At 60.0% G+C, this 57,671-nt stretch carries 47 protein-coding genes (2 of these 47 cut by a window edge); 18 read left to right on the top strand and 29 right to left on the bottom strand.

Going from position 1 to position 57,671, the window contains the following annotated elements; genetic code table 11:
• The 3 genes from ACIOJF_RS03030 to ACIOJF_RS03020 form a co-directional block, all read left to right on the top strand.
• Positions 1–234, top strand: partial view of an HRDC domain-containing protein gene (locus ACIOJF_RS03030; RefSeq protein ID WP_105656737.1) — the final stretch only. Its footprint begins 1,017 nt before the window's first position; 234 of the gene's 1,251 nt are visible here — the last part of the coding sequence; its start codon lies off the left edge, out of view; the stop codon is at positions 232–234.
• Between the two features lie 158 nt (positions 235–392).
• Positions 393–1,643, top strand: coding sequence for an acetyl-CoA C-acyltransferase (locus ACIOJF_RS03025; RefSeq protein WP_181148799.1), 1,251 nt, complete (start codon positions 393–395; stop codon positions 1,641–1,643).
• 10 nt (positions 1,644–1,653) lie between these two features.
• The gene (locus ACIOJF_RS03020) at positions 1,654–3,777 is read left to right on the top strand and encodes a 3-hydroxyacyl-CoA dehydrogenase NAD-binding domain-containing protein (protein ID WP_402741174.1); all 2,124 of its coding nucleotides are present in this window, start codon (positions 1,654–1,656) and stop codon (positions 3,775–3,777) included.
• A gap of 201 nt (positions 3,778–3,978) precedes the next feature.
• On the opposite strand, the gene ACIOJF_RS03015 is transcribed toward ACIOJF_RS03020, so the two are convergent.
• Entirely contained in the window at positions 3,979–4,110 is a 132-nt protein-coding gene (locus ACIOJF_RS03015; protein WP_219844114.1) for a putative transporter small subunit, read from the bottom strand.
• Positions 4,110–5,801 carry a sodium:solute symporter family protein gene (locus ACIOJF_RS03010; RefSeq protein ID WP_402696006.1) on the bottom strand — a complete coding sequence of 564 codons (1,692 nt, stop codon included), beginning with the start codon at positions 5,799–5,801 and terminating at the stop codon, positions 4,110–4,112. The genes ACIOJF_RS03015 and ACIOJF_RS03010 overlap by 1 nt, the downstream gene beginning before the upstream one ends.
• A gap of 998 nt (positions 5,802–6,799) precedes the next feature.
• Here ACIOJF_RS03010 and ACIOJF_RS03005 point away from each other — a divergent pair.
• Positions 6,800–7,273: a Rieske (2Fe-2S) protein gene (locus ACIOJF_RS03005; protein WP_133834257.1), complete on the top strand. Its 474-nt coding sequence runs from the start codon at positions 6,800–6,802 to the stop codon at positions 7,271–7,273.
• Positions 7,274–7,347: 74 nt separating this feature from the next.
• Here the strand turns inward: ACIOJF_RS03005 and ACIOJF_RS03000 are convergent, their stop codons facing one another.
• Entirely contained in the window at positions 7,348–8,322 is a 975-nt protein-coding gene (locus ACIOJF_RS03000) for an aldo/keto reductase (protein WP_133834303.1), read from the bottom strand.
• A gap of 135 nt (positions 8,323–8,457) precedes the next feature.
• Between ACIOJF_RS03000 and argG the strand changes: the two genes are divergently transcribed.
• Complete coding sequence (gene argG / locus ACIOJF_RS02995; protein WP_402741173.1) at positions 8,458–9,885, top strand: argininosuccinate synthase; 1,428 nt, start codon at positions 8,458–8,460, stop codon at positions 9,883–9,885.
• A 145-nt stretch (positions 9,886–10,030) separates the two neighbouring features.
• Here argG and ACIOJF_RS02990 read toward each other — a convergent pair whose 3' ends face one another.
• The 6 genes from ACIOJF_RS02990 to ACIOJF_RS02965 all read right to left on the bottom strand — a co-directional run bounded on the left by ACIOJF_RS02990 (position 10,031) and on the right by ACIOJF_RS02965 (position 15,091).
• Entirely contained in the window at positions 10,031–10,366 is a 336-nt protein-coding gene (locus ACIOJF_RS02990) for a hypothetical protein (RefSeq protein ID WP_105656743.1), read from the bottom strand.
• A 21-nt stretch (positions 10,367–10,387) separates the two neighbouring features.
• Complete coding sequence (locus ACIOJF_RS02985) at positions 10,388–10,879, bottom strand: GNAT family N-acetyltransferase (protein WP_402741172.1); 492 nt, start codon at positions 10,877–10,879, stop codon at positions 10,388–10,390.
• 6 nt (positions 10,880–10,885) lie between these two features.
• Positions 10,886–11,455 (bottom strand): hypothetical protein, encoded by a 570-nt coding sequence (locus ACIOJF_RS02980; RefSeq protein WP_133834259.1) that lies wholly within the window; start codon positions 11,453–11,455, stop codon positions 10,886–10,888.
• 28 nt (positions 11,456–11,483) lie between these two features.
• A complete protein-coding gene (locus tag ACIOJF_RS02975) occupies positions 11,484–12,035 on the bottom strand; it encodes a DUF402 domain-containing protein (protein WP_286134572.1) in 552 nt (183 codons plus the stop codon).
• 65 nt (positions 12,036–12,100) lie between these two features.
• On the bottom strand, positions 12,101–14,068 hold the full coding sequence (gene dxs / locus ACIOJF_RS02970; protein ID WP_402741171.1) for a 1-deoxy-D-xylulose-5-phosphate synthase: 1,968 nt from the start codon (positions 14,066–14,068) through the stop codon (positions 12,101–12,103).
• 168 nt (positions 14,069–14,236) lie between these two features.
• A complete protein-coding gene (locus tag ACIOJF_RS02965; RefSeq protein ID WP_105656747.1) occupies positions 14,237–15,091 on the bottom strand; it encodes a phosphotransferase in 855 nt (284 codons plus the stop codon).
• Between the two features lie 94 nt (positions 15,092–15,185).
• Here ACIOJF_RS02965 and ACIOJF_RS02960 point away from each other — a divergent pair, with 94 nt between their 5' ends.
• Entirely contained in the window at positions 15,186–15,788 is a 603-nt protein-coding gene (locus ACIOJF_RS02960) for a class I SAM-dependent methyltransferase (RefSeq protein ID WP_402741170.1), read from the top strand.
• A gap of 108 nt (positions 15,789–15,896) precedes the next feature.
• On the opposite strand, the gene acnA is transcribed toward ACIOJF_RS02960, so the two are convergent.
• The 3 genes from acnA to ACIOJF_RS02945 form a co-directional block, all read right to left on the bottom strand.
• Complete coding sequence (acnA, locus tag ACIOJF_RS02955) at positions 15,897–18,632, bottom strand: aconitate hydratase AcnA (protein WP_208294266.1); 2,736 nt, start codon at positions 18,630–18,632, stop codon at positions 15,897–15,899.
• A 164-nt stretch (positions 18,633–18,796) separates the two neighbouring features.
• Positions 18,797–20,119, bottom strand: a complete 1,323-nt coding sequence (locus tag ACIOJF_RS02950; RefSeq protein WP_332486022.1) for a class I SAM-dependent RNA methyltransferase — start codon at positions 20,117–20,119, stop codon at positions 18,797–18,799.
• 30 nt (positions 20,120–20,149) lie between these two features.
• Positions 20,150–22,144, bottom strand: a complete 1,995-nt coding sequence (locus ACIOJF_RS02945) for an APC family permease (protein ID WP_332498797.1) — start codon at positions 22,142–22,144, stop codon at positions 20,150–20,152.
• Between the two features lie 145 nt (positions 22,145–22,289).
• On the opposite strand from ACIOJF_RS02945, the gene ACIOJF_RS02940 reads away from it, so the two are divergent.
• On the top strand, positions 22,290–22,967 hold the full coding sequence (locus tag ACIOJF_RS02940; RefSeq protein ID WP_332731217.1) for a TrkA family potassium uptake protein: 678 nt from the start codon (positions 22,290–22,292) through the stop codon (positions 22,965–22,967).
• A gap of 16 nt (positions 22,968–22,983) precedes the next feature.
• Positions 22,984–23,649 carry a TrkA family potassium uptake protein gene (locus tag ACIOJF_RS02935; RefSeq protein WP_105656752.1) on the top strand — a complete coding sequence of 222 codons (666 nt, stop codon included), beginning with the start codon at positions 22,984–22,986 and terminating at the stop codon, positions 23,647–23,649.
• Here ACIOJF_RS02935 and ACIOJF_RS02930 read toward each other — a convergent pair.
• The 4 genes from ACIOJF_RS02930 to dut form a co-directional block, all read right to left on the bottom strand.
• Positions 23,646–24,377, bottom strand: a complete 732-nt coding sequence (locus ACIOJF_RS02930) for a DUF3159 domain-containing protein (protein ID WP_402741169.1) — start codon at positions 24,375–24,377, stop codon at positions 23,646–23,648. The genes ACIOJF_RS02935 and ACIOJF_RS02930 overlap by 4 nt on opposite strands.
• Before the next feature lie 61 nt (positions 24,378–24,438).
• Positions 24,439–24,813, bottom strand: a complete 375-nt coding sequence (locus tag ACIOJF_RS02925) for a hypothetical protein (protein WP_105656753.1) — start codon at positions 24,811–24,813, stop codon at positions 24,439–24,441.
• Positions 24,814–24,816: 3 nt separating this feature from the next.
• A complete protein-coding gene (locus tag ACIOJF_RS02920) occupies positions 24,817–25,518 on the bottom strand; it encodes a DUF3710 domain-containing protein (protein ID WP_402741168.1) in 702 nt (233 codons plus the stop codon).
• Positions 25,519–25,556: 38 nt separating this feature from the next.
• Entirely contained in the window at positions 25,557–26,015 is a 459-nt protein-coding gene (gene dut, locus ACIOJF_RS02915) for a dUTP diphosphatase (protein ID WP_402741167.1), read from the bottom strand.
• A gap of 140 nt (positions 26,016–26,155) precedes the next feature.
• Between dut and ACIOJF_RS02910 the strand changes: the two genes are divergently transcribed.
• Positions 26,156–26,689 (top strand): DUF3093 domain-containing protein, encoded by a 534-nt coding sequence (locus ACIOJF_RS02910; protein ID WP_332486014.1) that lies wholly within the window; start codon positions 26,156–26,158, stop codon positions 26,687–26,689.
• An 87-nt stretch (positions 26,690–26,776) separates the two neighbouring features.
• Here ACIOJF_RS02910 and ACIOJF_RS02905 read toward each other — a convergent pair whose 3' ends face one another.
• Positions 26,777–27,076 (bottom strand): DUF4193 family protein, encoded by a 300-nt coding sequence (locus tag ACIOJF_RS02905; RefSeq protein WP_105656757.1) that lies wholly within the window; start codon positions 27,074–27,076, stop codon positions 26,777–26,779.
• Positions 27,077–27,336: 260 nt separating this feature from the next.
• Here ACIOJF_RS02905 and sepH point away from each other — a divergent pair, with 260 nt between their 5' ends.
• Positions 27,337–28,404 carry a septation protein SepH gene (gene sepH / locus ACIOJF_RS02900; RefSeq protein ID WP_402741166.1) on the top strand — a complete coding sequence of 356 codons (1,068 nt, stop codon included), beginning with the start codon at positions 27,337–27,339 and terminating at the stop codon, positions 28,402–28,404.
• 89 nt (positions 28,405–28,493) lie between these two features.
• On the opposite strand, the gene ACIOJF_RS02895 is transcribed toward sepH, so the two are convergent.
• The 3 genes from ACIOJF_RS02895 to ACIOJF_RS02885 are packed head-to-tail and all read right to left on the bottom strand — an operon-like array spanning position 28,494 to position 32,980.
• Entirely contained in the window at positions 28,494–29,678 is a 1,185-nt protein-coding gene (locus ACIOJF_RS02895; RefSeq protein WP_133834268.1) for an alkaline phosphatase family protein, read from the bottom strand.
• 2 nt (positions 29,679–29,680) lie between these two features.
• The gene (locus tag ACIOJF_RS02890; RefSeq protein WP_105656760.1) at positions 29,681–30,268 is read right to left on the bottom strand and encodes a DUF5998 family protein; all 588 of its coding nucleotides are present in this window, start codon (positions 30,266–30,268) and stop codon (positions 29,681–29,683) included.
• A 51-nt stretch (positions 30,269–30,319) separates the two neighbouring features.
• Positions 30,320–32,980 (bottom strand): GNAT family N-acetyltransferase, encoded by a 2,661-nt coding sequence (locus ACIOJF_RS02885; RefSeq protein ID WP_105656761.1) that lies wholly within the window; start codon positions 32,978–32,980, stop codon positions 30,320–30,322.
• A 98-nt stretch (positions 32,981–33,078) separates the two neighbouring features.
• Between ACIOJF_RS02885 and ACIOJF_RS02880 the strand changes: the two genes are divergently transcribed.
• Complete coding sequence (locus tag ACIOJF_RS02880; RefSeq protein ID WP_402741165.1) at positions 33,079–35,712, top strand: DNA topoisomerase (ATP-hydrolyzing) subunit A; 2,634 nt, start codon at positions 33,079–33,081, stop codon at positions 35,710–35,712.
• 71 nt (positions 35,713–35,783) lie between these two features.
• On the opposite strand, the gene cydC is transcribed toward ACIOJF_RS02880, so the two are convergent.
• From cydC to ACIOJF_RS02865, 3 genes are read right to left on the bottom strand one after another with little or no spacing between them, the layout of a single operon-like run.
• Positions 35,784–39,113, bottom strand: a complete 3,330-nt coding sequence (cydC, locus tag ACIOJF_RS02875) for a thiol reductant ABC exporter subunit CydC (RefSeq protein ID WP_402741164.1) — start codon at positions 39,111–39,113, stop codon at positions 35,784–35,786.
• Positions 39,114–39,140: 27 nt separating this feature from the next.
• The gene (gene cydB / locus ACIOJF_RS02870; RefSeq protein WP_105656764.1) at positions 39,141–40,166 is read right to left on the bottom strand and encodes a cytochrome d ubiquinol oxidase subunit II; all 1,026 of its coding nucleotides are present in this window, start codon (positions 40,164–40,166) and stop codon (positions 39,141–39,143) included.
• Positions 40,167–40,190: 24 nt separating this feature from the next.
• Positions 40,191–41,789 (bottom strand): cytochrome ubiquinol oxidase subunit I, encoded by a 1,599-nt coding sequence (locus tag ACIOJF_RS02865; protein WP_105656765.1) that lies wholly within the window; start codon positions 41,787–41,789, stop codon positions 40,191–40,193.
• Between the two features lie 397 nt (positions 41,790–42,186).
• On the opposite strand from ACIOJF_RS02865, the gene ACIOJF_RS02860 reads away from it, so the two are divergent.
• Entirely contained in the window at positions 42,187–42,558 is a 372-nt protein-coding gene (locus ACIOJF_RS02860) for a BlaI/MecI/CopY family transcriptional regulator (protein ID WP_402741370.1), read from the top strand.
• A 23-nt stretch (positions 42,559–42,581) separates the two neighbouring features.
• Complete coding sequence (locus ACIOJF_RS02855) at positions 42,582–43,544, top strand: M56 family metallopeptidase (protein WP_105656766.1); 963 nt, start codon at positions 42,582–42,584, stop codon at positions 43,542–43,544.
• A gap of 70 nt (positions 43,545–43,614) precedes the next feature.
• On the opposite strand, the gene ACIOJF_RS02850 is transcribed toward ACIOJF_RS02855, so the two are convergent.
• Complete coding sequence (locus tag ACIOJF_RS02850; RefSeq protein WP_105656859.1) at positions 43,615–45,723, bottom strand: type IIA DNA topoisomerase subunit B; 2,109 nt, start codon at positions 45,721–45,723, stop codon at positions 43,615–43,617.
• A 221-nt stretch (positions 45,724–45,944) separates the two neighbouring features.
• Between ACIOJF_RS02850 and ACIOJF_RS02845 the strand changes: the two genes are divergently transcribed.
• On the top strand, positions 45,945–46,169 hold the full coding sequence (locus ACIOJF_RS02845) for a hypothetical protein (RefSeq protein ID WP_105656767.1): 225 nt from the start codon (positions 45,945–45,947) through the stop codon (positions 46,167–46,169).
• A 125-nt stretch (positions 46,170–46,294) separates the two neighbouring features.
• On the opposite strand, the gene ACIOJF_RS02840 is transcribed toward ACIOJF_RS02845, so the two are convergent.
• From ACIOJF_RS02840 to ACIOJF_RS02825, 4 genes are all read right to left on the bottom strand, one after another.
• Positions 46,295–47,506 (bottom strand): RNA polymerase sigma factor, encoded by a 1,212-nt coding sequence (locus ACIOJF_RS02840; RefSeq protein WP_332485997.1) that lies wholly within the window; start codon positions 47,504–47,506, stop codon positions 46,295–46,297.
• A gap of 254 nt (positions 47,507–47,760) precedes the next feature.
• Positions 47,761–48,864 (bottom strand): DUF4192 family protein, encoded by a 1,104-nt coding sequence (locus tag ACIOJF_RS02835; protein WP_402741163.1) that lies wholly within the window; start codon positions 48,862–48,864, stop codon positions 47,761–47,763.
• Positions 48,865–48,949: 85 nt separating this feature from the next.
• Positions 48,950–50,212 carry a nitrate/nitrite transporter gene (locus tag ACIOJF_RS02830; protein WP_105656770.1) on the bottom strand — a complete coding sequence of 421 codons (1,263 nt, stop codon included), beginning with the start codon at positions 50,210–50,212 and terminating at the stop codon, positions 48,950–48,952.
• Positions 50,209–51,171 (bottom strand): proteasome assembly chaperone family protein, encoded by a 963-nt coding sequence (locus tag ACIOJF_RS02825; RefSeq protein ID WP_402741162.1) that lies wholly within the window; start codon positions 51,169–51,171, stop codon positions 50,209–50,211. The genes ACIOJF_RS02830 and ACIOJF_RS02825 overlap by 4 nt, the downstream gene beginning before the upstream one ends.
• Positions 51,172–51,425: 254 nt before the next feature.
• On the opposite strand from ACIOJF_RS02825, the gene ACIOJF_RS02820 reads away from it, so the two are divergent.
• From ACIOJF_RS02820 to ACIOJF_RS02805, 4 genes are all read left to right on the top strand, one after another.
• Positions 51,426–52,940 carry a leucyl aminopeptidase gene (locus ACIOJF_RS02820; RefSeq protein ID WP_105656772.1) on the top strand — a complete coding sequence of 505 codons (1,515 nt, stop codon included), beginning with the start codon at positions 51,426–51,428 and terminating at the stop codon, positions 52,938–52,940.
• Between the two features lie 283 nt (positions 52,941–53,223).
• A complete protein-coding gene (gene lpdA, locus ACIOJF_RS02815; RefSeq protein ID WP_105656773.1) occupies positions 53,224–54,603 on the top strand; it encodes a dihydrolipoyl dehydrogenase in 1,380 nt (459 codons plus the stop codon).
• A 117-nt stretch (positions 54,604–54,720) separates the two neighbouring features.
• Complete coding sequence (gene sucB / locus ACIOJF_RS02810; RefSeq protein WP_402741161.1) at positions 54,721–56,439, top strand: 2-oxoglutarate dehydrogenase, E2 component, dihydrolipoamide succinyltransferase; 1,719 nt, start codon at positions 54,721–54,723, stop codon at positions 56,437–56,439.
• Positions 56,440–56,550: 111 nt separating this feature from the next.
• Positions 56,551–56,901, top strand: coding sequence for a hypothetical protein (locus ACIOJF_RS02805; protein WP_105656775.1), 351 nt, complete (start codon positions 56,551–56,553; stop codon positions 56,899–56,901).
• A gap of 78 nt (positions 56,902–56,979) precedes the next feature.
• On the opposite strand, the gene ACIOJF_RS02800 is transcribed toward ACIOJF_RS02805, so the two are convergent.
• Positions 56,980–57,671, bottom strand: partial view of a serine/threonine-protein kinase gene (locus ACIOJF_RS02800; RefSeq protein ID WP_146112907.1) — the 3' portion only. It continues 907 nt past the right edge of the window; the window shows 692 of its 1,599 coding nt (coding positions 908–1,599); the start codon falls outside the window, past its right edge; it ends in the stop codon at positions 56,980–56,982.

The raw sequence follows: 57,671 nt of genomic DNA, 5'->3' as shown, positions 1-57,671 counted from the left end.
GCCGCGGCGAACCGGCTGGACGCGGCCAAGCTGGTCGTCAATGAGGTGAGCGAGCACTGGAATATTCCCGGCGAGAATCTCTTGACCCCGAAGTACCTGCGTGAATTGTGCTGGAATGCGCCGGCTCGCATCAGCGAGGCAAGCGTAGCGGACATGCTGGAAAATCTCGGTGCCCGCCAGTGGCAGCGTGGACTTCTTGCGGACAAGCTGGCCATCGCGTTGAAGCAGGCCTAGGCGGTTTCCAAGAAGGATTCACCGCGGGTTCCCGGATTTGCGAGGTGCTGCACTTGCACTTCAAGTTACTACTGAGTAACGTATGGTTCAGGTCACAGTGATGCTGGCCACTGCCCGGTCTTCACGGGCAGCATGAACTAACCCCAAGGAGCCCGACGGTGAGTGCCAACGCTTCGACCGTGCGCAACAATGCGCGCCCTTCGCTCGACGACCGCGATGTCGTCTTCATCGACGGGGTACGCACCCCATTTGGCAAAGCCGGCGAGAAGGGGATCTACCACGGTACCCGCGCCGATGACCTTGCCGTCAAAGCCGTACGCGGCCTGCTGGAACGCAACCCGGAAGTTCCTGCCGAGAAGATCGACGAGATCTCCATTGCCGCAACTACGCAGTCCGGCGACCAGGGCTTGACCTTGGGCCGCACCGTGGGCCTGCTCTCCGGTATCCCCAAGTCCGTTCCGGGCTTCGCCATCGACCGCATGTGCGCCGGAGCGATGACCGCCGTCACCGCGACCGCCGGCGGCATCGCTTTCGGCGCCTACGATGTAGTGGTCGCCGGCGGCGTGGAGCACATGGGCAACCACCCCATGGGCGCCGGAGCGGACCCGAACCCGCGCTTCCTCTCCGAGCGCATCGTCGACCCGCAAGCATTGAACATGGGCAATACCGCGGAGAACCTGCACGACCGCTTCCCTGCGATCACCAAGGAACGCGCCGACCGCTATGCTGTCGCATCGCAGGCCAAGCTGGCCAAGGCCTACGAGAACCAGCAGATCCAGGCCGATCTGATCCCCGTGGCAGCCAAGCGGCCGGGCGAAGGCTGGGCCGTGAACTCGGTTGACGAGCCGCCACGGCCAGGCACCACCATGGAATCGCTGGCCGAACTGCGCACCCCCTTCCGCGCCCACGGACGCGTGACCGCAGGCAACGCAGCAGGCTTGAACGACGGAGCCACCGCCGCCCTGCTGGCCAGCGGCGAGGCAGTGCGCGAACTGGGCCTGGAACCGAAGATGCGCATGGTCTCCTTCGCCTTCGCCGGCGTGGACCCGGACGTGATGGGCTACGGGCCGGTGCCGGCCACCGAAAAGGCCCTGGCCAAGGCCGGCCTTGGCATCAACGACATCGGCCTGTTCGAAATCAACGAGGCTTTCGCCGTGCAAGTGCTGTCCTTCCTCGACTACTACGGAATCGACCAGGACGATGAGCGCGTGAACCGGTACGGCGGTGCCATCGCCGTGGGCCACCCGCTGGCCTCTTCCGGCGTGCGCCTGATGTCCCAGCTGGCCCGCCAGTTCTCCGAAGACCATTCGGTGCGCTATGGCATCACCACCATGTGCATCGGCTTGGGCATGGGCGGCACAGTGATCTGGGAGAACCCAAACCACGCGGACTTCGGCAGCAAGGCATAAGGAAGAGACAATGACTGCAATGAGCAAAGATTTCCAGGCTGTCGCGCAGCTGATGCACGATGAGACCGTCACCCACACCTTCGTGAAGGATGTGGCCTTGCCAAGCGGCAAGACACTGGCATTGCTGACCCTGGATAACGGCCTGGACCACAAGAAGCCGACCACCCTCGGGCCCAATGGCCTGCTGGAACTGCGCGCCGCGCTGGAAGTCCAAGCAGAACGCGCCAAGAATGGCGAGATCGATGCCCTGGCGATCACCGGCAAGCCGTACTTCCTGATTGCCGGTGCCGACCTGTCGGCCGTCACCCGCCTGAGCGCACCGGATCAAGCAACCGCCATGGCTTCGCTGGGCCACTACACCTATGAGCTGCTTGCCGATTTGGGCGTTCCGACCTTCGCTTTCATCAACGGCCTGGCGCTCGGCGGCGGCTTGGAAATCGCGCTGGCTTGCAACTACCGCACGGTCAGCACCGCCGCGGGCGCTTTGGGCCTGCCAGAAGGTTTCCTCGGCCTGATTCCGGGTTGGGCCGGCGTATACCGCCTGCCCCGCCTAGTCGGCCCCGAGAACGCGCTGAAGGTCATGATCGAGAACCCGCTGAACAGCAACCGCACCCTCTCCGGTCCGGCAGCTGCCAAGATGGGGGTGGCCGACGCCCTGTTCGAACCAGCTGACTTCATCGAGCACTCCATTGCCTTCGCTGACGGTGTCATCTCCGGAACCACAGAGGTCAAGCGCCCCAATGCGGTCGATCCAACCGATCCCGAGGTTGCTCGCCGCTGGCTGGATGCGGCCGACGCTGCCGAAAAGTTCGTCGATGCGAAGCTGTCCGGCGCGGCCCCGGCACCGTACAAGGTGCTTGAGGTCTTCCGCAAGGGCCTGGCCATCTCGCAGCAGGAATCAGCAGTCCTTGAAGTCGAAGCGCTGACTGGCCTGATGAGCACCCCGCAGTTCCAGAACACCGTGTACGCCTTCCTGGACCTGGTCCAGAAGCGCGGCAAGCGCCCCGCCGGCGCACCGGATCCAAAGCTCGCGCGCCCCATCACCAAAGTGGGTGTCGTTGGCGCAGGGTTGATGGCTGGCCAGCTGGCCCTGCTGTTCGCCCGCCGCCTGAACGTTCCGGTGGTTATCACCGATCTGGATCAATCGCGCGTGGACAAGGGCCTTGCCTACATCCATGGCGAGATCGACAAGCTGCACGCCAAGGGCCGCATGAGCCAGGATGCGGTCAACCGCACCAAGGCTCTGGTTACCGGATCGGTCACCAAGAAGGCGTTCGCGGATGCCGACTTCGTCATCGAGGCCGTCTTCGAAGAGCTGAATGTGAAGAAGCAGGTTTTCGCAGAGGTTGAAGCCGTGGTCTCCCCCGAGTGCATTCTGGCCACCAACACTTCCTCGCTCTCTGTCACCGAGATGGGCCGCGACTTGTCGCATCCAGAGCGCCTGGTCGGTTTCCACTTCTTCAACCCGGTAGCCGTGATGCCGCTGCTGGAAATTGCTGCTACGGAGTGGACCAACGATTCCTCGCTGTCCACTGCATTCGTGCTGGGCAAGAAGCTGAAGAAGACCACGGTGAAAACCAAGGATTCTGCCGCATTCGTGGTCAACCGCGTACTGCTTCGCCTGATGAGTGAAGTCCAGGCCGCTTTCGACGAGGGCACCGACGCGAAGACAGCTGACTCGGCACTGACCCCCATGGGCCTGCCAATGAGCCCGTTGACCTTGTTGGCGATGGTAGGTCTGCCGGTCGCGCAGCATGTCAACGAGTCGCTGAACGCCGCTTTCGGCGAACGATTTGCCGTCTCGGAGAATCTGCAGAAACTGATCGATGCCAAGATCACTGCCCTCTGGGTCAAGGATGAGGCAGGCAACCAGGTGCTGAATCCCGAGGCTGAAAAGCTGATGGCCTTCGGCGATCAGCACTCGAGCAAGGAACAGATCCTGGCTCGTGTTCAAGATGCTCTGGCCGAGGAAATCGGGCTGCTGCTGGATGAGGGCGTCGTTGCCGAAGCAGCCGACGTCGATCTATGCATGATCACCGGTGCCGGCTGGCCAATGCACCTCGGTGGCATCACCCCGTACCTGGACCAGGTTGGCGCCTCCGAACGTGTCAACGGGAAGAGGTTCAACGGCTAGTACCTTCCGGGCCGTTCTTGGTTCCGGTGCTTCTCCCTGAGTGCTGGACCCATGCGAGATGCCGGGACCGCTTCCCTCATGAGGAAAGCTGGTCCCGGCTTCTTGCTGCCCCGTTAAGATGCAGGAACCCCGTACAGCTGGTAAATGCTGCTGTACGGGGTTCCTGCGCTCCATGGAGCTGGGCTTCGCATGCCCAGTTACTTAGATGATGTCTTCACCATTGCGACGGGCTTCCAGCCATTCCTGGATAAATCCCCTGCTGATGAAGAACAGTACTCCGGCCACTATAACTGGCCATACCAGTACGTACAGGCTCAGGAAAAACGTCGTCATTATTTGCCTCCCAGGCTCTTTGCGTCGTGTCCGGCTTCTGCAGCCCCGGTCTTTGCAGGTACTGCGTCGAAGTCACCGGTGCGTACTGCGATGACATCGAAGTCGAATTCCATCTTGGATCTGAATGACATGAGGTAGCAGACGATGGTACTTACCGAGTAGGCAACCAGCGAGGCGCTCAAGGTCGTGTAGTCGCGCAAGAATCCGAAGACGAATGGTGCGCTGGCCAGCATCGCGACGACCCCAACAATTTTGGCGACGCGCAGACCGAAGAACCCGAAGCTCATCAATGCCAAGACCACGCCAATGCCAATCACCGACAGCAACTCGATCAGCAAGCCGGTGACGCCATTGATAGGGATCAGCTCGAAGCGAACCGGGATGAAGATCGCCAGAGCAACCAGTACTGAAACGGTGAAAGCCTTGTTCGTGACCTTCTTCCAGTAGAAGCTGGCCAAAACCGGGAAGACCAGCGCGCCCCAAAGAGCTCCTACGAAGACCAGCAGGTCCAGGATGTTCAGTTGCATGCTCGCGAAAGCGACTGCCAACGCGGTGGCAACGACCATGGTCGCACGGCCAATGAGAAGCATCTTCTTCGGATCAGCCTTGTCCTTGCCTGCGACGTTCTGTCCGTACACGTCGGCCATCATGATCGAGGACAAAGCTGCCAAGTCCGAGTCAGCAGTTGACGACAGTGCACCAATGATCATGATGAAGAACAGCGCCAGCAGTACACCTGGCAGGTAGCTGGCTGCCATCTCAGGGATGAGGTTGTTCATGTCGCCACCGGATGGCTCGAACCCAATGTACAGGGCGAGCACGCCGAGCATGCCCACGCCAATGACCATCGCGCCGTAGCCGATGGTTGCAGTGATGAAAGTTGGCTTGATCAGGTCCTCGCGTACTGCGAAGAGACGCTGGGCAATGGTCTGGTTGCCAATTGCGTAGGCCAGAACAGCGGCAATGTATGGTGCGCCCTGGCCCAAGAATGCTTCAGAAGAGAAGAAATTGGACTGCTGCGGGGTCAAGTTGCTCGCACCGGTTTCGAATGCGGCCGGGAACCCTGAGGCAAAGAAGATTACTGGGACAATAATTGCTACAGCGCCGAGCATGGCAACGACCTGGACAAAGTCGGTCAATACCGAGGCACGGAATCCGGACCACAGCGTGTAGAGCAGAACGCCGCCGGCAACGGCCAGCACGCCTTGGATGAAGTTGAAGGGCGAAAGCATCGAAATCAATACGCCACCGGCAATGAAGTTGGACATCAAGGAGATGACCGAACCAACGATATTCGACCCGGCGAGCATCAGCTGGCTGGAGCGCCCATGGCGTGCGTGCATGACCTCTGCGAGCGTGTGCGCGCGTGGCGCGACCTTGCGGATCCGCTTGCCGAATGGGTAGATGAACAGAATCATCAACGCACCCCAGAGCCCATAGTGGATCGGGCCGGAGATTCCGTAGGTGTACCCGGACGTGGCCGAGGCATACATCGATGAGGCCCAGATCCAGGTAGCGGTCATGCTTGCAGCGGAAATGCCGAATCCAATTTTATTTCCCGCCGTCATGTAGTCGTCGGCGTTTTCTTTCTTCTTCCCGATTCGGGTGGAAATATAGAAGGTTCCTCCATAGAAGAACACCAATAGCAAGACAACAGTTAGGGCGCTGAACTGCACTATTTCGTTATTCACGCGCCACCTCCCTCTAATAGACAGTGATGAGATTCGCGCCGGGAGCTAAATGCTCAACCGGCGACTTATCCTGCACGTCTTCCTGCGAGATGTCATCGCAAGGGGTAAATTTCAGCTGACGCGCACAAGCCCCTGGGCCCATGAACCACTTCCCAACACTCAAGTTTCGTTCGTTTCTCATTCGTATCGTTCATCCCTAGTCACGGGGAGCACCAGCTCGTGGATTCGCTCCAGAACCTGGCGCTTTTGGCTTCACAAAGTGAATCCGGACCCATGGTTTGCCTGCATCGCACTTGCGGCTATCCATATTGGCGCGCAATGGCGCTTCGGGTCAGTTCAGGCGCGGTACTCGCGTTGGCGAATACCGCCGGTTTTCCATCGGAGGGCTGCTACCCGGAACTCAACACGCGATTACTGCGCGGAGTAACTCAGTCGGCGATAAAACGCAGGACAGGAAAACAGCGAAAGCTCTCTCCGAAATTAGTAGCTTCAACTAACTATACAAATATTAGCATGAATGCAAAGATATTCGAATCTTCCGCCGCAAGGCAGCGGGGCACCCCACTCACCGACCAGCCGGCAGGGGCGCGATGTTGAATCTGCCGATCGTCTGTATCAATTACGGGACGACCTTGCGGATGTGTGTAACGGTGCGCACATAAGTGCGGAAAGCCGAAATAAAAAACATCTAGTTCTGGCCGTTCTATTCCCCACTGGGAGACGGGCGGGCATGCCCCAATTACACCACCCGAAATGCCCCACCTGGATTACCAACCTCTCCAAAGTGCGGGATTCAGAGCCATGCCGAGGGAGCACCCGGCGCTATGGATACTCTCGGGACTTCGAAAACACTGCATAAATATTCATAGTATTCGATACCGCCTGGCGAACGCATGCAGACCGCTCCCCCGCCGATCAAACTCACCGCATGCCGCATCCTCCTGACGCGGACGCTTTGCTCTTAGCGCCGGCACAGAGATCTCTGCCAGAATGGGTGCATGACTGACATCGCCCGACCAGCCCGTCGTACGTTCATGTGCGCCTCGGCAGCACTTGGTTCCGCCGCACTGCTCACCGCCTGCGGTGATGGACATTCTGAAGCCGACACCCCCGAGGCATTGCCGATCCCTGAACCAACCGGAGAAGGACAGGCGCTCATGAAGGCCAAGGACCTTGCCATCGGATCGCGTGCACTCGCTCCAGCCAAGGATCCTTCCGGAAAAGAAGTAGGCGTTTTGCTCTTCCGCAAGGATGAGAAGACAGTTTTGGCCTACTCGAACGTCTGCACCCACCAGGGTTGTGCCGTGAGCCCGAAGTCCAGCAAGGAAGATTTCTACTGCGCCTGCCATGGCTCACGATTCGCACCCGCTGACGGTACCGTGGACGAAGGTCCAGCTATCGCGGCTCTGCCACGCTACGCGGCGGCAATTGAAGGTGACGACATCGTCGCCTATATCACCGCCGCAGAGTAGTTTCCCAGCTCTTTTAAAGCACGAAAGGCTGAACCCGGATGGGTTCAGCCTTTCGTGCTTTCTAATTGGTTCGTTTAGAACAATGCAACCTTCTGCGGGGTCGGGAAGAGCTCATCCATCTGGACCCGTTCCGCAGCGCTCGGAACCCAACGCACCGCTGCAGCGTTGGCTCGAATCTGCTCGGGACGGGTGGCACCGGCAATCACTGAGGCCACCGGCGACTGCGCTGCCAGCCACGAAAACGCCAATTCGATTGGCGTCAGATCCCGTTCGGCGGCAAACGCATCGAATTGATCCAACTGCTCGAAATCGCTGGTTTCCACGAGATGCTGACGAGCGTGAGTCAGGCGACTGCCTTCTGGGGCATGCCCCTTGGAGTATTTCCCGGTCAGCAGGCCGTTTGCCAGCGGGAAGTAGGGCAAGACGCCCAGATCGAATTCACGAGCCGCTGGAAGCACTTCCAGTTCTGCACGGCGGTCAATCAGGTTGTAGTGATTCTGTGCCGAGACGAATCGCTCGGTTCCCAATTCACGGGCCACGTACTCCGCCTGGGCGATTTGCCAGCCGGCCCGGTTGGAATGACCGATGTAGCGAACCTTGCCGCTGGTGACTAGCTCATCCATGGCCCGCAAGGTTTCTTCGATGGGAGTGTTCGCATCTGGGGTATGGAACTGATACAGGTCGATGTAGTCGGTACCGAGCCGCTTGAGCGACGCTTCGACGGCTTTGACGATATAACGGCGCGAACCACGTGCATTGAAGTCCGGACCATTTGCGCCCTGCATATCCATGCCGAATTTAGTGGCCAGCACGATGTCATTGCGTGCTTGCCCTAGCGCTTTGCCCAGACGGATTTCGGAAAGCCCTGGTTCCTTTCCATAGACATCCGCGACATCGAAGAGCGTAATACCCGCATCAAGCGCCGCATGGATAACCGCGTCGGTTCCTTCTTGGGATTCGGTCGCAGTACCTGCGCGGCCAAGATTGTTGCAGCCTAGCCCGACGACGGAAACACTCAGGCCGCTGCGGCCTAGCTGACGGAATTCCATGGACACCTCATCTGTTGGTTTGTTCATCCGCTTCACTGAGCGACGTTATACCCATAGGCTATCCGGTAGGTAGTTGTGCTCAACATTTCACAGCACAATTCACTGCATTGCATATTTATCCATTAGGATGGAAACATGTCTAAAGTTCTTACCAATCTCCCTGTAGGCGAGCGCGTAGGTATCGCGTTCTCCGGTGGCCTCGACACCTCGGTGGCAGTAGCCTGGATGCGCGACAAGGGCGCCATCCCTTACACCTACACTGGCGACCTCGGCCAGTACGACGAGCCAGATATCGACGCTGTACCTGGCCGTGCACTGGAGTACGGTGCAGAGAACTCCCGCCTGGTTGATTGCAAGCCTGCTCTGGTTGAAGAAGGCTTCGCAGCACTCGCCTGCGGCGCTTTCCACATCCGCACTGGCGGCAAGACCTACTTCAACACCACCCCGCTGGGCCGCGCCGTCACCGGCACCCTGCTGGTCCGCGCAATGCGCGAAGATGGCGTGGATGTCTGGGGCGACGGTTCGACCTACAAGGGCAACGACATCGAGCGCTTCTACCGCTACGGCTTGATGGCCAACCCTAAGCTGCGCATCTACAAGCCATGGCTCGACCCCAACTTCGTTGCAGAGCTTGGTGGCCGCCAGGAAATGTCCGAATGGCTGCAGGAGCACGGTTTCCCTTACCGCGATTCGGCCGAAAAGGCCTACTCAACCGATGCCAACATCTGGGGCGCAACCCACGAGGCGAAGACCCTGGAACTGCTGAACAGCTCCATCGAGTCTGTTGAGCCGATCATGGGCGTGAAGTACTGGGACGCGAACGTAGAGATCAAGACCGAAGATGTCTCGGTTTCCTTCGTCGCTGGCCGCCCGGTAGCCATCAATGGCAAGGACTTCACCGATCCGGTGGCTCTGGTCAACGAAGCTAATATCATCGGCGGACGCCATGGTCTGGGCATGAGCGACCAGATCGAGAACCGCATCATCGAGGCCAAGTCCCGTGGCATCTACGAAGCACCAGCAATGGCGCTGCTGTACATCGCCTACGAACGCCTGGTCAACGCGATCCACAACGAAGACACCGTAGCCAGCTACCACAACGAAGGCCGCCGCCTGGGCCGCCTGATGTACGAAGGCCGCTGGCTGGACCCGCAGGCCCTGATGCTGCGCGAATCGCTGCAGCGCTGGGTTGGCTCGGCCATCACCGGCACCGTCACCATCCGCCTGCGCCGTGGCGACGACTACACGATCGTGAACACCGAGGGCGAGAACCTGAGCTACCACCCGGACAAGCTTTCGATGGAGCGCGTCGGCGACGCCGCTTTCGGCCCAGTGGACCGCATCGGCCAGCTGACCATGCGCAACCTGGATATCGCGGACTCCCGCGGCCGCCTGGAGCAGTACGCCAACATGGGCCTGGTCGGCGGCACCACCGCTGAACTCGTCGGCTCGCTGGAAGCTGGCGGAGCTGATGACATCGTGAACGCAACCCAGGTTGATAGCGATGACCTGGCGACCGACCGCGCTATCGAGTCTGCTGCATTCGACGCAGGCACCGACTAGACGCCAAGGCACAGCTAGAGGATCGGCCAAGTTCTCCCTTCACGGGGAGAACCTGGCCGATCTTTTATTCTGCCCGGAAACCGGTCAGCGCAAAAAAATAGTCCCAGACGTGTGAACGTCCGGGACTAGCCTGGGTTGCAGGCTGTCAGCCCTCGATCAAGGACAGCAGCGGGCTCACCGCGATGGTGAAACCAATCAAGGAAATCAGTCGAAGTACCATGCGGACACGTGCTCCCTGCTTGGTATTCGGTTCTGGCAGGCGGAAGCCCTGTTCAACGATCCACACCAATATGGCAATGACAACTCCGGTCAAGGCAACCTGCGCTGGGGCGAGGCCAGAAAGCAGGGACACCACTCCAATGCCGATGATGACACCGACGCAAGCCTGGAAAACCAGGTGCAACGGCGTGCGGGTTGCTCCCATCCGCGGGACTTTACGCTGGGCACCGGGGGTCTCGTCCCGGTCTTCTTGTGGAATCATTTCTCCTTGTTTCCTGCTCGTTTAAACCTGTGCTTTCGCGGGGCCGCGCGAAGACACCACTTCCTTGGACAACAGCAGGCCACTGCCGCCGTTAAAAACCACAGTACCGAACCGTGGAGCCCGGGCTACTTCTTCGAATCCCAGGGCACGATGAAGCGCCAAAGACGCAGTATTCTGCGCGTTGACCACGCACCATGCGGTCGAAGCGCGCTGCGCAATCCATGACAGCCTGGCCTCGGTTAGGCTTCGTGCCACGCCCCGTTGCCGGTATCCGCAGGCAACCTCGATCCCGGCAAGGTAATAGCCAGCTGGCGCCAACGGATCAGCAGGCTCCCACCAATGGGCTCGAGCCCAGCCAAGCAGCTCTCCGGCCGGGTTCTTGACGACTACCTGGCATTCACCAGCGCACCAATTTCCAGGTTCAGCCTGACGCCCCAAACTCTCCGACAGCCGACGGATGGCCGGGTGGTCCGCTGCCTGCATTGGCTGCGTCGCAACTATGGGGCTTATCATTCGTGATCAGTCGATGGACATCGGCTTTGGTGGCATCGGGTGCGCCATCTTCAGCTTGTTCAATTCCGCATAGGGCGCAACACCGATACTCATCTTGGTGAAGTCCAGCTTGGCTTCGCGGATGCACGTCTTGATCGCAGCGACTGCAAGCTTTGGAGCTGGTGATAGGACTCGGATGTTCAGCTTTCGGTTACCGAAATCGCTGGACTCCACCGTGCCAAGTCCGCGCCATGCCAAGTGGCCGGTCAGCGCTTCCTTGGCCTTCTTGTCCAGGTACTGGTCGCGCTCGGTGCCATTTGCGGATTTCAGCGCGTACTGCACGATAACCCACGACTGATCTTCTTCCTTGATCTCTGCATAGCCTTCGGCAGCACAGGCTTCAGCGAAACCAGCGAACAATTCGTCGGCGCGGTCGGTGTTTACGTCCTGGACTTCATTGGTCTTGGACATATGTCCCACGGTGCCGTGATTGATCACGAACTGACCCAATTCATCGTCCTCGAACTGCTGGAACCATGCTTCGCGGAATTCCAGTTCGTTCTTTTCGTTCATCCGGTAGGTGCGAATGATCGCCATGTGATTACCCCTTGGGTCTACGGTGTGCTTAGTTATCTAAATTTTTGGAGGCTTCGGCAAGCTGTGCGGCTAGGCGCTCAGCCTTGGATTGCCAGGTGGCGCGGTGTTCGGCATTGAACGGTGCATCGTTGTTGATCACGGTGCCGAGCAACAGTCCAGCTTCTCTTCCAATACTACGAACTAGGGAAGCTGGATAGTTCATGCCTATTTCATGTTCGGCGAATTCATCTTCATCATCAAGGAACACGCCTTGGCTACGTGAACGAATCACGTCCAAATCCATGTCAATGGAGTTGACTTCCCAAGCGCCACGCTTCATCCGTCGCCATCCGATGTTGCTGGACAGGTCGATGTAGACATCAAAATCTTCCAGTGCATCCGCATAGAGGGTGGCAATCCACTGGCCCGAGTGAGGAATCAGGCAGAGCGCATTACTCGCTGCCAAGTGTGCGGTGCCCGGACGGGCTACCAGTGCGCCGGCCGGCTGGTGAAGCCAATGTCCGTATTTGTCCTGTCCGAGATAAAATCCGGGCACCACCCAGTGCGGGCTGGAATCATACTTCCAGGCGCGCGCTACCACCAAGGAACCCTCGGCGATAGTTTCTGGGCTACGGGGCAGGTCTACCGGGCAGCCGGACGGTGAGCTCACAGCTTCGGAATCTGACCGGTAGGCAGGTCTTGTCCAGGGAGGGGCCGGGCGAATGGAACCTTGGTTCCCAGAACCTGCGCCAGGGTATCGCGGGCTACCTGCTGTGCATTCAGTCCAACGCGGTCCAAGACCTCAGCACGAGTTCCGTGCGCCAAGAATTCGGTAGGCAAACCTACTTCGTTCAGAGCCGTATCGACACCCGCTGCACGCATTTCGGTGCGCAAGCGCGAACCCACACCGCCGGCTCGGACGCCATCTTCGATGCAGACCACAATGCGGTGACGGGCTGCCAGTGAAATCACCGAGGTTGGCATTGGTAGAACCCAACGAGGATCCACCACGGTCACCGATACGCCCTGGCTGTTCAGTCGTTCTGCGACATCCAGCGAAAGCTCGCTCATGGCGCCCACGGAAACGATGAGAACATCCGGTGCGGAACGGTCCCCCAAGCGTGCCAGAACATCCACGCCATCTGGCAGGCGGTCCACAGCTTCGATGGGTTCACCCACCGAGCCCTTGGAGAATCGCACGACACTTGGCGCATCATTGATGTCAAGGGCTTCACGCAGTTCCTCCCGCAGGCGGTCGGCATCGCGCGGCGCAGCCAGATGCAGGTTAGGCACGATCTGGGTCAGCGCCATATCCCACATGCCGTGGTGGCTGGCGCCGTCCGGGCCGGTGACTCCAGCGCGGTCCAGCACGATGGTGACACCTGCCTTATGCAGGGCCACGTCCATCAGCAATTGGTCAAAGGCACGGTTGAGGAAGGTCGCGTAGACGCAGACCACCGGGTGCAGTCCGCCAAAGGCAAGGCCGGCGGCAGTAGTCATGGCGTGCTGTTCGGCGATGCCCACGTCAATGACGCGTTCAGGGTGTTCCTGGGACATTTTCTTCAGGCCCACTGGCTGCAGCATGGCACCGGTGATCGCCACAATGTCCTCGCGCTCGTTGGCCACCGCCGCGATCTCTTCGCCGAAGACGCTGGTCCAGCTCTGCGCGCTGGACTTGGAAACCGGCAGACCGGTGATTGGGTCGATAACGCCAACGGCGTGGAACTGGTCAGCTTCATCGGCGCGGGCCGGAGCGTAGCCGTGGCCCTTCTCAGTCAGGGCATGCACGAGCACTGGGCCCGCGTACTGCTTGGCCTGCTGCAGCGCTTCTTCTACTGCGCGCTGGTTGTGGCCATCGATCGGGCCGATGTACTTCAGGCCCAGGTCCTCGAACAGGCCTTGCGGTGCCCACCAGTCCTTGATGCCCTTCTTGGTGGCGTGAAGGGACTTGTAAGTGAAATCGCCTACTGGCCCGGATCCCTTGAGCTTGACCTTGAGCTTGTCCATGGCGTTCTCGTAGGCCGGGTGGGTACGGAACTTGTCCAGCTGCTGGCGCAGTCCCGAAAGCTGGTTGGCCAGGCCGCCGATGGTCGGGGCGTAGGAGCGGCCGTTGTCGTTGACCACGATGACTGCTTTGCGGTCCTTGTCGGCAGCGATGTTGTTGACTGCTTCCCAGGCCATGCCGCCGGTCAAGGCGCCATCGCCCACCAGGGCTACGGCGTAGCGGTCATTGTTATTCATCAGCTTGTTGGCGCGGGAAATTCCATCAACCCACGACAGCGAGGAGGAAGCATGGGAGGACTCAACCACATCGTGTTCTGATTCACCGCGGTCAGGGTAGCCCGACAGGCCTCCTTGTTGGCGCAAGGTCTCGAAATTCTGGCGTCCGGTAACCAGCTTGTGCACATACGACTGGTGTCCCGTATCGAAGACGATGGAGTCAGTTGGGGAATCGAAGACACGATGGATGCCCAAGGTCAGCTCGATAACACCGAGATTGGGACCCAAATGGCCGCCAGTACGAGCAACATTGTCGATGAGGAAGCCGCGGATTTCCTCCGCCAAGTCGTCGAGCTGCTCGAGGGTAAGCGCCCGCAGGTCACTTGGTTTCTTGATGGTCTTCAATAAAGACACGTTCATCCCCTTCACAAATTCGCCGACAATAGGCTGGAAAGCCCATGCGAAATACCTAGTTTACCGCGTTCAAGGCTTCTTTCATTATCCGTCAACGTCCGTGCTGGTGCTAATTTCCTAGCAATGACGTTCACTACCCCGAACGCATGTGCCCGTTCGCGTGCGAGCCTAGTTGCGGTCCAGCGTATCGGCCAGCATTTGCAGCCCTTGCGCTTCGAAGGATTCATCTCCAACTTCATAAGACCAGACGGCCGTGCCCAGGCCTTCACGTAGTTGCATCATTTTCCATGATAATTCTTCGCGCGGATCATAGCCGTAGCCCTGAAGGAAGGCTTGTTCCAGCTCCGGATGCCCCACCCACTGCTGTAGTGAGAGTCGCGCGAAGTCGCTGGAAGCTGGACGGAATTCAAAACGTCCAAAATCAATGACTTTCAGTTTTCCTTGGTCTACGAGCCAATTACGAGGCTGCCAGTCTCCGTGCGTTGGGACGACGGCCACGGATTTAGGCTCGTAGCTGGTGAACAGGTCCCTGATCTGCCGGCACCGTGAAGCACCGATGCGGTGCTTGCGTTCAAGCAGCTGAAGGAATTTTGCCGTCAGCCGGGCTTCGTAGCCATGAGCAACACGCTGTTCTTGATCGTGCAGCAACCTGAGCGCGTGTCCCGCCTGTCGATGCGAATCCGGCGCGTATTCATGTTCTGTCCCTACGCACAGTTCTCCGGGTTGGTAGTCCAGCACTGCCAGGCGGTGCACATCGCTTGAAAAACGCAGCCGCGCGGCCAGCCCGGCTTCGGCAAGTACACGCGTGTACCGGCGATGTGCTTCCAGCTCCCGGATGATGTGATGGTTGCTTTCGCCCGCGGTCTTGAGCACGAAGTGCTTTCCGGCTGCATCCAAATGGAGGACTTTAATGTCTGTCAGCCCCCAAGACATGTCCGAAACGACTGTTGCCTCTCCGAGCCAGGAACGCACTTGGTGCACTTGGCCCGCATTCAGCAGATCTTCAAGGGCAGGTGACGTCATCGGAAGTTCCTCTCCGCCAACAGTTTTCTGGAAGTGATTCCCGAGTCTAGCAATTGATCTCCAGGCTCCCTGCGGGCGGCGCTAAGCTGAGCGTATGCCATCTTCCTTCGATCCTCATCACGTCTCAGCGAGTTATTCGAGTCTCGCCAGCGCCTATATCGATCTGTTCGCTTCGCCCGAGCAGGCGGAGCTTGAAGACCGGGAGCTGATTGCGGCGTGGGCGGGGCAGCTGGAGGGGCCGGTCCTGGACGCTGGCTGCGGGCCTGGGCATTGGACACAGTTCATCGCCGATGCCCATCGGCCGGCTACAGGCGTTGACCTCGTTCCGGAGTTTCTGCACTTCGCACGGCGCAACTTCCAGAAGCCCGATTTCCTGCGTGCGGACTTGGCACAGTTGCCGTTCGAAGACCACCATTTTTCCGGGGTGCTCGCCTGGTACTCGGTAATCCATGCTCCTCCAGCCGAGCTTCCGCAGCTGTTGGGCGAGTTTGCCCGGGTGCTCAAGCCACGCGGCAAGCTGCTGCTCGGATTCTTTGCCGGGGATCAGCTAGAAGCCTTTGGCCACCAGGTCGCCCCGGCCTGGTATTGGCCGCCCGGGGAATTGGAGCTGTTGTTGGAAACGTCAGGCTTCAGCGTGCTGGAAGTTGGCACCCGCACCCGGTCCACGGCCCGCACCCATGGTCAGCTGAGTGCGTAAAAGGCTGGTTAAAAACCTGAGACCCAAGGCAATTGCCTTGGGTCTCAGGTTTTCCCGCGATGCGGAACTACTTAGAGATTCGCTTCGACCGGAGCCGAGGTGGATCTGCTAGTTGGCAGCGGCGATCTGGCGCAGTACGTACTGCAGGATGCCACCGTTGCGGTAGTAGTCAGCTTCACCTGGGGTGTCGATGCGCAGAACTGCGTCGAACTCGGTAACCTTGCCGTCTTGTGCGGTTGCGGTAACCTTCAGGGTCTTCGGGGTGGTGCCGTTGTTCAGCTCGGTCACGCCGGAGACAGCGAAGGTCTCGGTTCCGGTCAGACCCAGCGAATCAGCGGATTCGCCCTCTGGGAACTGCAGCGGCAGAACGCCCATGCCGATCAGGTTCGAGCGGTGGATACGCTCGAATGATTCGGTGATGACGGCCTTGACGCCCAGCAATGCGGTGCCCTTGGCAGCCCAGTCACGCGAGGAGCCCGAGCCGTATTCCTTGCCGCCAAGAACGACCAGCGGGGTGCCGGCAGCCTTGTAGTTCTCTGCAGCGTCGTAGACGTAAGCCTGCGGAGCATCAGCCTGGGTGAAGTCGCGGGTGAAGCCACCCTCGACGCCGTCCAGCAGCTGGTTCTTGATGCGGATGTTGGCGAAGGTACCGCGGATCATGACTTCGTGGTTGCCACGGCGCGAGCCGTAGGAGTTGAAGTCCTTGCGATCCACGCCGTTCTCGATCAGGTAGCGGCCAGCCGGGGTTTCCGACTTGAACGAACCTGCAGGCGAGATGTGGTCGGTGGTCACCGAGTCGCCCAGCTTCAGCAGCACGCGTGCGCCGCTGATGTCCTGGACTGGCTGCGGCTCGGCGGTCATGCCGTCGAAGTACGGTGCCTTGCGTGCGTAGGTCGACTTCTCGTCCCATGCGAAGGTCGAACCCTCCGGGGTGTCCAGTGCCTTCCAGCGAGCGTCGCCTTCGAAGACTCCGTCGTAGCCCTTGGCGAACATTTCCTTGTCGATCGACGAGTCAATGATCTCCTGGACCTCGACAGGCGATGGCCAGATGTCCTTCAGGAAGACATCGTTGCCCTCGGCGTCCTGGCCCAGTGCGTCGGTCTCGAAGTCGAAGTCCATGGTGCCAGCCAGTGCGTAGGCGATGACCAGTGGCGGGGAAGCCAGGTAGTTCATCTTCACGTCTGGGTTGATGCGGCCTTCGAAGTTGCGGTTGCCCGAAAGAACTGCGGTAGCTGCGAGGTCGTTGGCGTTGATGGCCTCGGAGATCTCGGCATCCAATGGACCGGAGTTGCCGATGCACGTTGCGCAACCGTAGCCAACAACGAAGAAGCCGAGCTTCTCCAGGTATGGCAGCAGGCCGGACTTCTCGTAGTACTCGGTAACGACCTTCGAGCCTGGCGCGACCGAAGTCTTGACCCATGGCTTGGAGGTCAGGCCCTTGTCAGCTGCGTTGCGAGCCAGTACGGCTGCGGCCAGCATGACCGAAGGGTTGGAGGTGTTCGTGCACGAGGTGATCGAAGCGATCGAAACCAGGCCGTGGTCCAGGGTGAACTGGGTGCCATCTTCCTTGGTGACATCGACGGCTACCGACGGGCGGCCAGCGCCCTGGGTGTCGTCGGCGTTCGATACGTAGTTGTGCAGGTCCTTGCGGAACTGTTCCTTCGAGGAAGACAGCTCGATGCGGTCCTGTGGACGCTTCGGGCCGGCGATCGATGGAACCACGGTCGACAGATCCAGCTCGAGGTATTCCGAGAAACGGATCTCGCGGCTTGGATCGTGCCACATGCCCTGTTCCTTGGCGTAAGCCTCGACCAGTGCCACGTTCTCGTCGCTGCGGCCGGTCAGGCGCAGGTAGTCGAGGGTGACATCGTCGATCGGGAACATCGCGGCAGTGGAGCCGAATTCTGGGGACATGTTGCCGATGGTTGCACGGTTGGCCAGTGGCACTGCTGCCACGCCTTCGCCGTAGAACTCAACGAACTTGCCAACAACGCCGTGCTTGCGCAGCATTTCGGTGATGGTCAGCACCACGTCGGTTGCGGTGGCGCCAGCTGGGATCGAGCCAGCCAGCTTGAAGCCGACAACGCGTGGGATCAGCATGGAGACAGGCTGGCCGAGCATTGCTGCCTCGGCTTCGATGCCGCCAACGCCCCAACCCAGCACGCCCAGGCCGTTGACCATGGTGGTGTGGGAGTCGGTGCCTACGCAGCTATCCGGGTAAGCGCGCAGTACGCCGTTGACCTCGCGGGTCATGACGGTGCGTGCCAGGTACTCGATGTTGACCTGGTGCACGATACCGGTGCCCGGTGGGACGACCTTGAAGTCATCGAATGCAGTCTGGCCCCAGCGCAGGAACTGGTAACGCTCGCCGTTGCGCTGGTACTCGATCTCCATGTTGCGCTCGACAGCGCCTTCGAAACCGAAGGTGTCGATCTGCACGGAGTGGTCGATGACCATTTCGGCTGGTGCCAGCGGGTTAACGCGGGTTGGGTCACCGCCGAGGTCCTTGACGGCCTCGCGCATGGTTGCCAAGTCAACGACACAAGGCACGCCGGTGAAGTCCTGCATCAGCACACGTGCAGGGGTGAACTGGATTTCGGTGTTCGGCTGAGCCGAAGCATCCCACTGACCCAGTGCATTGATGTGCTCGTTGGTTACGTTCGCGCCGTCTTCGGTGCGAAGCAGGTTCTCAAGAAGAACCTTAAGGCTGTAAGGAAGGCTGTCCGAGCCTTCAACCGTATTTAGTCGGTAAATTTCGTATTCGGTTCCATTGACGTCAAGTACGCCCTTGGCACCGAAGCTGTCCACATTGCTCACGTGGGACTCCTCTCGCCAGACACTCATTCTGTTGCACACGCACACTGTAATTCCAGTTAGGAGTTCCTAACTGAGATAGTCAGGCTCCTAGCGTGGCAGAGCTAAAAACAGTCTATCGCCTAAGCTCATAAAAAGACTCCTCGGAATAAATTTTCATCCGAATTCGTGTCTAATCGGACAATTTCAGGTGTTTAACGGCGCACGAAGAGCCCGATGGACTCCATATGGTGGGTATGCGGGTACAAATCGTGAATCTCCATATGCTCTAATTCGTAGCCGCGGCCCATCAAACGCGCGGTATCACGGGCGAAAGCCGCAGGGTCGCAGGACACGTAACAAATCCGGGATGCAGCAATGGAAGCCAGCTCCGCAGCCACCTGCTTATCGATCCCGGTGCGGGGCGGGTCAAGTACCACGGCGTCCAGGGAGGCATCCCCGGCGACCTGCCGTAACACTCGCTCAACACGGCCTCGGATCACCGTGGCCTGCGAATAGGAGCGCAGATTCTTCTTCGCATCGGCATGCGTGCCCGGAGCGCCTTCAATTGAGAAGACCCGGCCCTGGGAGCCAACTGCCTTAGCCAACGGGACGGAGAACAAGCCAGCACCCGCATAGAGGTCGGCGATTTGCTCGCCAGCGGCTGGCTCGGTCAGTTCAACTACGCGCTGGGAAAGCAGGCTGGCCGCCTCTCGATGCACCTGCCAGAAGCCTTCACCGGTAATCCGGAACTTCTCCCCCAGTACCTTTTCGGTCAGGAACGCCGAACCAGCCAAGGTCTGCAAGCTGCCTTTGCCGTCAGCCGCCGAGCCGCCCCGCTGGCTGAAAGCGGCGACATTGACACCCTCCGGGAACTGCTTTGCCACCTTTGCCGCGGCGCCGGTACTTGCTTCAGCCAGCAGGATCAGCACGGTCTGGTCATCCTGGCTGGATACCGCAGCCTCGACACGCTCGATTCCGCTGTAGTCCACAGAGTATAAGCCGGTGGCCTCGATAGCCGGATGGGCCAATGGCATCTGCGCGATGCCGGTCAACTGGTTACTGCGGAATGCGCTCATCGCGAGCTTGCCCTGTGCGTCCACCGAATAGGACATCCGGGTACGCCAGCCCAGGCCGTCGGCCGCGCCCTTGACCGCTTGCACCGCAGGGAAGTTGTAGTCCTCCGCCTTCAGGCCGCCTAGACGGGTCATCTGCTCGGCAGCAACCTGCGACTTGAGCTCACGCTGGTGCTCAAGGGTGATGTGGCCGAACTCTGCGCCACCCACCGGGTCACGATGCTTCAGGGCATCAGCGGCATCCCAGAAGTGGGGCACGCGGTGCTCGCTGGCTTCGAGCACCTCGGCGACGTCGGCACGCCAGAATTTGGCCTCCGGCGCACTGTCCGTCAGGCGCACATTCACCAACTCTCCGGGAATGCCGTGGCGCACGAAGATCACGCGGCCCTCATGGCGGGCGACGGTGTGGCCGCCATGGGCAATCTTGCCCAGGCGGACGGTGAGCATTGGTGTTTCAGTCATCGATCTTGTCTTTCATCAGAAGCATTGAATTCAGCGGTGTGCCGAAGATTCTTCGGTCGGCCCGCCGCCCAGGGCATGCGAAGCACTGAGCAAGCGCCATGGAACCGAGGCGATCAAGACGCCCGGTTCATAGTGCAGCCGGTTTTTCACTCGTAAAGCGGTTTGGTTGTGCACCAGCTGTTCCCACCAGTGGCCCACTACGTATTCAGGGATGTACACGACGATCAGTTCCCGCGGGGATTCACGCTTGATGGAACGAATATGCTCAATCAGCGCCCCGGGGATATCGCGGTACGGAGAAGCCAGGGCGGTGATCGGCACCGGAATCTGCAGGCGTTCCCAGTCCCGGAGGGTCTTTTCGGTTTTGCTTCGTTCCACATCCACGATGATTGCTTCGAGCTTCGAGGGACGCGAAGCTCGGGCGAAGGCCAAGGCCCGCAGCACCGGCTTGCGCACGGTGGAGACCAGCACCAGTGCATGCACCCGGGAGGGCAAGGCCGTGGCGGCAACGTCCTCATCCACCGCCAGCTCGTCGTCAACCTTCTGGTAGTGGCGCTGCAGTGAATCCATGATCAGCATCAAGGCCGCAATGCCCAGCACGGCCAACCACGCGCCGTGGACCAAGCGGGTGGCCAAGACGACCACCAGCACCAGTGCCGATAGGATCAGGCCCACCAGGTTCAGCAGGCGCTTGCGCTGCTTGGCCGCACGGATCCTGCGGTCGGCAATGGGAACCAGCACGCGTTTCCAGTGCTTGAGCATGGCCAGCTGGCTGAGCGTAAAGGAAACGAACACGCCCACCACGTACAGCTGGACCAGCAAGGTGACATCGCCTTGGAACAGCAGCACCAGTGCAATCGCGGCAACGCCCAGGGACAATATGCCGTTGGAGAAGCCCAGCCGATCACCGCGGGTACGCAGCTGGCGTGGCAGGAAGCCGTCGGTAGCCAGATGGCTGGCCAGCAGGGGGAAGGAGTTGAAGGCCTGGTTTCCGGCCAGCAGCAGCACGGCAATGGTCAGCACCGAAACAATGACCAGGCCGAAGGTGAAATCGCCGAACACGGCTTGCGCCAGCTGGCCAAGGACCGGGACCTGCACAAACCCTTCAGGGATCGGGGCACCGTCGAGCAAGAATGAGGCCTGCGGGTCGGCGACGACCTTGATGCCGGTGGCACGGGCAAGCATCAGCGTGCCAAGTGTCAGCACCCCGGAGAGCAGGCCCAGCACCAGCAGGATCCGCGCCGCGTTCTTGGCCCGCGGCTTGGCCAGGGTCTGCACGTTCGAGATCGGGACCTCGATACCGGTCAGCGCCGCCGAACCCGTACTGAAAGCACGCAGGATCAGCAATGCACCGACGACACCGTGCAGCCCATTGGCAAACTCTTCTTCCGGCACAATCGTGAAATCCGCGCTCGGGGCAAGCCCGAGGGTACCGGTCAGCGCCATCACCCCGCCGATAGCGACCAGCAGCAGCATGCCGATCACGAAGAGGTAGACCGGAATGGCCAGGGTCCAGCGCCCTTGTCCCCTGCCGCGCAGATTACCGACCACGAGGAATGCGACAAGTCCAGCAGCCACCCAAGCCTTGTACTCGGCCACTGCAGGGAAAATAGCGGCGAGATACAGGGCAGCTGATGAGCTGGACACAGCAACGGTGAGCACGAAGTCGACCAGTAGCGCAGCGGCGACCGCTGTTCCCGGGCGCGCACCCAGGTTCTTCTTCACGATCTCGTAGTCGCCACCGCCAGAGGGGTACTCCATGACCGATTGCCGGTAGGACAGCACCAGCACCACCAGCACGGCAAGGACAGCAAGTCCGACCATCGGCGAAAGCGCGGTGGCCGCGATGCCCGCAATGGCCAGGGTCAGCAAGATTTCGTCTGGCGCGTACGCCAAGGACGACAGGGCGCTGGACGAGAAAATCGGCAACGCGACGTTAGGTGGCAACGGCTTCTTTTTCAGCTGTTCAGTTCTGAAAGGCCGGCCCACCAAGATCCGCTTCAGACCGTCAAATAATGCAGGCACGACACAACGTTATCGCAGGGTGCAAGGCACATGGGTGCTGCACCACCGATAAACTGGGTGCGATCAGCGCTATTGTTGCATTCGGAGCACACAGCTTGTGTGCGCCACTGGACATGCAGCAAGCAGTAGACCCAAGGAGTTCTCGGTGGCACATTTCGTGATCATGGGGTGCGGACGCGTCGGTGTCTCGCTAGCCCACACGCTGGATTCAGCGGGGCATTCCGTGGCAGTCATTGACCAGGACCCGCATGCCTTCCGCCGGCTGAGCAAAGGCTTCTCAGGTTCCACGGTGACCGGCATGGGGTTCGACAAGGACACCCTGGAAGCTGCCAAAATCGATGAGGCCTATGCCTTCGCCGCCGTATCCAGCGGTGATAATTCCAACATTCTCGCCACTCGCGTATCGCGCGAAACCTATAACGTCCCCCATGTCGTGGCCCGCATCTACGATCCAGGGCGCGCCGAGATCTACCAGCGCCTGGGTATCCCCACCGTGGCCGCGGTCCGTTGGAGCACCGATCAGGTGCTGCGCCGGATCCTGCCCGACTATTCGATGCGCGGTGACTTCCGGGAGCCATCGGGGCGCCTGGTGCTTTCCGAAGTTGCCCTGCACCGCGACTGGTATGGACGGCTGGTCAAGGAGCTGGAAGCGGCCGCCGGGGTACGAGTGGCCTATCTGACCCGCTTCGGCGAAGGCACCATCCCCGAGGGCCGCACCCGATTGCAGGGCGGCGACCTGGTGCACGTGATGATGCGGCTCGATGAGTCCAAGGACATCGAAAAGATCCTTGCCAGCCCGCCGGCTGCGCAGGCCAACGAATAATCTGAGAGGCACCCCCATGAAGGTCATGATTGCCGGGGCCGGCTCGGTCGGTTCCTCCATTGCCCGCGAACTTGTGATCAACCATCACGAAGTCCTGCTTATCGACCTGCAGCCGGAAATGGCCGAGCGCGCCGACCTGGAAGCGGTGAAGTGGCTGATTGGCGATGCCTGCGAATTAGCTGTCTTGCAGCAGGCACAGCTGGAAGAGTACGACGTGGTCGTTTCGGCAACCGGCGATGACAAGGTGAACCTTGTGGTCTCGTTGCTGGCCAAGAGCGAATTCGGCATCCGGCGCACCGTAGGCCGCGTGAACAATCCGAAGAATGAGTGGATGTTCGATGACGCCTGGGGCGTAGATGTAGCGGTCAGCACCCCGCGGCTGATGACCGCGCTGGTGGAAGAAGCCGTGGAGGTGGGCGACCTGGTGCGGCTGCTGACGCTGAAGACCGGCGAGGTCTACATGGTCGAGTTCACCGTCCCGCACGATTCGGCGTTGATTGGCCGCAGCATCGGGCGCATCTCCTGGCCCGAAGACACCACCATGATGGCAGTGGTTCGTGATAAAACGCCGTTCCCGCCCAGTGCCGATGATGTGATTGAGGGTGGCGATGAAATCTTCTTCATCACCACCCCGCAAGCCGAAGCCTTGTTGCGCCGCACGCTGCGCGACGCCACCCGCTAGACGGCTTGTGCTGGAGGGCTGGTCCCGTTGCTGGCTTCTGCTGCAGGCTTCGAGACCAGCCAGGCAAACCAGAGCCCCGCTGCATACAGCGGCACCCCCATCAAGGCGCGGGCCAAGCCCAAGGCCACGACGTCATCTGCGATGTACATCGGGATCTGCACTGCAAGGCGCAGCGCGAAAACAGCAATGATGATCCAGGTGGCCACCTGGTAGCGGCGCAAGCGCGCGGGTTTCTTGCGCCACTCGGTGCCTTCATTGCGGATGAACCCGAAGAGCAGGCCGATCAGCGGCCAGCGGGCCATCACCGAAATCAGCAATCCCGCCAAGTAGGCGGCCGATACGTAGAACCCTGGAATGTAGTAGTCCTTGGCATTGCCTGAATTGCGTGCGGCGAAGGCGCAGATCAGGATGCCGATCAGCCCGGAGCCGGCCTGGATCAGCGTCGAGCGCTTGGCTAGGCGGATGATCATGAACACCACGCCAAGACTGATCGAAGCGATCAGCCCCCAGCCCAGATTGGAGGTCAGCGCGAAGACCATGATGAACACGAAACCGGGAAGCACCGTTTCCAGGATTCCGCGCACGCCACCGACGGTGGAGAGCAGATCTATCCCGCCGTCGGCATTTTGCGCGATGTTGGCGTTCGAGCCAATCATTTTCGCGAAGCTTGGATGCTTTGCTTCCGGCGTGGATCCATCTTCCGGACGCGATTCGTCGTTGTTCATCATGTTTTCTTCCAGTTAGACGCCAGCATGCTCTCGTTCCCAAGACCTTGAGGGAACGCGCGGATCACCCGCGGGCCTCCGGCACGATTACGTAGCGCGGATTAAAGATCGTCGGAACTTGATCCACGGGAGCGACCATTCCCGAGTATTCCACCTTCACGCCCGGCTTGATTCCCGGAACGGATTTCTGGCCCATGAACGCCAAACGCACATGCGGTACAGTCCCGCGACGAGCAGACACCGCACCGAGCCGGTCGACCACCACCGCGGTCAGCGTGGGTGCGACGTGTGGCGCGGAATAGCTAACCGATTGGATGTAGCCCGTGTGCTCCACCCTGCCCTTGACAGGCAGCTGTTCCAAGCTGTCCAGCCGCTGGTAGCTGAGCTTTTGGCCCGAGGGGCCAAGCAGCGCAGTGACGGGTTTGTCCTTCAGCGACATGCATTAGCCGATCTGGGTGATCTCTGGTCCGCGTTCTGGACGCTTCAGCTCAGAGTTCTGCTCAGGGTTCTGCTCAGTGCCTGCCGGGCGGGCCTGCGCATTGGCCGGAACACTCAGGGGCAAGAGTTCGGCCGGTGGCAGTGGCTTGTCGCCGCGGTTGACCACGACAGTGCGCAGGATCCCGTCAACGATGCCAGCCGCTTCTTCGTCTCCAATGGCAGCGCCGCCAATGACCGCACGCAGGAACCAGCGGTGGCCGTCGATGCCGACAAAGCGCAGGGCGACATGCCCGGCGCGACCATCAGGCAGCTGCTGCGGCACCTTGGCGAGCAGCTCCTGGCCGTAATCGCCGTCGCGGGTGAAAATTTCGCCGTTCTGGGCACTGATATCGCTCTTGATCTTGTCGCTGATGCCAGGCCACAGCGATTCGGACTTCGAGGAAGAGAAAGCCATCAGCTGGATACGCGACTCGGCGATCTCCAGCGACACCGCGATGACACGCTTGTTGGACTCTTCAACGTCCATGCGGACCTTCAAGCCTGCTACTGGCTTGATCAGGATCGAGCCGAAGTCAAGGTATTCCTGCGTATTCTCGACCTCGCTGTAGTCGAACGGGCCGTCCTTCGGCTCGGCCTCGCTCTGGCCTGCCTCAGCAGCTGGTGCGTCGACTGGCTGGTCTTGGGCTTTCTTGCGCTTGAAAATCATGGTGTCCTTAGAAAATCTCGTCTTGCACTCAAGGGTACTTACTTGGAACTGAATCCGCCGGTCGAACCGAACCCGCCAGCGCCGCGAGCACTGCCGTCCAGCGAATCGACTTGGATGAACGCTGCCTGCTCGACTTTCTGGATTACCAGCTGGGCGATTCGGTCGCCTCGGCTGACTTCGAAAGACTCAGACGTGTCGGTATTCAGCAAGGTGACCATGATCTCACCACGGTACCCCGCGTCAACAGTACCCGGTGCATTCACAACGGTAATGCCGTGCTTAGCAGCCAAGCCGCTGCGCGGATGCACGAGACCGACATAGCCATGCGGGATGGCCAGCGCAATGCCTGTTGGAATGAGCGCGCGGGCGCCAGGCTCCAGCACCAGCGACTCGCGAGCATGCAAGTCAGCACCGGCATCTGACGGATGCGCGTAGCTGGGAACCGGCAGTTCGGTGTCAAGCATCTTGATGGCAATGGAAATTGATGGGTCACTCATCGGTGTAGGTCTTCCCCCGGAGTTATGTGAAATAGTCACTCGATAGTTTCTCGTGGCTAACTCTATCGCGCGCGCAGGGCAATCCCCTGCCGCCAGCCCCGAGGTCATGGAACCAGGAAATATTGCCTAAACTTGGAACCATGAGTAATTCCAGCCCCGAGGGTTCGAACGTCCTGTACAGCGAAAAGCTCTGGCCATCGGCCAGCACCTGGATTTGGCCGATCATCATTTCCATCACCGCAGGTATCGCAGTAGCACCGATTAACAGCACCCTTGGATGGGTTGCCGGTGGCGTAGTTCTGATTTCACTGGTCGCGGTGTTCCTACTGCGCGTGCCAGCCATCGAAGTCACCGATGATCTGGTCACCGTTGGCCGGGCCAGCATTGAACGCAAGTACATCGGCAACGTCGTCGGCTACCGTGGCGACGAAGCTTTCAAGCAGCGTGGACAGAAGCTTCACGGCTTGGCCTACATGCTGTTGCGTGGCTGGATCGACGGTGCCGTGCGCATGGAAGTGACCGACGAGCGAGACACCACGCCGTACTGGCTGACTTCCACCCGCCGTCCCGAAGAGCTGGCTGCCGCACTCTCGGGCGTGATGTACGAATTCACCGAGGAAGGCAAGGCCGAAGCAGCCAAGCAGGAACAGGCAGAAGACGCTTCAGGCGAATAGCATTCACGGCTCCATGGAATAAAGCGATGGCGTCCTGGACCTTCCGGTCCAGGACGCCATCGCTGTCAGAACTGTTGCGTAAGCTTCCTACCCTTCGCACTCGCTGCAGAATTTCTGCCCGTTGTCTTCACGGGCCAGCTGCGTGCGGTGACGCACCATGAAGCAAGATGCGCAGGTGAACTCGTCTGCCTGCTCCGGCAGGATCTCGATGCTCGCTTCTTCCTGCGATGCTTCGCCGCCGGGCAAAACATATTCCTCAGCCAAGGGTGTTTCGGCCTCATCGACCAGGTTGGCCATGGCTGCGGTCTTGCCTGCCTTGAGCTGAGCGATTTCCTTGGCTCGTTCCGCTTCTGACATTGCCACGGGTGCAGCAGATTCATTTGCCATAATCGTTTTTCGCTCTTTCCTGCAGGTCTTCGTCCTAGCCGGCTGCTTCACAAGGTGAAAACTTATACCGGCATAGAAGTATAGCGTTATTCCGGGTCATCCATTCCCGTTCTTGCCACGCTATGCCATGGGCGGAAGGTTCAAGGAATTACTGCGTGAGGTTGATGACTAATCTTGCGCCACACCCTGCGCGGTGGTAGGAATTCAGGCCTCGAGGTGGCAGAGTTTTACACAGGAAATAGAGCGTGTGGAGGGTAGGAATGCGTCAGCTGAGACTGGTAGGAATTCATGAAAATGGTTCCAGCCTGCAGGTCAGCAGCGACGACGGGATGAGCTTCGAGCTACCTGTTGACGATGCACTGCGCAGTGCAATGGCCGAAATTGCCCGTTCGCGGGCTCCAAGGAACCGTGAGGAGTCCTCGGTCCATTCGCCGCGCGAAATTCAAGCGCGAGTGCGCGCTGGTGCTTCCGCCTACGATCTGTCTCTCGAGTGGGATATCCCAGTCGAGGACATCGTCAAGTACGAAGGTCCGGTACTGGCTGAGCGCGAACACATCGCCGAGCTAGCACGTCGTGTCGAGGTTTCAGGACCACAAACCGATGCCGAATACCGCGAAGTATTCGGCGAAGAGCCTGCGGATCTTGGTTCCATGGTGGTCCACCGCCTGCACCAGCTGCACATCGACGCCGACTCGGCTCGATGGAACGCCTGGAAAGATCCAGAAGGCCAATGGATCGTTACCGTGCAGTTCGATTCCCCGCTGCCGACCGAGAATGTCGAGTCCCTGGGCTCGGATTCCACTGAAGCTTCCTCGAACAGTGCGCGGTGGGCATTCACCCCGGCACGCAAGTCGTTGAAAAATCTGAACCGCTGGGCACAAACCTTGAGCGAACAGGTGGCCCCTGAGTACTTTCGCCCGGTCTCTGCGCTGAACCAGCCAGAGCCTGAGCCGGCTCCTGCAGCCAGCACCCCGGAACCGGATGAGACCGAAGAACTGGTCACGTTGCTGAACGCTCGTCGTGGGCAGCGCACGAAGGACCAGGATCCGGAGCGCGAGTCACGCTACAACGAGATCATCGAACGCAGCATGAGCAAGTACGACGCCGACGATGAGGACTCGCTGCCGCACCTTCCGCAAGGAATTTCGGCACGCACTTCGCAGCTGGTGGTCGTCACCGATCAGGATGCCGACGGTGCGAACAGCACTGAGGACAAGCCGTCCGAGCAGAATGCCGAGGAGTCCGCTCCGCGCAAGGCCAAGCGGTCGTCGGTCCCCAGCTGGGATGACATCATGTTCGGCAAGCGCAAGAAGGACACCGATTCCTGACGCGCCGCCGAGCTAGAGCGCATACGGGTGCGGGAGCAGCATTTATTCAATGCTGCTCCCGCACCCGTATGCGCTTGTTCCGTTGAGAACTAGGTGGTGCGGTGCACCAGCAGCGGGATGAAGCGCTCCCCCGCAGTGAGCGATCCGTGCTGCCCTACCATGTCAAACGCCATCGGCGTAACGCGTCGGCCGTCGTAGAAAGCGATAGCTTCCGCTGCCAGAATCATCAGATCACCCAGCCGGGCTGCATGCTCTTCGGTAATGGCGCCGAAGTAGCCCAGTTCAATGGCTTCCTCGCGCGTCATCACCCAGGCTTTGGTGCCGTAGGCCTGCTGCCAGGCCTCGCGTACGCGTAACCGGCTAGCCGCGTCGGTCTGCGTGTCGAAGGTCAATTGGACTCCACGAGGTTCGCCGCTGGTCAGCTCCACGCCTTCGATAAGCTCCGGCTGCTGGCTGTAGTCGATGCGTTGGGATGCGGGGATGTCCACCATTCCATGGTCACCGGTAATTAGCACCGTGGTTTCTTCTGGCAGCTTGGAGACCAGGTTCTTAATGACGTAATCCAACTCTTCGAGCGTGTCCCGCCATTGGCTGGAGTCCACGCCGAATTTGTGTCCGGCCTTGTCCAATTCATTGAAGTACGTGTAGACCAGCGAATTGCGGTTCGACTCGAAAATGGTTCGGGTAGCACGCGCACGGGCCGCAGGCTGGTTCGCCGGCACGAATTTGGGGCCGCGCAACGACGCGCGAGTCAGGGCCGACTTGGCGAACATCGGAATAGACACGGTAGCCACGTGGATGCCGTGCTCGGCGACTTTCTGGAATACGGTCGGGCGAGTCTGCCACGCTTCGGGGTCCAAGTCCCCTGGCCATCCTCCGAGCTGGTTAACTACACGGCGCTTGGCCGGATCGATGACGTCATAGCCAACCATTCCATGTTCGCCGGGAGCCAGGCCCGTGGCCAGGCTGCTCAGGGACGTCGCGGTGGTGGAAGGGAATCCCGTTCCCAGCTTCTGCCCCTTTTCGAACAGGCCGCGCAGGAAGGGTGCATGCCCGAGATGGCTTTTGAGCTGGTTCCAGCCCAGTCCGTCAACCATAATCAGTGCCACACGTTTTGTCGGGGCAAAGCCCAAAGCGTTCTCGTAGCCCGGAACGCCCATTGCAGCGGCTGCCGACGGAAGGATCTCCGACAGTGTAGCTTGGCCGTATTTGGGCGCGTCCGGGATTTTCTGTGCCGGGACAGGCAGGTTGCTGCGTTTCTGTTCCTCGATCATGCTCAGGCGATCGTGGCCAGGCGCAGGCGGACAGCGAATTCCCGTGCCTTGTTCACGGCCTGCTGGCCGTCGGCCTCGGCGCTGACGCGGATGACCAAGTCCTCAGGCTGCGAGGTGCCGTTCAGCCCGTGGTCGGCATCGCACTGCGGATCGGCACAGGCGGCAGGGGCCAGATCAATCCGCTTGGTTCCGTTCCAGGACAGTCCAAAGGTCAATTCCTTGACCGGGTCAGCGGCCGAGTAATGCTGCGGCTGGTGGTAGACGTAACTGGTGGCAACCGAGGCGATGCGGGCCAGGGAAATCATTTCGACGGAGACCTGCGCCATGACGTCCTTGCCGTGGTCGTCAAGCTGCTGGTCATCGACGTGCACAATGAAAAGCACCTTTTCACTCATCACCATAACGGTGATATGGCGGTGCACTTCCGTATGGTCGAAGTGAGTTTCCAGATGTACATAGTGGTCAAGCACTGGTTGGCCCATCATGGCTTCAGCCAGTACATCCTGGACCATCTGCGGATAAAAACCCGCACGGACCAGATCATGCTGAAGCTCAGCGCCAGGAGTGGTCGAATACGTTGGAGAACTCATGCCCCAATTCTACTCAGTCGCCACAGGCAATTCACGTTTCGGCGATTGCACTCAATTACGCAATGCCCGGCGGACGCTATCTGTGCGTTGCTCAGCGTTGCTGATCTGGATGTTCACCGCCAGCACGCTCAACGAATCGGTGGCAACGGTGATCGGCGCGAATTTGGCAACGGTCACTTCAGGATGGTTGTCCTTGAAGAGCGAGACGCGGGTGATGAAGTCCTTCAGGGCATCAAGATCCACCGCCGGCAATCCCTGGTAGCCGAAGAGCCGCACGCTGCTGCGCGGACGGCGGATGAGCTGTTCCAGATCATGGGTGGAGAACGGCGCCACGCCGTGGGCCCAATCATCGAGCAGGTTTACCGGATCGCCGCTGAGCCCGAAGGAAATGACTGGACCAAGCAACGGGTCTTCCACGGCCTTGACCACGCAAGCCTGGCCAGCAGGAGCCATGCTCTGCACTTCCAGGGAGTCCACGCCGTAAACCGCCATCAGCGACTTCATATGCGTGAAGTTCGCTTCCAGGCTCTGCTTGTCCGGGATGCTCAAGCGCACGCCGCCCAAGTCCAGGCGTTGGCGCAGATCAGGGTCGTTGGCTTTCAGTGCCACCGGCCAGCCGAATTCTTCGGCCGCCGCAACAGCTTCTTCTGCGGTGTGCACCACCCGATGGGACAGGAACTTGATCCCGTAGAAGTCCAGCAGCTTCTGCACCTGCGCGTCGTCCAATTCCAGCAGGTTGGTCCCCGAGATGGTCTGCACCAATTCATCAAGGTACTCCGCGGCACCGTCCACGTCGATTCCAGCTGGATCCTTCATCGGCTCGTAGGGAACGTCAACCCACTGCTGGTATCCATAGGCCTTGGCCAGGGCGCCGATGACGGTGGTTGGCGAGGTGTATACCGGAATCCCCTGCTTCAGGCCGCCAGTAATTTTCGTATCCGCCAGGCCCGGAACCAATGCCACCACTGGTTTTGGCTGGCCAATGAACTCCTTGGCGACCTTCAGAACTGCGCTGGTATCCAGCTCCGAGTAGGGCAGGTGCGCCAGCAGAATGGTGTGGATCTGCGGGTCTTCCACCAGTTCCTTGATCCGGGCGCGCAGCACCGGAATGGCCTTGGACTGGCCCATGCTGTAGTCCAGCTCTTCGCTCTGCACGACGGTGTTCAGGTTCCTGTCCTCGGCGACGTCGCACACCACCTCTGCGATGGTCGAGGAGTTGGACAGGATCGCAACGTTCGGGCCCTTCGGCGCAGGGAAGACCGAAAGCAGGGCCGTGACATCCAGCAGCTCTTCTGATGAACGCACGCGAATCACGCCAGACTGGCGAAGAATTGCGTTCATTGCACCTGGTGGCGCTTGGCCTACGCGCACCGAGTGGCCCGGAGGAAGGCGGCGGCCCATCACATCGGATTTAGCCACGATCACAGGCTTGCTGCGGGCCAGGCGCCGGGCGATGCGTGCGAACTTGCGTGGGTTGCCAAAGGATTCCAGGTACAACGCGACAACATGGGTACGCAGGTCGTCCTCAAAGAACTGCATCGCGTCGTTGCCGGATACATCAGCGCGCAGGCCTGCGGAAATGGCGCTGCTGGGGCCAACACCTTGCTGCAAGGCCACACCCTGGATGATTGTGCCCATGGCGGCCGATTGGGTGAAGAATCCGACGTTTCCGGATGGCGGAACGTGGTGGCTTCCGGTGGCATACAGCTTCACCTGCGGGTCGGTATTCATCAGCCCGGCAGAACCCGGCCCTACCACCCGCATGCCGTTGGCACGAGCCAGCGACACAAGTTCACGCTGGGCACTCAACCCTTCCGGAGTTTCGTAGCCGGTGGTCATGATGACCAGGGATTTGACCCCGTGGGTGGCGCAGTCCCCGATGGCTTCCATGACCCCTTCGCGCGGAATGCACAGGAAGGCGACATCCACCGGTCCCGGGATTTCGGTGATCTTCCCATAGGCCACCATGCCGCCCACTTCCAAGGCCGCATCGTTCACCGCATACACGGCACCGGTGTACCCGGATTCCACAATTTGTTCCAGCACGTCGTGCCCCAGCTTGCCCCAGGTGCGGCTGGCTCCGATGACGGCAACGGACCTAGGCGCCAGAAGAGCAGCAACACTGCTCGCCTCGGCGCGGTGTTCTCGCGCCTCGGTCACTTCGCGGGATTTCTCGGTGGGACTGATGGAAAATTCGAGCATGACTACGCCGTCTTCAAAATGCCGTGCGACCGCGTACCCGGCATCGGAGAAGACGGTGAGCATCTTCCGGTTCTCTGGAAGAACCTCGGCCGAGAACTTCTCGATGTCGTTTTCACGGGCCGCCGCGGCCAGATGCTCCAAGAGGATCGAGCCGATACCAGTGCCCTGGTATTCGTCCGAGACGTTGAAGGCGACTTCCGCCTCCCTCGGGTCATCCAAGCGGTCGTAGCGGCCGACGCCGATGATCCTTGCGCCACGAACCACGGTGAAGGCGACGCGATTCACATGGTCGACATTGGTGAACCGTTCGAGCTCTTTAGGGGTCAGTGACGACTTATACGTAAAATAGCGTAAGTAGACTGACGTCTCAGACTGCTGCTTGTGCATCTCCTGGAGCGCTTGGGCATCCTGCGGAGTAATCGGCCGCAGGTGTGCAGTTGTCCCATCGCGAAGCACAACATCTGCTTCCCAATGCGCCGGATATGCCGCCGAAAGTTTACGATCCACCATAGGCTTAGGATAGTCGGCAGTTCGGCGTTGCGCCCAGATGCAACACGAAGATTCGGCAGTTCCGGCCCTAAGACAGTAGATGAAGGACGAACAGAGTAATGGCTCGTAAGAAGTCTGAAGAGATTCCAGCGGATTTCGTTGAAAATATCGTCGATATAGACGTCACCAATGAAATGGAATCATCCTTCTTGGAGTATGCCTACTCGGTGATCTACTCCCGCGCGCTTCCCGATGCCCGTGATGGGCTAAAGCCAGTTCAGCGCCGCATCCTCTTCCAGATGGCGCAAATGGGCTTGCGCCCGGAGAAGGGCCATGTCAAGTCCGCCCGCGTGGTCGGCGAAGTGATGGGCAAGCTGCACCCCCATGGCGACACCGCGATCTACGACGCCATGGTCCGCCTGGCCCAAGACTTCTCCCTTCGGCTGCCATTGATCGATGGCCACGGAAACTTCGGATCGCTCGATGACGGCCCGGCAGCCCCGCGTTACACCGAGGCCCGTCTGGCAGCCTCCGCTGTTGCCATGACCGCTAATCTGGACGAAGACGTCGTGAACTTCGTCCCGAACTACGACAACCAGTTCATGCAGCCCGAAGTGCTGCCAGCAGCATTCCCCAATCTGCTGGTCAATGGCACCACCGGCATTGCCGTGGGCATGGCCACCAACATGGCTCCCCACAATCTGGGCGAAGTTGTCGCTGCTGCGCAACACCTGCTCAAGGAACCTGACGCCACCGTCGAAGAACTCATGAAGTTCATTCCGGGCCCGGATTTGCCCTCGGGCGGCAGCATTACCGGTTTGGACGGCATCAAGGATGCCTACCGCACCGGTCGTGGCTTGTTCCGCACCCGAGCTACCGTGGCCCTGGAGAAGATCTCCGCACGCAAGTCGGGCTTGGTTGTCACCGAACTGCCTTATGGCGTGGGCCCTGAAAAGGTCATTGAGAAGATCAAGGATGGCGTCAACAGCAAGAAGATCTCCGGCATCTCCGATGTTGTCGACCTGACCGACCGGCATCACGGCCTGAAGCTGGTTATCGAGCTGAAGAACGGTTTCAACCCGAACGCCGTCCTGGCCAGCCTGTACAAGTACACCCCGATGGAAGACTCCTTCGGCATCAATAACGTTGCCCTGGTCGACGGCCAGCCACGCACCATGGGGCTGGGCGAGCTGCTCACCGTGTATGTGGACCACCGGCTGGATGTTGTACGCCGTCGCACCGCGCATCGCCTGGCCAAGCGTGAAGACCGTTTGCATCTGGTGGAGGGCCTGCTGATTGCCATCGTTGATATTGACGATGTCATTGCCATTATCCGTTCCTCCGAGCAGACCGCAGAAGCACGCGAACGCCTGATGACGGTCTTCGACCTGAGCGAGCCGCAGGCCAGCCACATCCTGGAACTGCGGTTGCGCCAGCTGACCAAGTACTCCACGCTGGAGCTGGAGACCGAAGCCGAGCAGCTGCGCAACGAAATCGAGGAACTGCGCGCCATTTTGGAGTCCGATGAGCTGCTGCGCACCCTGGTTTCCGATGAGCTCGGGGAAATGGCCGACACTTTCGGCACCCCGCGCCGGACCAAGCTGCTGAAGTCTGCTCAGCTGGCACCGCTGAAGGGCACCGCGTTGCCTGAAGAAGTCGGGACAGGCAAGAAGGCCAAGTTGGCCATGGAAGTCTCCGACAGCCCGTGCTGGGTATTGCTCTCGGCCACGGGGCAACTCGCCCGGACTCCTGATCGGGACGTCGTGGACTACTCCGCGGCGCGCATCAAGCACGACGTGCTCACCTCGCAGGTTGCTTCCAGCGCCCGTGGTGAGATCGGAGCGCTGACGAGTACCGGACGGATTATTCGCATCTCGCTGATCGATGTTCCGGTGCTTCCCGAATCCCATGGCTTCCCGCAGCTGGCCCATGGCGTGCCGATCTCCGAATTCCTCAAGCTGGGCAAGGGCGAAAGCGCGGTGGCACTGGTTCCTCTGAACCAGGTGATTGCCGTGGGCACCAAGAACGGTGTGGTCAAGCGGGTCACCCCGGACTACCCGCTGAACCGTGACGAGTTCGAGGCGATCACGCTCAAGGACACCGACGTCGTGATTGCCGCGGCGCCGGCCGAGGATGCCGATGAGCTGGTGTTCCTGACCAGGCAGGCTCAGCTGCTGCGTTTCAGCGCTTCGGCGGTGCGTGCCCAGGGCCGCACCGGACAAGGCATGGCCGGCATCAAGCTCGCCGCCGATGACCAGGTGATCTTCTTCGGTGTGGTTCCTGCCGGTGCTGGCGACGCGGTGGTAGCCACGATCGCTGCCGGTTCGCAGACCCTTCCTGGCACCTCGGGCCAGTCGGTGAAGCTCACCGACTTCTCCGAGTTCCCGGCGAAGGGCCGCGCCACCGCGGGCGTGCGCGCTCACCGTTTCGTCAAGGGTGAGGACTACCTGCAGCTGGGCTATGCCGGCCAGGGTCCTGCGCGTGCCAGCTCCACGGCAGGCGTAGTCCGTGCTTTGCCTACCGAATATGGCAAGCGCGATGGTTCGGGCGCGCCTTTGGCCCAGTCAGTGAACATCATTGGCGGAACCATTGCCGGCGGGCACGATGCTTCTGCAGCACCTGCTGCCCAGGACCTCCAGGCAACCGCGCGGCAAGAAGCGTTGATTCCCGAGCCAACCAAGGCAAAAGCGGCCCCGGCCATCACGCCGGGCGAAGACGCGCTGCCTTTCGACGACGGCGGAGTAATCCTCTAATCCAGCAGCGCCAGAACTGAACGCGGCGTCGTTTCCACCTCCTATCCGTGGGTGGAAGCGACGCCGCAGTCCTATGCGCTGACCCTGGGCTTCTGGCTTCCCAGTTCAATGCGGTGGGTGCACTGCCCGGCAAGCATCTGGTCATGGGTGATCAAGACGACGGTTCGTCCGGCAAGGGCGAGATGCAAGGTGGAAAGCAGCTCCTGGGCTTCATCCACCCCCAGATGGGCAGTCGGTTCATCAAGCAAGATGATCTGGTGGCCGCCCACCATGGCACGGGCCACGGCGAGCTTGCACCGCTGACCGCCGGAGAGCTGGTGCCCGCCGGAACCGATGCGTGCTTCGAGGCCTTCTGGCTGTGTTGCCAACCAGTCCGACAGCCCGACTTGCTCCAGCACTTCTTCCAGCTGCGCATCGCTGCGCAGCTGGCCTTCAGTGACGCCCAGCATCAGGTTCCGGCGAATCGAGGAGTCGAAGAGGTGCGCCTCTTGCGGGCACCACGCAACCGATGACAGGTCTGCCTGCTCTAGATCCAGCAGGTTCCCGCGGGCATCGATGCCCTTCAACGTGCCCGACTGCGCTGGCAACGCGCCCAGCAACGCGGTGAGCAACGTCGATTTGCCAGAACCCGATGGACCGGTAATGGCCGTCCATTGCCCTGCCGGGATGCGGGCGTTCAGATTCTGCAGAACTGGCGTTCCCTGCTCGTACCCGAGGCTCAGCGCTTGCGCATCGAAGCCGGCGATCCTGCTTTGCTTCACCGGCGGGTTGTGCTGCGCTGCTCGTGCGCCGTGGCTTTGCATGCCGCGTTCTTCCAGCTTCGATGACAGTACCTTCAGCGCCCGCCCCTGCTGCACCGCCAGCAGGGCATTGCCAGCGCTCTCCCCCAAGGCCAGGCCCAGGAGCACGGCCAGTGCCGTAAACGATGCGCTGCTGTGCGATAGCGCGGTGATGGCAATGGCAAGCAATACGCTGGTCAACGTGGCCAGGGCCGTGGCGCTGCCTTGGCCCAGGGCATGCCGGCGAGCGCGCTGCGTATTGCGTGCTTCGGCGTCCTGGAACCGGCCAATGGTCCGTTCCATGGCCTGATTGCTGCGCAGTGCGGACTTGTGCCGCAAGATGCCCAGCACGCTCTGGTTCATCTGCATCCGGTGGCTGAGCTGATGCACGAGGTGTTCGCCTTCAATGCGCTGCACGAGCCAACGCACCGGGAAGACCAGCACCAGCAGCGCACCGAGGGCCAGATATCCGAATTCGGGCTGGATGAAGTACAAGGCCGTTGCTGCTGCAACCCACACTACGATTGCCTGCAGCGGCGGGAACAGCACCCGGGCCAATAGGTCGCGCAGTTCATCGACCTCGGCCAGCAAGAATCGCAGGATGACCGAGGAACGGCTCAGCAAGCCCCACTGTGCGGGGTTGGCCACCATCGCGTTCCACATCTTCTCGCGCAAATCCGAGGCGTAGGCCAGCACCGCGTCGTGAATCGCGAGCTGTTCCAGGTAGCGGAAGGCAGCTCGTCCGATGCCCAGGCCGCGGACCATCGCGAAGGCTACGGTCAGGTGCAAGATGGGAGGCTGGTAGCTGGCTTCAACGATCAGCCAACCGCTCAGGGCCGCGAGCGCCACGGCGCATAGCACGCTGACTGTCCCCCAGAGCACGCCCTTGGGGGCAGCTTTGTACCCGGCAAGCAAGTCGCGCATCGGGGTGAACTTGGACTTCACCGGGCGTTGGCCAGTGGCGCCAGGCTGCGTTGCCCCGGTGGCTCGCGACCGGTTGCCCGCGGATTCTTCACGGTGGGCAGGGCCAGCACCATGCGCTATGCTGCCCGCACGTTCGTCCTGCCCGAAGGCGGGGTCGTGGCTGGCGACCAGCATCGCGCAGCGGGCTGGAAGTTCACTCAGCAGCTCGCGCACCTGCTGGGCGTTGCGCTCATCGAGGTGCGCGGTAGGCTCATCGGCCAGCAGCACGGTGCAGTGGTCGTCGCTGTGAACCCGCAGCAACGCGCGCAGCACTTCCAGGCGGCGCAGCTCGCCGGGTGAATATTCACCGATCGGGCGCTCGAGCATGGACTCCATCGATAGCCGGGAGCTGAGCTCTCGGCGCAGTTCAGCCGATGCCGCGGGGGCGTCCTGGTCCAGTTGCCCGTTGCCGGTTGCTGCGTTGAATTGCGGATGCTGGCTAATCACTGCAAGCTGGCCGGCTATGAAGACCCGCCCGGTGGCCAAGGCCGGATCGAAGGTGTTGTCGCTGCTGTGCGCCTCGGCGATCAGCTTGAGCAGCGTGCTCTTGCCCGAACCGCTGGCAGTGGACAATACCAGGCGCTCCCCCGCGCGCAACTGAATATTCACGGCTTGGTGGATTGGATGCATGCCATCGTAGCTGATCCGCAGGTCCGCGACGTCCAGGACGCTATCTGCGTTCCTGGCAGTGCTGGCACGAAGCTGATGGACCGGGGTGGCAGCGGTGATGGCTGTGTACTTCTGGTAGGCAGCCAGCCCGTCATCGGCCGCATGGTAGGCAGAGCCCACTTCGCGCAGTGCCGAGAACAGCTCGGGTGCCAGGATGAGGATTATCAGCCCGGCGGCGAGATCCATATTCCCGCTGACCAGTCTCACGCCGATCATCACCGCGAGTACCGCCACCGAAAGGGTTGCGATCAGTTCCAGCCAGAAGCTGGACATGAATACGGTTTTCAGGTTGGCCATGGTGGCCGCCCGGTATTTGCTGCTGACGGCGGCGATGGCGCTGCCGTGCGCCCGTGCCCGGCCCAAGCCCAGCAGTGCGGGCAAGCCCTGGGCGAGTTCGTAGAGCTGGTGGGCAAGCCGATCCAAGGTGGCTTGGGATTCGTTGAGGGTGTCCTGGGTGTGCATGCCGATCAATGCCATGAACACCGGCACCAGCGGGATCGTCAGGAGCAGCACCACTGCGCTGATCCAGTCCAGCTGCAGAATGTAGAGGCCAAGCAGCAGCGGGACGGCCAGGGCGCCGATGAGCGCAGGAATGAATTTGGTGAAGTAGTCATCGAGCTTCTCAAGGCCATGGCTGGCCAAGGTGGCGGTGACCGGTATGGAATGCTGTTCCGCCGCGGGGACGATGGCCGGTTGCGCGGCTTGCCTGCGCACCAGGTTCAGCCGTAGCCGTTCCTTCGCGCCCAGGCCCATGCGGCGGGCGCCGGCGTTCAATCCCCATGCGCTGAGCGCTCGAAGCGCGGCGCCGGCCAGCGCCAGGATCAGCAGGTGCGATTCATTGGCCCCTCCATCGGCCATGGTGGCGATCCATTGGCCCAGCGCGTAGGCGACGAATACCAGCCCGACGACTTTGAGCGCGGAGAACAGCGCCAAAACCAGGAATTGTCGTGGCGTGATCAGTTCACGCGGCAGGAATCGCGGGGCTGGCATTACTACTTCTTTCCCTCGGAAATGCGGTTACTTGATGATGGAGACGACTCGATGAGTTTCTGGAATGTGCTCTTCGCGCAAGCGCTTGCGGAAGACCCAGTAGCTCCAGGCCTGGTACGCCAGGACCATTGGCACGCCGAAGGCGGCCACGACGCTCATGAGCTTCAGGGTGTAGGCAGTGCTGGACGCGTTAGCCACGGTCAGGTCGAAGGCCGGGTCGATGGTCGATGGCAGCACTACCGGGTAAGCGGCGGTGAAGATCGCTGCGACCCCGGCGAGCAAGGTGGCGCCCAGGGCGATGAAGGAGAGTCCCTCGCGCCCAGCGCGGCCGCTGGCTATCGAAATGGCCAGGCAGACCGCTGCCAGGCCCAACACTGCCCAGGCGATGGTGGAATCGTTGTCCAGCAGCACCAGCAGGACCCACGCAACTAAGGGCAGGATTGCTAGCGGCAGCCAGCGGCCTACGAGCTTTCCTGCTTCATGGCGGACTTTTCCGTCGGTTTTCAACCGCAGGAATGCCAACGCATGGATCCAGCAGAACGCCACCACTGCTGCGCCGCCGAGGACGGCATGCCAGTTCAGCCACGCGAAGGCCCCTCCGATTCGGTCGCCGTTCTCGTTCAAAGGCAGGCCCAAGGTGGTCAATGCCAGCATGGCACCGACACCGAAGGCGGCCACCAGCGATCCGATTCCCAAGGCCAGGTCCCAAGCTTTCCGGGTTGCTGCGGTGATCGCCTTGCCTCGGTACTCAATGGCAACGGCACGGAAAATCAACGCCAGCAGGACAAAGGTCAGCGGAATGTAGAGGGCCGAGAACAGCGAGGCGTACCAGTGCGGAAACGCTGCGAAGGTCGCACCGCCGGCGGTCAGCAGCCATACCTCATTGCCATCCCAGACCGGGCCGATGGTATTGAGCAAGAGCCGTTTGCGCTTCTCGGTGGAACGGCCGAGACCGATGAGCATGCCCACCCCGAGGTCAAAGCCTTCGAGGAAGAGATAGCCGCACCAGAGCAGCGCGATCACAATGAACCAAAGTGTTGGAAGCCAATCCATTGATGTTCTCCTTAGTCCGTGCCGCTAGTAGGCGAAGGCCAGTACGTCGTCGTCATCGTTGTCCGGGTCCGAGGGGCCGTCCGCTGGTGAATGATCTGACGGTTCAAGCTCCGGCATTGCCGATGCCACGCCGCCACGAATGTAGCGGCTGAGCAGCACCAGTTCCACGACCAGCAGCACACCGTAGATTGTCGTGAGCGCGATCAGCGAGAAGAGCAGTTCTCCTGCGCTCACTGTCGGAGAGACCGATGCTGCGGTGTACATGAACACCTGGTCCACGCCACCCATCTGCGGGTTGGGGACTACAGTGAATGGCTGCCGGCCCATTTCGGTGAAAATCCAGCCAGTGGCGTTTGCGCCGAAGGGTGCGGCAATGCCTAGCAGGGCAAGGCGCGAGAGCCATTTGTTTTCTGGGACGGTGCCCTTGCGAGTGATCCATAGCGCAACGCCAGCAGCCAATGCCGAGAGCCCGCCGAGGGTGATCATCAAGCGGAAGCCCCAGTAGGTCACTTCCATCACTGGCAAGTAGTTGATTTCCTGGCCTGCGTACTTGCCGAAGGATTCATCGTTCGGATAGTACTTGCCGTATTTTTCCTGGTATTCCGGAATCAGCGTGTTCACGCCCTTGATTTCGGTGGTGAAATCCCCATTGGCCAGATACGAGAGAATGCCCGGGATTTCGAAAACCGCTACGACGTTGTCGCAGTTGGTTGAACCCTTGGCGGTGATATCTCCCAAGGACAGCACCGAGAAGCCTGTTCCATCGTGGCAAGCTGCCTCCGCAGCAGCCATTTTCATCGGCTGCTGCTCGAACATGAGCTTTGCTTGTTCGTGCCCGCTCAGTGCCACACCGAGGAACGCGACCATTGCTACCGCGGCGCCGATGCGCAGGGACTTGATCCAGACTTGGTAGTCCACCTTGTCACGGCTTTTACCGCGGCTGGGATCTTCGCCCACGACAACATATCCGTTGGCATCCACCGAGTCGATGCCTTCTTTGCGTCGGCGGTAGAGATGGAACCATGAGATGCCCAGCAGGAAGCCGCCGGCAACGGCGAAGGCACCGAAAATAGTGTGCGGGAACGTCACTAGCGCCGTGTTGTTGGTGAACACCGCCCATGCGTCGGTCATCACGGCTCGGCCGTCAACTATTTTCGTTCCAACCGGGTGCTGCATCCATGAGTTCGCAACAAGGATGAAGTAGGCGGAAAAGATCGTTGCCAGGGATGCGCACCAGATGGTTGCCAGGTGCACGCGTTTGGGAAGCTTCTTCCAGCCGAAGATCCAGAGCCCCAGGAATGTAGATTCTACGAAAAAGGCCAGCAGTGCTTCCATGGCCAACGGCGCTCCGAATACGTCCCCTACATAGCGGCTGTATTCGCTCCAAGCCATGCCGAACTGGAACTCTTGGACAATGCCCGTGGCGATGCCCATGATGAAGTTGATCAGGAAAAGCTTGCCCCAGAATTTTGTCATTCGCAGCCAGTGCTCGTTGCCGGTGCGATGCCACATGGTTTGCAGCGTGGCCACGGTCAGGCCTAGTCCAATGGTCAGGGGCACCATCAGGAAGTGGTAGACCGTCGTAATGCCGAATTGCCAGCGGGCAATCTCTAGAGCATCCATGGATTCCTCAACTATCGTGGGATCGAAGTTCAATCACTTTTCTACGTTCCGTAGAAAAGTTCTCCAAGGCCACCATAGACGATTTCGACAGCGTGTAGAAATCGAGACGATGAGCAATTTCAGAAACTGGAAACTTCGCCAGTGCGCACGTGGGCGCAAATACTAAGCCTATTGACAGGGTTGTGTCTACGGTTCTTAAAAAACCCAAGTCAACAAGTTTCACCCGCGACATTCTCGCACCTCATTGCGAAACGGGTAAAGCATGTACTCACCCCTCTCTTTTACATGCCGTAGAAATATTGTGGAAAGATGGCTACAATTAAGAACCCAAGCAGTGTGCTTGCACTCCATGAGTCAAGCAACCGCGTCAAAACTAATGCAAGTGAGGTACGACCTAGTGGCCAGCCTTGGCGATCTGGAACGCTCCGTCATGGATCTTCTGTGGGATTCTGCAGAACCACTCACCGCGAATGACCTTCGTGATGATTTGGCGACGCTTGGCACCGACGCGAAAGAACTCGCAGTCACTACGGTGCTGACTGTGCTAGCCCGTCTCGAAAAGAAGGGTTTGGTAGAGCGCGAGCGCACTACCCGCCCTCACCGGTACGCAGCTTCATCCTCCCGTGAGGATCACACCGTTGGACTGCTCAACGACGCCCTGGGCACCGCCCAGGACCGTGAAGCAGTCCTGGCACGATTCATCGGAGGCATCTCCCCCGACGAGGCAGCATCCCTGCGTGCTATCTTGGACTCAGTAAAGTCCGCATAATTTAGAAGAACTTCGGGGACTGAGTGCTTCTCACCTCATATTTCCTAGCGGCGTTGGCTATCGCATTGGCGTGGCCGACGCCGTTGGCTTTATCCAAGGCTAAATGGACCGCCCGCTCACCAGTGCAAGCGGTACTCCTTTGGCAAGCCATCGCATTAGGCGGTGGACTTTCCATGATCGGCTCGATGCTTGTCTGGGGCTTGGCCCCATTGGGCGATGACCTCATCTCCGCGCTTCATGGCGGCTGGCTCCTGATAATGGGAGATCCCAGTGTGCCCGACCCCGGCGAAGTGCACCTGTTCGCCTTGAGCGCAGCACTGCTCTTCGGATTTCACCTGGTATTAACCCTCATACGAGCGGCTTGGCGCATCTCTCGCCAACGAGCCAAGCACCGGCATCTGCTGCGCCTCTTGAGCAACCCGTCCCAGACGCGGCCAAATACCCTAGTGATTGATCACGACATGCCTGTTGCATATTGCGTGCCGGGGATTTCGCAATCGGTGACCGTGCTATCGCGCGGATTGCTCACCCAGCTCTCTGCCGAAGAGCAACAGGCGGTTATTGCCCATGAACGCTCCCATTTGGATCAACGGCATGATCTGCTGATCCTGGCATTCACGGCGTGGCACGAAGCGTTGCCTTGGCTACCGACTTCACGCCTTGCCCTCGACGCAGTGCGTCAACTGATAGAAATGCTCGCCGACGACAAAGCACTGGAAAAGGTCAATAGGCACACTTTGCTCAAAGCCATTGTCACTGTCGCCACCGCCGCAGCAATGGATGATTCGTCGTCAAAGAATCATTCGTCCAGTGCCGGCCTAGTTGGCATGCCAGATGGTGAAGTCTCCTCCCGCCGGCTGCAACGCTTGCTCTCCCCGCAGGATCCGCTGGGCCGCCCGCAGCGCGCACTAGTGCTCCTGAGCACCATCATGTTGCTGATCTGCCCGACAGTCCTGCTCATCGCACCGCGGTTGCTGGACTGGTAGCACTCTCTTGGCGCAAACAGCGAAGTCCCTGGACCCCGTTAGGGCCAGGGACTTCGCCGTTTGCATTGCTCTAGACGTCGATACGATCTCGTTCAAGATCGTCGGCGCCGTCGATAATGAACTTCTTGCGAGGCGCTACGTCGGAGCCCATCAGCAGATCAAAGACCTCCTCGGCTGCCTGCGCATGCTCGATGCCGACACGGCGCAGCATACGATGACGCAGGTCCATGGTGGTTTCAGCCAGCTGGTCCGCGTCCATTTCGCCTAGGCCCTTATAGCGCTGGATCGGCTCCTTGTAGCGTCGGCCTTCCTTCTCCAAGTTGGCCAGCAGCTTGGTCATTTCCGCCTCAGAGTAGGTGTAGATAACCTCATTCTGCTTCGACCCCGGATTGATCACCTCAATGCGGTGCAGCGGCGGAACCGCTGCATAGACGCGACCGTGCTCGATCATGGGACGCATGTAGCGATAGAACAACGTCAACAGCAATGTCCGAATGTGCGCACCGTCAACATCAGCATCAGTCATCAAGATGATCTTGCCGTATCGGGCTTGCTCAATGTCGAAGCTGCGCCCCGAACCGGCCCCAATCACCTGGATCATCGCTGCGCACTCCGCGTTCGAGAGCATGTCCGAAATCGAGGCTTTTTGCACGTTGAGGATCTTGCCTCGAATTGGCAGCAGCGCCTGGTACTCGCTGGAGCGCGCGAGACGGGCAGTGCCCAATGCGCTGTCGCCCTCGACGATGAACAGTTCAGACTTTCCAACTTCCTTGCTGCGGCAATCGAGCAGTTTGGTTGGCAGCGAAGAAGACTCCAAAGCGGTCTTGCGACGCTGGGTTTCCTTGTGCATACGTGCCGACACGCGAGATTTCATCTCGTTGACGACCTTCTCCAGCAGCGTGGACGCTTCAGCCTTCTCGTTGCGCTTATTGGATCCCAGTCGGTCGTTGAGTGCCTTCTCCAGCACCTTGGAAACAATCTGGCGCACCTGCGGTGTACCCAAAATTTCCTTGGTCTGCCCTTCGAACTGCGGCTCTGCCAGTCGGACGGTCAGCACGGCAGTCATGCCCGCCAGCACGTCGTCCTTCTCCAGCTTGTCCTTCTGGCCGAACTTGAGCTTCCGCGCATTGGCCTCCACGTTCTTGCGGAAGGACTTGAGCATGGCCTGTTCGAAGCCGGCAGTATGCGTACCGCCCTTGGGGGTCGCAATGATATTCACGAAGCTGCGCAGCGAGGTTTCGTAGCCGATTCCCCAACGCACCGCGACGTCAACTTCGCAGACACGCTGCACATCTTCAATATGGCTGCGACCACTGCCATCGATGACCGGAACCTTTTCATGGAACGATCCGCTGCCATGGAAACGCCAGATGTCCGTGACCGGCGAGTCGCTGCTCAGATAGTCGACGAACTCGCTGATGCCGCCATCATGCTGGAACACTTCCTCATGAGGCCCGTCCGCACCCGGGGTATCCGGTAATCCACGTTCATCGCGCAGGGTGATGCGCAACCCAGGAACCAAGAAGGAGGTCTGGCGCGCTCGATCCTGCAAATCCTTATAGGAGAACTTCGCATCCGGGGTGAAGATATGGTTATCCGCCCAGTAGCGAATGCGCGTTCCAGTCACGCCCCGCTTGGCTTTGCCGATAACGCCCGGAGCCGTCGCCGTCTCATGAGCCTTGAAAGAAGCGTCCGCTTTCTTGCGGCCCTTATCGGTAAATTTGCCTGGCTCTCCACGACGGAACTGCAGGCCGTAGGTCTTGCCGCCGCGGTCAACTTCGACGTCCAAACGGGCCGACAAGGCGTTGACGACCGAGGCGCCCACGCCGTGCAGACCGCCCGAAGCACTGTAGGAGCCGCCACCGAACTTGCCGCCGGCGTGCAGCTTGGTGAAGACAACTTCCAAACCGCTCAAGCCTGTCTTGGGTTCAACATCGACAGGAATGCCGCGGCCGTCATCCTGGACTTCAACGGAGCCGTCAGAGTGCAAGATGACGTCAATTGCCTGGCCGAAACCGCCCAGCGCTTCGTCAACTGAGTTATCGATGATCTCCCAGAGGCAATGCATCAAGCCACGGGAGTCGGTGGAGCCGATGTACATGCCTGGGCGCTTACGAACCGCTTCCAGGCCTTCCAAGACCGAAAGGTGCCGGGCGCTGTAATTGTCGGATGAAGCCACTGAGCTGTTGTCTCCTACTTGCATGAGAAAGTACGTCTTATTCCATATTCTAATCGTTAATGTGTTCGAATACCCGCTATTTTCCGGTGCTGCCCAGCACGCCGGTCTCCTATGACCTTATCCACATGCGCTACGCGGTGAGCGAAAGAACAGGCAAATCGGGATAAAGTCGGAGCCCAAGCTGGTTGTATAGAGTAACCATCAACTTTAGGAGGCTGGCAATGACTACTACGACCGCTAGTCGTGAACTGAACGCCCTCGACCGGTGCGACCGCTGCGGCGCACAGGCCTACGTGCGAGCCGTGCTGGCTTCGACAGGCGGTGAGTTGCTCTTCTGCGCTCACCATGCCCGCGATGTAGAACCGAAACTGCGTCCGCAGACTTCGGTCTGGCAGGATGAGTCCTCGCGACTCTATGAAAAGCCCAAGGTGGACGCCAACGACTAAACTCGTTGCCAGCCACTAATTCGAGAAGGTGACCCAATTCTGGGTCACCTTCTTCTTGCATTAACGGCAAATAAAAATGTGGCCAGCAGTTCAATGAATGAACTACTGGCCACATCCTCAGATTCTTAGTCTAGGTAATCGCGCAGTACCTGGGAACGCGATGGGTGACGAAGCTTGGACATCGTCTTGGACTCGATCTGGCGAATGCGTTCACGAGTCACACCGTAGACCTTGCCGATTTCATCCAAGGTCTTAGGCTGGCCATCGGTCAGGCCGAAGCGCATGGCCACCACGCCTGCTTCACGCTCTGAGAGCGTGTCGAGCACCGAGTGGAGCTGCTCCTGCAACAAGGTGAACGAAACTGCATCGGCTGGGACTACTGCTTCCGAGTCTTCAATGAGGTCACCGAATTCGGAGTCGCCGTCTTCACCCAATGGGGTGTGCAAGGAAATTGGTTCGCGACCATACTTCTGGACTTCGACAACCTTTTCAGGGGTCATGTCCAATTCCTTGGCCAGCTCTTCTGGGGTTGGTTCGCGGCCCAGGTCCTGGAGCATCTGGCGCTGGACACGTGCCAGCTTGTTGATGACTTCAACCATGTGCACTGGAATACGAATGGTACGTGCCTGGTCAGCCATGGCACGGGTAATTGCCTGGCGGATCCACCAGGTGGCGTAGGTCGAGAACTTGAAGCCCTTGGTGTAGTCGAATTTCTCCACTGCACGGATCAGGCCAAGGTTGCCTTCCTGGATCAGGTCCAGGAACAGCATGCCGCGGCCGGTGTAGCGCTTGGCCAGCGAAACTACGAGGCGAAGGTTGGCTTCCAGCAAGTGGTTCTTGGCGATCTTGCCGTCGTGGATGATCTGCTCATAGTCCCAGCGCAAGCGCTGGTCCATCGAGCCGTCGTCCTTTTCCAACTTGTCAGTTGCGAACAGGCCCGCTTCGATGCGCAGAGCCAAGTCAACTTCCTGCTCAGCGTTCAGCAGCGCGACCTTGCCGATCTGCTTCAGGTAATCCTTGACTGGGTCAGCGGTCGCTCCAGCGACCATGACCTGCTGCTGTGGAGCATCATCGTCACCGGTTGAAAGGGTGAAGCCCTTCGAATCATCGTCAGACTTCGAGTCCTTCGAATCGGTGCCTTGCTCAACATCGTCATCGGCGTCAGCCGACGCTCCGGTTGATTCGTCTTGCGCTGCAGTTTCAGCAGCGACCTTTTTAGTCCGAGGCTTGGCCTTGGTAGCGCGCTTCTTCGCTGCAGGGGCGGCTGCCTCGACCTCGGCCGCTTCAACCTCGGCCTCAGTTGCTTTGCGATTAGCGTTCGTCTCAGAAGATGACACGAATAACCTTTCTAACGATGCGTTCCGGATGCACCTGCCGGTAACACCACTATGACCCTGTCAAGTCCGATGGCGTTTAATCATTGACTAAACACCGAGGGCTGGCACATTGATATCAACGCATCAAGCCCGCCTAATGTTCCCGAAATCCGGGGATTTCAAGACATAGGCAATTCGAACCTAACCGGGTCTGTTGTCCCATTATCCATGAATTGCCACCAGGACACCACTTGAGACACTCCGGTTGTTGCTGCTCAGCTGAAACTAGCACGCCATGCCCGCAATTGGTCGGTCGCCCATTCTGGCATGATTCCATGGGACATCAGCTTTTGCAGCAGCCTGGCCAGCTCGTAATTCGGGTTTTCCTCGACCGCTCGCCCCAACAGGCACAACGCCATGGTTCCCCTGCCTCGCGCCCACTCGATCCACGCAAGAATGCACAGCAGGGCCTGCCGCGCGTTGCCTTCAGCAACGCCGAGCAGGTCTCTGGCGACCAGCCACAACCGGTCAATCCGCTGCCAGTCCGGAGCATGCCAACCACGTCCCAGCAAATAGTTGGTCAACGGCGCGGCGGCAGCTTCGCGATCCCCGCGCATCACGCCGAACAGCACATCCAGTGATGCTTCGAGTCCTTGACCAGCCAGGTACGGAAGAAGGTCACGCACGATTTTCACTTCCAAGGAACCCAGTAGCAATGCGGCGTGCTCATGCTCATCGTGAATCCAGGCCCGGGCTTCCGGCTCAGCCAGATCCATGGTCTGCAGCCACGCTTCCAAGCAGTTGACGACGTTGTGCTGCTGATTCGAGATGATCTTCAGGATCTCAGCAGCCTGCGGCCATTGCGGGATTCCGCTACCGTCCCATGGAATGTCCAACGGAGCCGACCCGGCGAAGACCAACGACAAATGCGTTTCGTTCGTTTCCACCGGGCGCACGGGGGTCGGCTCTGCGTAATCATCGGTCGCGTAGTTCCAGACCACACGATCCTGCCGGCACCAGCTGTGACGCAGCAAGACCTTTTTGCTTGTCAGCCCCTGCTCTAGCTGCGCGACCAGATCCGCGTAGGGAATACCGGAGCCGTCCGACGTTCCTTCGGGCGCATAGACCACCAGAACCACCCCTTGGATATGGGGCATTCGTTCTAGCAGGCTCAGCAGCTGCGCGGTCCACGTCCCGCGCTCCGCCGCGGTGTTTTCCTCGGGCAGATCAACTCGCAAGGTCGCTTCCAGATGGTCCTCGTCTATCAGCATCAGCACGGCCGAATTCTGAGGATAGAAACCTAGGGCATGGGGCACATACGCCAAGATGTCTTCGCAACTGGACAGCGAGAGAGGGTGGCGTTCCGGTGTAGTTGTCATGGCTCCACGGTGCAACGCTGCGCTAGGCGCATGAGGTCAGAGGCTGCGAGCTGTGGAGAACCTTTCGGATCGCCCCGGTGCGGGCTTACTGCTCGGCGAGGAAGCGGCGCGCCTTGCGGCGTTCAACGACCATGAACACCATACCGAGCAATGCCATGGCGAACTGGACTGACAGGGCCACGCGGAAGGCCTGAAGATTGTAGAGCTCGCCCACCGAGCCGTTGGCCTTATACAGCATGTCCATGATGAATCCGATGACGTAGATCGTGACAAAGGCACCTATGAACCCGCCGGTGTTCACCAGGCCGGTGGCCGTTCCCAGCACCTGCGGCGGGTTGAACGTTCGGGCGAAGTCGAAGCCGATTACGGAGGCCGGGCCACCGGCGGCAATGGCGATCATCAATAGCACCAGAATCCATAGCGGGGCCTGCCCTGGCCAGAATAGGACAACTGCCCACATCACCAGGATTGAGCCGACAATGCCCAGGGCAAAGTTGGAACGCTGGCTGGCATGGCGCGAGGTCAGGGCGCCGAGGATCGGTCCCACCACGATGGAAACGACAACGAACACCGCCATCAAGCCCGATGCCAGCGCACCGTCTATGCCTTGGCCTTCGACAAGGAAAGGATAGCCCCAGGTCATCATGAAGGTGTTGATCATGAATGCCGTGGAGAAGTGGGTCCAGAACCCCAAACGGGTTCCTGGCTGTTTCCAGGCCCGGGCGATCCGCGAGCCGGTCTCCTGCTCCCCCTGGCCGGACCCTTCCCAGGTCCTGCCATTGCGCACGAAAGCGATCGTGGTGATGAAGGTGGCAAAAGCGAAACCGGACATGACCGAGAACGCCGCGGACCAGCCGACGCCCAGCAAGATCATATGGAAAGGAAAGAGGCTGATGAGCTGGCCGAGCTGGCCGAAGGTACCGGTGAGCTGGGTCAGCACCGGGATTCGCGAGCCGGAGAACCATAGGGGCAACAGCTTGAGCACCGATACGAAGACCATCGCATCGCCCATGCCAACCATGACGCGCCCGGCCAACCCCATGGGGACGTTGACTGAAATCGCAAGGAACGCTTGACCTGCGGCCATCAGCAGGGCGCCGCAGGTAATCAGGATGCGCGGACCGAATTTATCCAGCAGCAGCCCTACGGGCACCTGCGCGCCGGCATAGACAACCAGCTGCACGACGGAGAAGGTCGCCAAAATCTGCGCGCTGGCATCAAATCGTTCGGTGGCTTGGATGCCAGCGACGCCGAAGCTGGTGCGCTGCGAAATTGCAGAAATGTAGGCAAGAATTGCGAAGCCGAAGACAACCCACGACTTTGGTGAATTCAGATGGGCCTGGCTCACTGGTCGTGATCACCTGGCAACGGTTCGATGTGACCGTTTTTCAACCAATCTTCAGTGTTCTCAATGGCCGCAAGGAAATGCTCGGCGCTGGCGCCCAATTCCTCGGCATCCGCCATCTGCTCGTCTTCATCCAGCAACAGCGAGCGCGGTTCATGCTCTTTGGCATGCGCATCGAACCGTTCTTCGAATCCGTCGACCATTTGGCGAACATCGCTATTGGTTTCAAGCTGTTCGGCTAGCTGCTGGTCGACCAGTCGACCTGCCTCACGCAGCTTGTCCGTTGGCAAAGCCAGCTTCAGTGCCGCTCCTACGTATTCCAGCGTCGCAACGGCAACGGCCGGGTACTCGGATTCGGCGAGGTAGTGCGGGGTGTGCATGGAGTATCCCACGACATCACGGCCAGCTTCGCTCAGGCGAATTTCAAGCAGCGAGGCCAGACCTGCTGGCGATTCCACCGTAGGGCTCCACGTCGAGATGTTCTCGATCAGATCCTTGCGGTTTCCATGTGCGGTAACGCCTACCGGGCGGGTATGCGGCACCGGCATCGGCAACGATGCGGTCCCCACAACCAGCGATACGTTGAAGGCTTCAATGAAGGAATGCAGTTCCGCGATCACGCGTTCCCACTTCAAGTCGGGTTCTACACCGGTGAGGAACCAGAACTTGCGGTCCATCTCATCGGTCATCAGGTAGATCTCCATGCGTGGAGCCTGGTATCCAGCGAAGTGGTCACCCAGGAAAGAGACCCGCGGGCGCTGGGAGGTGTAGGCGATCAGCTCATCGGCGTCGAAAGTGGCGAAGAGCTCCGAGTCGAGGCGTCCGAAAAGCTCGTTGGAGACCTGCGAATGGTTATGCCCGGCATCGCTGATGCTCTTCAGCGAGACGAACATGCCAAGACCTTGAAGGCGCGAGTCATCCAAGTCGTCTGCGACCAGCGTCATCAACGATTCCTTGGACATTTTCTCCTCATTCAGGGTCGGCATCCGGCAAAGCGGGAGCGGCAACCATCGGCTGGGACTGCACTTCAAGTACAGATCAATGGTCCATCTTATCGCTACTTGGCTTTCGCTCGCTGTGAAGTAACGCACGATGACGCGGAACCTCGGATAACCTTGGGGTAGGAGACGCACAGCCCGCCGGCATGACCTGTTCCGGAAAACCACAGGGGCTGTCGCGACCTTAGACCCTACAAAGGCATAGAAGGAATGATTTTGTGATCAACTCCAGTGATCTCACTTTGAGCGCCATTGGCGCCGACATCAAGCGCAAGAGCGCTGACACCCTCATCCTGGGTGTACTCAAGAACGGCGAGAAGGTGTCCATCGCGGCATCCCCATTCACCGCCGAAACCACCACTTCCCTGGAGCAGTCGCTTTCAGCTTTGGGCGTTGCCGGGAAGGCCGACGAAATCACCGCGCTGCCAGGCGTAGACGGTGCCAAGACCAAGACCTTGCAGTTCATCGGCCTGGGCGTTGACGAGCTAGCTGATCTGACCGAGGAGAAGCTGCGCCGTGCCGCCGGTTCGGCTGCCCGCCAGCTGAGCAACGCCAAGAGCGCCATTTTCGCCCTGCCTGCTGACAGCGTGGAGCGCGTGGCCGCCATCGCAGAAGGCATCGCGCTGGGCAGCTACCGCTACGAGAACCACCGTTCGAAGAAGAGCGAGAAGCCGGTACTGGCCGAAGCCCAGATCGTCACCTCGGTAGCGACGTCCAAGGACCTGCCAGCAGTACTCAAGCGCGCTGCCATCCTGGGCCGCGCAGTACGCGGCACCCGCGATCTGATCAACGCCCCAGCCAACGTGCTGTACCCGGAGTCCTTCGCCGCAGCAGTGAAGGACCACTCCAAGTCCCTGCCGCTGAAGGTCACCATTTTCGACGAGAAGCGCCTTGCTAAGGACGGCTTCGGCGGCCTGATCGGTGTTGGCGGCGGTTCGGTTCGCCAGCCGCGCATGGTCAAGATCGAATACGCGCCGTCGAAGGCCGCCAAGCACATCGCCTTGATCGGCAAGGGCATTACCTTCGACACCGGTGGCACCTCGCTGAAGCCTGCTGCCGGCATGCACGCCATGAAGTCCGACATGTCCGGTGCCGCCGCGGTTTTCCAGACCGTTGCCGCAGTCGCCGAGCTTGGCCTGAATGTCAAGGTCACTGCCTGGCTGTGCCTGGCAGAAAACATGCCTGGCGGCGCCTCGACCCGTCCGGGCGATGTGCTGACCATGTTCGGCGGCAAGACCGTTGAAGTGCTCAATACCGACGCCGAAGGCCGCTTGGTCATGGCCGATGGCCTGGCAGCTGCCAGCTTGGAGAAGCCGGATGTCATGATCGACATCGCTACGCTGACCGGCGCCCAGATGCTGGCCCTGGGCCTGCGCACCGCAGGTGTCATGGGCGACAAGCAGGTCGCCAGCGACTTGGTTGCCGTCTCGGACAAGGTGGGCGAATTGGCTTGGGCCATGCCGCTTCCGGAGGAGCTGCGCCCGTCCATCGAGTCGCAGGTTGCCGATCTGGCGAACATCGGTGAGCGCATGGGCGGCATGATGACTGCCGCCGTGTTCCTCGAAGAGTTTGTCGGTGAAGTGGACGGCAAGAAGATCCCTTGGGCCCACATCGACTTCGCTGGTCCTGCGTTCAACGAAGGCAGCGCCTGGGGCTACACTCCGAAGAACGGCACCGGCTCCCAGGTACGCACCCTGGTTGCCTACGCAGAGCAGCTCGCTGCAGCAAACTAGCCGCAGCAACGCAGGACTAATGGCAGTTCCTGTGTCCTGGAACTCATCCCGGTATCGCCAGAACTATCTGCACGATGCCGGGATGAGTTTAAAAATAAGAGACATACCTGACTTTTAATGCCCCGAAGGTGACTGCAACCATTGGACGGTACTAAGGTAAGTTTTGAAACATCACCGTGGATTAATGGTGCGCGCCCGCATGTGTCACGCTCCAGGAAGTCCACACCCGATCCCCTGGTCGGCCTAAGCCGGCCTCACTAAGCGAATACGAGGGAGCGTTCACGTGGCCGATTCGGCAGCAACGCAAGAATTTGATGTCCTCATCCTCGGCGGCGGATCCGCTGGATACTCGGCAGCATTGCGCGCCATCCAGCTGGGCTACACCGTTGGATTGATCGAGAAGGAAAAGCTGGGCGGCACCTGCCTGCACACCGGCTGCATCCCAACCAAGGCTTACCTGCACGCAGCAGAGCTGGCCGAGAACGCTCGCGAGGGTGCCAAGTTCGGCATCAACTCCTCGCTGGAGTCGATCGACCTGGCTGGCGTGCGCAAGTACAAGGAAGACATTGTTGCTGGAAAGCACAAGGGTCTCCAGGGCTTGCTGAAGATGAAGAAGGTCAACGTTATCACCGGTAACGGCCGACTGGTCTCCCAGGATTCCATCGATGTTGATGGCACCGTCTACAAGGGCAAGTACATCATCCTGGCTACCGGCTCCACCTCCAAGACCATGGGTCTGGAAATCGGCGGCCGCGTACTGACCAGCACCGAAGCACTGAACATGGAAGACCTGCCAAAGAGCGCCATCGTGCTCGGCGGCGGCGTCATCGGTGTCGAGTTCGCTTCCGTATGGAAGTCCTTCGGCGTCGACGTCACCATCGTCGAGGGCCTGCCTTCGCTGGTTCCGAACGAGGACCCAGCCATCATCAAGAACCTGGAGCGCGCTTTCAAGAAGCGCGGCATCAAGTTCAACACCGGCGTCTTCTTCGAGAAGGTCGAGCAGGATGCTAACGGCGCCAAGGTCTCCCTGGCTGACGGCAAGGTCCTGGAAGCAGAGATCGTTCTGGTTGCAGTGGGTCGCGGTCCGGTAACCGAGGGCCTCGGCTTCGAAGAGCAGGGCATCACCATTGACCGCGGCTTCGTGATCACCGATGAGCGCCTGCACACCGGCGTTGGCAACATCTACGCAATCGGCGACATCGTTCCAGGCGTACAGCTTGCACACCGCGGTTACCAGCATGGCCGCTTCGTAGCCGAGGAAATCCACGGCATGAAGCCAACCATCGTCGAGGACATCAACATCCCGAAGGTGACTTTCTGCGAGCCAGAGATCGCTTCCGTGGGCTACTCCGAGCCGAAGGCCAAGGAGAAGTTCGGTGCCGACCAGATTGAAACCACCGAGTACAACTTGGCTGGCAATGGCAAGTCCTCGATCCTGGGCACCAGCGGCATCATCAAGATGGTTCGCGTCAAGAACGGCCCAATCGTTGGCGTTCACGGCATCGGCGGCCGCATTGGCGAGCAGATCGGTGAAGCCCAGCTGATCGTGAACTGGGAAGCTTACCCAGAGGACGTATCGCAGCTGATCCACGCACACCCAACCCAGAACGAGTCCCTGGGCGAAGCCGCAATGGCTTTGGCCGGCGCCCCGCTGCACGGTTAATCACGCTTTGGTCATACAGGCAGCGCGTTAGTTCAACGCGCTGCCTGTATGCACTAGGCTCGGAGGCAACGCCTCCCACCACTTTTCAAGCTTTATAAAACAAGGAGATACGGGACGATGTCTGAAACCGTAAACCTACCCGCACTGGGTGAAAGCGTTACCGAAGGTACGGTAACCCGCTGGCTGAAGCAGGTCGGCGACCGTGTAGAGGTAGACGAGCCGTTGGTGGAAGTTTCCACCGACAAGGTTGACACTGAAGTTCCTTCGCCGGTTGCCGGCATCATCGAGGAAATCTTCGTAGCCGAAGACGAGGACGCTGAAGTTGGCGCCCCACTGGTTCGCATTGGCGATGGCTCCGGCGCTGGCGAAGCTGCACCAGCAGCTCCGGCTGCTGAAGAAGCACCTGCCGAACCAGCCGCTGAAGAAGCACCAGCAGCACCTGCAGCCGAAGAAGCTCCAGCAGCTGCACCAGCCGCCGGCGCTGCTTCAGGCACCGACGTGACCCTTCCAGCTCTGGGCGAGTCGGTTACCGAAGGTACCGTCACCCGCTGGCTGAAGGAAGTTGGCGAGGAAGTCTCCGTCGACGAGCCACTGCTTGAGGTTTCCACCGACAAGGTTGACACCGAAGTTCCTTCCCCCGTTGCAGGTACCCTGCTGGAAATTCGCGTTCCAGAAGATGAGACCGCTGAAGTTGGCGCTGTTCTGGCTGTTATCGGTGCAGCTGGCGCTGCTCCAGCTGCCGCCCCAGCCAAGGAAGAAGCACCTGCCGCTGCTCCGGCTCCTGCAAAGGAAGAGGCTCCGGCCGCTCCGGCTCCCGCTAAGGAAGAGGCACCTGCCGCTCCGGCCGCTCCCGCTCCTGCAAAGGAAGAGGCACCTGCCGCTGAGGCAACCAATGAGTCCGGCTACGTCACCCCACTGGTCCGCCGCTTGGCTAACCAGCACAGCATCGACATTGCTTCGGTGAAGGGTACCGGCGTTGGCGGTCGCATCCGCAAGCAGGATGTCTTGGACGCTGTTGCCGCCCAGGAAGCCGCTGCACCAGCTGCCGCCCCAGCTGCCGCCCCTGCCCCTGCCGCCGCGAAGCCAGCTGCTCCTGCAGTTGAGGTTTCCTCGCTGCGCGGCACCGAGGAGAAGGCTCCACGTATCCGCCAGGTCATCGCTCGCCGCATGCGCGAATCCCTGGACGTATCGACTCAGCTGACCCAGGTCCACGAGATCGATATGACCCGCATCGTGAAGCTGCGTGCTTCGGCAAAGGCCAACTTCAAGGCCACCAACGGCGTGAACCTCACTTACTTGCCATTCATCGCCAAGGCTGTTGCCGAGGGCCTGAAGGCACACCCTAAGTTGAACGCCGAGTACAACGAAGAGACCCAGAAGATCACTTACCACAATGCCGAGCACTTGGCATTCGCAGTCGACACCGACAAGGGCCTGCTGGTTCCTGTTGTATCGAACGCTGGCGATCTGAACCTGGCTGGCATGGCTTCGCGTATCGCTGATGTAGCTGCACGCACCCGCAGCAACAAGATCGGTCCGGATGAGCTCTCCGGTGGCACCTTCTCGATCACCAACATCGGTTCGGTTGGCGCACTGTTCGACACCCCGATCATCAACCAGCCACAGGTAGCCATCCTGGGCACCGGTGCGATCGTGAAGCGTCCAATGGTCGTTACCGACGCAGAGGGCAACGATTCGATTGCCATCCGCCACATGATGTACCTGTGCCTGACCTACGATCACCGTCTGGTAGACGGTGCCGATGCAGGCCGCTTCCTGCAGACCGTCAAGGCTCGCCTTGAAGGCGGCGCTTTCGAAGGCGAACTGGGACTGTAAAGATCCAGCTTTCGCTTTCGCAGCCTAGGTAGATAATCGCCCCTGTCGTTGGTTCGACAGGGGCGATTCTGCGTTTTCTACGATCAGTCGAAAATAGATTAGGCTAGTATCATGACTATACTTCTTTCAATCCTGATTTTCGTGCATATCTTGGGTGCAGCAGCTATCTTCGGCGGCTGGCTTGCTAATTTCAAGACTCCAACCGTCTCCGTATGGCAGTGGTATGGCGCTATCGTTCAGGTCGTAACGGGTCTGGCCATGGTCGGTATTCTCGAGGCTGGCGACGGTTCGCCAAACCACATGAAGATTGGAATCAAGTCGCTGATTGCAATCATTATCTTGGTGGCAGCGTTCCTTGGCCGGAAGAAGATGAAGAACGGCGAGGAAGTTCCTACGGGGATCGCTCACGCCGTGGGTGGCATGGCCTTGATCAACATCGCCATCGCGGTACTCTGGAACTAATCAGCATTAGCATTGACGGCGGGAGCCGCAACCATCAGCTTGGAGCAAGCTGTGGTTGCACCTCCCGCCGTTTCGCTTTTAACGGCGCAATACCTTGCCAATTTTCCAGCGCTCGTCTTCCAGCACTAGTTCCACTTCGATGCGTTGCGGCTGCGCGGTCTGGACGGCGTGAACCGTGGCTCCGCGGGCATCCACGTAGCGGTATTCCTCTTGGGTAGAAGTGGCAGCAAGAATGACAGAGTCCCCCTGCCCACGCGCCGATACCGTGACGTCCGTGAGTCTCGTGCGCAATCCCGCAAATTCCAAACCCATTTTCCGAAGCTGATCGATTGTTTCGAGATCTCGTTGCAGCTGCTCCGCTCCTGAAGTGTAGAGCCCCTTGAGCTTCTCCCCCGCCAGCTGCCCCATCGCTTCATCGCGCTCTCTTGAAAGCGCGAGGAATGCAGAGATCACGGTGTCCCGATTCAAGGCACAAGCTGGAACGTGCGCCCCGTCTTCAATTCTGCAGCTTTGCTCTGCTGACGGTACTGCCGTAGCCGCAGTCGTTTCGGTGGCCACAGCCGCACGGAAATGATTGACGCCCACGAGGCTCCCGATAATAACCAAGGAGCCCAGTGCTGCGGCACCGGCCAATTTCACGGCCCCGGGGGTCCGGCGCAATCGATGGCTATGCCAGGAGTCATCGCGGCTGGGGCTTCGCTGCCTGCTTGCGGTATCGGCCTGGCGCTTGAAGCGCTTGTGCGCAGCATTCTGTTCCGCGGATGGATGGA

It is taken from the genome of Glutamicibacter sp. NPDC087831 (assembly GCF_044742845.1).
GTDB lineage: Bacteria > Actinomycetota > Actinomycetes > Actinomycetales > Micrococcaceae > Glutamicibacter.
Note: the sequence above shows the minus strand (reverse complement) of the source record. Positions and strands in the feature narration are given on the sequence as shown.

Excerpts from the sequence above, each read along its gene's own strand:
- ACIOJF_RS02825 (WP_402741162.1), bottom strand. The coding sequence starts at position 51,171 with ATGTCCAAGGAATCGTTGATGACGCTGGTCGCAGACGACTTGGATGAC.
- ACIOJF_RS03000 (WP_133834303.1), bottom strand. The coding sequence starts at position 8,322 with ATGGAATTCCGTCAGCTAGGCCGCAGCGGCCTGAGTGTTTCCGTCGTC.
- ACIOJF_RS02960 (WP_402741170.1), top strand. The coding sequence starts at position 15,186 with ATGCCATCTTCCTTCGATCCTCATCACGTCTCAGCGAGTTATTCGAGT.
- ACIOJF_RS02880 (WP_402741165.1), top strand. The coding sequence starts at position 33,079 with ATGGCTCGTAAGAAGTCTGAAGAGATTCCAGCGGATTTCGTTGAAAAT.
- cydB (WP_105656764.1), bottom strand. The coding sequence starts at position 40,166 with ATGGATTGGCTTCCAACACTTTGGTTCATTGTGATCGCGCTGCTCTGG.
- ACIOJF_RS02925 (WP_105656753.1), bottom strand. The coding sequence starts at position 24,813 with ATGTCGCTGAAGGACAAACCCGTCACTGCGCTGCTTGGCCCCTCGGGC.
- ACIOJF_RS02885 (WP_105656761.1), bottom strand. The coding sequence starts at position 32,980 with ATGGTGGATCGTAAACTTTCGGCGGCATATCCGGCGCATTGGGAAGCA.
- dut (WP_402741167.1), bottom strand. The coding sequence starts at position 26,015 with ATGAGTGACCCATCAATTTCCATTGCCATCAAGATGCTTGACACCGAA.
- ACIOJF_RS02890 (WP_105656760.1), bottom strand. The coding sequence starts at position 30,268 with ATGAGTTCTCCAACGTATTCGACCACTCCTGGCGCTGAGCTTCAGCAT.
- ACIOJF_RS02965 (WP_105656747.1), bottom strand. The coding sequence starts at position 15,091 with ATGACGTCACCTGCCCTTGAAGATCTGCTGAATGCGGGCCAAGTGCAC.
- ACIOJF_RS02845 (WP_105656767.1), top strand. The coding sequence starts at position 45,945 with ATGACTACTACGACCGCTAGTCGTGAACTGAACGCCCTCGACCGGTGC.
- ACIOJF_RS02930 (WP_402741169.1), bottom strand. The coding sequence starts at position 24,377 with ATGATGAACAACGACGAATCGCGTCCGGAAGATGGATCCACGCCGGAA.
- acnA (WP_208294266.1), bottom strand. The coding sequence starts at position 18,632 with ATGAGTGTCTGGCGAGAGGAGTCCCACGTGAGCAATGTGGACAGCTTC.
- ACIOJF_RS02910 (WP_332486014.1), top strand. The coding sequence starts at position 26,156 with ATGAGTAATTCCAGCCCCGAGGGTTCGAACGTCCTGTACAGCGAAAAG.
- argG (WP_402741173.1), top strand. The coding sequence starts at position 8,458 with ATGTCTAAAGTTCTTACCAATCTCCCTGTAGGCGAGCGCGTAGGTATC.
- ACIOJF_RS02895 (WP_133834268.1), bottom strand. The coding sequence starts at position 29,678 with ATGATCGAGGAACAGAAACGCAGCAACCTGCCTGTCCCGGCACAGAAA.
- ACIOJF_RS03015 (WP_219844114.1), bottom strand. The coding sequence starts at position 4,110 with ATGACGACGTTTTTCCTGAGCCTGTACGTACTGGTATGGCCAGTTATA.
- ACIOJF_RS02835 (WP_402741163.1), bottom strand. The coding sequence starts at position 48,864 with ATGACAACTACACCGGAACGCCACCCTCTCTCGCTGTCCAGTTGCGAA.
- ACIOJF_RS02990 (WP_105656743.1), bottom strand. The coding sequence starts at position 10,366 with ATGATTCCACAAGAAGACCGGGACGAGACCCCCGGTGCCCAGCGTAAA.
- ACIOJF_RS02865 (WP_105656765.1), bottom strand. The coding sequence starts at position 41,789 with ATGGATGCTCTAGAGATTGCCCGCTGGCAATTCGGCATTACGACGGTC.
- sucB (WP_402741161.1), top strand. The coding sequence starts at position 54,721 with ATGTCTGAAACCGTAAACCTACCCGCACTGGGTGAAAGCGTTACCGAA.
- ACIOJF_RS03005 (WP_133834257.1), top strand. The coding sequence starts at position 6,800 with ATGACTGACATCGCCCGACCAGCCCGTCGTACGTTCATGTGCGCCTCG.
- ACIOJF_RS02920 (WP_402741168.1), bottom strand. The coding sequence starts at position 25,518 with ATGATTTTCAAGCGCAAGAAAGCCCAAGACCAGCCAGTCGACGCACCA.
- ACIOJF_RS02950 (WP_332486022.1), bottom strand. The coding sequence starts at position 20,119 with ATGACTGAAACACCAATGCTCACCGTCCGCCTGGGCAAGATTGCCCAT.
- cydC (WP_402741164.1), bottom strand. The coding sequence starts at position 39,113 with ATGCCAGCCCCGCGATTCCTGCCGCGTGAACTGATCACGCCACGACAA.
- ACIOJF_RS02935 (WP_105656752.1), top strand. The coding sequence starts at position 22,984 with ATGAAGGTCATGATTGCCGGGGCCGGCTCGGTCGGTTCCTCCATTGCC.
- ACIOJF_RS02985 (WP_402741172.1), bottom strand. The coding sequence starts at position 10,879 with ATGATAAGCCCCATAGTTGCGACGCAGCCAATGCAGGCAGCGGACCAC.
- ACIOJF_RS02980 (WP_133834259.1), bottom strand. The coding sequence starts at position 11,455 with ATGGCGATCATTCGCACCTACCGGATGAACGAAAAGAACGAACTGGAA.
- ACIOJF_RS02805 (WP_105656775.1), top strand. The coding sequence starts at position 56,551 with ATGACTATACTTCTTTCAATCCTGATTTTCGTGCATATCTTGGGTGCA.
- ACIOJF_RS03020 (WP_402741174.1), top strand. The coding sequence starts at position 1,654 with ATGACTGCAATGAGCAAAGATTTCCAGGCTGTCGCGCAGCTGATGCAC.
- ACIOJF_RS02905 (WP_105656757.1), bottom strand. The coding sequence starts at position 27,076 with ATGGCAAATGAATCTGCTGCACCCGTGGCAATGTCAGAAGCGGAACGA.
- sepH (WP_402741166.1), top strand. The coding sequence starts at position 27,337 with ATGCGTCAGCTGAGACTGGTAGGAATTCATGAAAATGGTTCCAGCCTG.